Raw genomic sequence first — 57,671 nt, 5'->3', positions numbered from 1 at the left:
CCAGGTTGTCGATGTCGTAACAGTCGAAAGCCCTGTAACGTAAAGAGCACTAGCTGACGTAAAGAAGTCATCCGTAAACGAAACCGGGACATGTCTGGATATAGGTAATGCAAGCAGCAACGCCCCAATCAATGCAATGCCAAAATAACTGATGGCAATGATCCGAGGCGGTGTAAATCGAAATCCTTTCACTGAATCCCTCCGCTCACGAGACACGATCTACAACGACGATTATACACAATGGAAGAGAAATGGCCATCCTTTGATGGGATGGCCACTGTGAACTGCAATTAAGTTCTGTTTCGTTACGCCCCGGCTCCGAGTTGCCCAGCCTCGTATTGTTCGCGCAGTGTCTTCTTCGAAAACTTACCGACACTCGTCTTTGGAACTTCGTCAATAAAGACCACGTCGTCAGGCATCCACCACTTGGCAACCTTGTCTTCGAGATAGAGGAGAATATCAGCCCGAGTGACACTTCCTCTCGCTTCCGGTCGCAAAACCACGCAAGCAAGCGGTCTCTCCTGCCACTTTTCATGGGCGATTCCGATAACTGCAGCTTCGGAAACCGCAGGGTGTCCCATGATGACATTCTCGAGATCGACCGATGAAATCCATTCTCCGCCACTTTTAATGAGGTCTTTCGTACGGTCCGTAATCTGCAGATAACCCATCTCGTCGACCATGGCAATATCTCCGGTACGGAACCACCCGTCCACAAAGGCTTCTTTGGTCTTCTCCGGATTTTTGTAATACTCCCCAATCACCCACGGTCCGCGCAAGAGTAATTCTCCCATCGCCTTTCCGTCAAAAGGAACATCTTTCCCTTCGGCGTCGACCAGCCGCATTTCTAATCCTGGCAGCAACAGTCCGGTCTTTGTGCGCATGCGCATGCGCTGTTCGTCGGAGAGGCTGTCAAGCGAAGACTTTGGCACGTTGACAAAGGTAACAGGTGTTGTTTCGGTTTGGCCGTATCCTTGGTACAACTTTACCCCGAGTTCCTCTTGGTAAGCTGCTGTCAGTGAAAGCGGCAACGCCGAGCCGCCTGACATCAGCACACGGATCGAGCTGAAATCATATTTCCCGGGGTTGTTTCGAACCTCTTGCAAAATCCCCATCCAAATCGTCGGTACACCAGCACTGTATGTGATCCGTTCGTTACTGATGAGCTCACAAAAGTCTTTCGGAGACGGGCGAGAACCTGGATACACCTGCTTTGCACCCACCCAAGTGTCCGAATAGGGCCGCCCCCAAGCATTCACGTGAAACATCGGGACAATCGGCATGGTTACATCTCGCTCATCGGTTCCAAGTTCGCCAACGAGCGAGGTCAGGCAGTGGAGATACAAGCCGCGATGCGTATACACCACACCTTTCGGGTTGCCCGTCGTCGCCGAGGTGTATCCAATAATGGCCGGAGTCCATTCGTCGAACTCAGGAAACGCGTACGCATCGGATTCATCCTGGATGAGTTCTTCGTAAGAAATTGGATTGCGCAGTTTGCTGGGAGGCAGTTCAGGCTTGTCTGTCATCACGACAAAGCATTCCACAGTGGGCAGTTCATCGACGAGATCTTCCATCACTGGTACCAGGTCCTCATCGACAAAGATCACCTTGTCTTCGGCATGGTTAATACTATATACAAGTTGTTCTCTGAACAAGCGAATATTAATGGTGTGCAGAACCCTTTCCGAACACGGTACTGCATAGTACAGCTCGAGATGCCGGTGGTTGTTCCATGCAAAAGAACCGACGTGATCTCCCCTCTCAAGACCAAGGCGTTCCAAAGCATTGGCTAGTCTGCTGACTCGCTGAAACATGTCTCGGTACGTATACCGAAAGAGTCCGCCAAAATCTCGAGAGACAATTTCCTTCTCTGGAAAAACCGTATTTGCGCGATACAGTACGGATCTCAGTAACAATGGATAACGCATCATCCGTTATCATGCTCCCTCTTCTGTGTGATTTCGACGCACCAAACAACCCTGGCTATTAGAAATCTTTGTATAATTCTTGCTACACTTAACCTATATCTCAGGAGAAAGCGCTGTCAAGAGGCCGCAACTGGTTTCTGAATACGTGACTCCACTGTAGGCTGCCCGTTTCCGCTTGTCCAAGCTGTCGCGTGGTGAAACGATGGTACACTCGGACTACATTCGTTAGTAGCTTAACATCTTACGGTATTATGGGGTACAACATATCATTATCACATACGACAAAAGCAAGTGTCGCAACGCCTATTGAAAGTTGGTGAGAGCAATGGCCAAGCGGGAGATAGACCGCACGTCCAGTTTAAGAACTCGATTATCGGATATCGACGGAAACGTAGTCGAGTGGATTTGGTCGCATATGAATTTGCTAACCGCCATTGCGACGCTGTGGATATGTACGTGGGCAGTGACCAACGGGAAGGTTGAGATTGTCGCCGGTATTTTTACGGTTGGGGCACTTGGATACTTCCTTGGTTTGATTGTAGGGGCAAGTTTTGGTCTGGTCTTTTTCGTTGCAAACCTGCTCAGTGTCCCGTTTAACGGAGACAACATGACGGCTGCTATGCTCGGATTCGTAGGTTATTGCGTAGCCGCATGGCTCGGCTACCAGCACAGCGAAGAGAAGCGGATGGAAACGGAACGAGCCAAACAAACTCATCCCGATCAGGTCTTACCATGGGACATGGTGAACGAAGTTCGCACGTCACTCGCGGCAGTACGCTACCTCCTGTTTCCGATGCATGACAGTCAAGACCAGAAGCTGGATCTTGCGACTCGCGAACTTTCCAGGATTGAGAGCCTCTTTAATGAATATGAGCGGGAAAATCAAAAGCAGATTAAGAAAGGGCCGTAGCCTCACGGGCTGCGGCCCTTCGTAGTAGACGCCGGAAGTGCCTCAAGACTGTTCCGAATCCGGATCGCCTTTCACCGTATAACCCTCACGCACTGCGTAAGCCGCGGCTTGAACCCGATTGCTCAAATGCAACTTCTCAAGGATATTTCTCACATGGTTGCGTACCGTATTTTCACTGATGTAGAGGACTTTCGCAATATCCCGGTTGGTTGCCCCGGTACTCAGTTGCCGCAGAACCTCGACTTCACGTTCAGTCAACTCGTCCACTTGTTGCCGGACGGTACGTTCCACGGGCTTCGAAAATTCCGTGATGATCTGCATCGCAAGGTTCCCCGGAATGACCGGTTCATTTCGACTGATTCGCAATACGCTGTCCACGACCGTCGCCGGGCTGGCGTTCTTCAGCACATAGCCCGACGCACCCGACTTAATGGCATCAAACAGCATTTCTTCTGCGTCAGACACAGTCAAGATTAAGATTTTTACATAAGGATGTTCTCTTTTGATTTCCCGTGTCGCTGTGAGTCCATCACAAACCGGCATGTTTATGTCCATCAGAACCACATCCGGTAACTCATCACGGCATTTTTCAATTGCAATTTTGCCGTTCTCCGCTTCGCCAACGACCTCAATTTGTGGGTTACGGCTCAAAATTGAGCTCACGCCTTGTCGAAACAGTTCGTGGTCGTCAACAATGAGTACGCGTACTGCACTGTCTTTCTTCAAATCTTGTTCCACACGAATTCTCCTTCCACCATATGAAAATGCCCTTCACTCAGACAATTCATCCCATAGCTTGATTCTCACTATACTGTATTTTCGTATTTGGTACATGAAACAACTTGCCATTGCGAAATAGTCTAATCGGACTACGTCACCTGAGCTGTGTGTCGTATAATGTTAGTATCATATCATGTCAATCTCTGTGAGGTGAGGCAAATGCAATCCAGTGAAGTAACTGATTACAGACAGGCCTCCTCACCGTTCCTAGATATCCCGGTTTTGCAGTCTGTTTTGGACAATGCTGTGGACGGGTTGATTGTGCTTAGTGCAGAACGGAACGTAGTGTACGTGAACCACACAGCTTCGCGCATGATTGGTGATGATGCGATTGGCATTCATTGCGGCACACTACTGCATTGTCACGATGCGGACCATTCAAGTTTACGGTTTGATGGCTGCTATGGACAATGCGTACTGGCATCAGGAAGACCGCTTACCAACATTGAGATGAACATTAAAAATATCGACGGTGAGACTGTGCCGGTAGAAGTGACATACTCCTACATCCCGGTGCCGAAGCGCTCACCGTATTTGTTGATGTCCCTCCGGGATATTACGGATAAGAAACAGGCAGAACGAGCACGACGCCAAAAAGAAGAACTGCGTTACACCCTGCAGGAGCGCGAACGTCTCGCTCGCGACCTTCACGATGGAGTGGTTCAGGACATCGCATTCGTGAACATGCAGGTAAAGTTACTGCTTGAGGACCTGGAGTCCAATCGACCTGTATCGACAGAACAACTAACCAAGATCAGTCACGTGCTGGACAATGGCTATGGTGAACTAAGGACAGCGATTCGTGATCTCAGTCTTGGTATTTCGGGCAATCTGAAACATCACCTATCCCAAAGTGTACTCGAGTTTCAAACACGCACGAATATCGATGTCGTACTGGACTGCGATCCGTTGCCGACCGACCTCGAGATTTCATTTGTTCATCAGGTTACAAAAATTGTTCAGGAAGCCTTGACGAATATTCGCAAGCACGCCGAAGCAACACACGTGCAAATCGCTGTCAAGCGCTCGACAGATAACCACACGTTGCATCTAGACGTGGTGGACAATGGAATCGGCTTCGTGACGGGTGAGTCACAACCGAGTGGCCATTATGGGATGAAGACCATGTGCGAACGTTGCGAGCTCCTTGGCGGCAACATGACGGTTCGGTCTCGGCTCCATGAAGGTACGCACATTCATTGCGACATTCCACTGGGATAATTTGTTCAGTCCGTAAACTGGTACAGAGAGATAAGCCGTAACCTGGTCTCATCCAGCCACGGCTTTTTTGTAACAGATTTTTCCGCGCATCGCAAAGTTTTTCAAGCGTATCGTAAAAGCATTCCAGCTATTCAGCTGTGTATCATCAGTGGGGTTCAGCGGAGGAAAACCTCGGCTTGGTTGTCGCGATAGGCAGCGGAAGAACGGTGTCCGTCATTCGGTATATCTGGATAAGTACAAACTTCATCTGGTTCAGGATGTACGCGGGTTCCTAGTGGTCGGTCTTTATGCACGCCGTCCAACGGTCAAACGACCATGACGGACTTCAAAGCCCTCGTCGCGTAACACCTGTTCAATTTCCTTGATGCGCTGCTTTGCGCAATCCAAAATCTGCTCATCACGGCATTTTCGGTCTGTACTTGCAACCGTATCAATATCCTCGGCGTATTCATATAACAAGCGTTGTTCAACGTCCTCGGCAGTCACAAAAACGGTTACAGTCACGTAGTAGACGAATGACAATTCACTCTGCTGGGCTACCTCAAAGATGTCAAGATGGACCGTGTGCACATGGTCTTCACTGGCATCTTCCATAAAGCGGGATAATGAAGAAAATTCAAGTTTACCAAACACCGGCCTGTGGTCAGTTATGGACTTGGAAGGGTAAAGTTCTTCTGTCGAATTCAGCATGGTCATCCCCCTTTATTCGGTGGACCGCCCTGATTTCCATCAGGGCGGTCAGCCCTTTAGCCAAACCGATATGTGATTCCGTGTCCGCCTTTGGGATAGACCCACTCGATGTTAGATGCAGGACATGCCAAGCGGCATGTTCCACACTCGATGCAGTTCTCGTAAGCGACCGTTGTTACATGCCCTTCTGCATCCCATTCATAGACATCCGCCGGGCAAAAGAAATTGCATTCCTTTGACGTACAGTTGAGACACACATCTTGATTCCTAATCGTGAGATGAGACTGGTCGTCTGCCTTATATCGAATTAAATACAGCTTTTCTTCAATGGACTGACTCATCCGTTCATCGCCCTCCATCCTTTGAGAGCCATGCGCACGAGGTCCATGCGGCCACCGGCAACGCCTTCCAGTTTCCGGAACGCCTGTTTCTGTTTATCCCGCTTTGGCTCACCGTCTACCGAGAGGAATTCAAACAACGCGTCGTTCACTGCCTGCGGAAGTTGGCCAAACAGCTTCTCGGACTCTGGGAACGAAAGCAGCCCGTGAAGACCTTTGTACTTCTTCAAGTCCTTATGAATAATGGACTTGCGGACCGCGTCTGTGTATCTCTGGAGCCCAGCTGACGAGAAGTCTTCCCTCTCATGCACAGCCACTGCAGTTTCGCCGGCTAGTCGTCCTGATTCCACAGCCAAGTTTGTACCCTCACGATGGACTGCATTGACCATTTGTGCAGCGTCACCGCAGATCATCCATCCATCTCCGGACAGCGACGGCATTGCCGTGTAGCCCCCTTCTGGGATGAGGTGACCGGCGTATTCCTTGACTTCGCCGCCTTCGATCAGTCGCTGAATCATCGGATGTTGCTTCAGTCCGTTTAAGACCTCGTAGGGTTTGACACGGAGTCGCTTTAAGTCGCTGACCATCACCCCGACACCAAGAGACAAGGTATCTGTGTTGGTGTACAGAAAGCCAAGTCCAGCCATGCCCATCGTTTCCCCGACCAGCTCGATGGTGCATCCTTCAGACTTATCGAGATTAAAACGGTCCTGGATTTTCTCTCTCGGCAGTGCAATGACCTCTTTCACCGCCAATGAAACCTGGTCCGGCTTCCATTCCCGATGGGCTCGCAGCCGTTTTCCAAGCAGTGAATTCACACCGTCTGCAATGATTACGAGATTAGCTCGTAATTCGCCATCATCACGGTCTGTTACGACGCCGACGACCCTGCCGTCTTCTATAATTGCATCTGTTACGGCAGTTTCATAAATCGGTACGGCACCTGCTGCTTCAGCCTGTGCAGCAAACCACTGATCGAACTTCGACCGTTGACCTGTCCAGCAATTCGGCGGGTCATTAAATCTGTCGTCCCGATAGGACACGGTTACAGCACTCTCTTTAGCCAAGAGCCACAGACGTTGTTCCACAACAGTGCGCTCCAGCGGCGCTGACTTCCAGAACTCTGGGATTAACTGTTCAATCTGCTTTCGGTACAGCACGCCGCCAAACGTGTTTTTAGCCCCTGGATACTCGCCGCGCTCTATCAGGGCCACTTTCAGTCCTCCACGAGCGGCTGTCAGTGCTGCTGCAGCACCTGCAGGACCAGCCCCTACGACGACAACATCAAAGCGTTCATCAGCCACAGCACGTTCCCCCTCTCACCTGGCCATCACGGGCGTCAGTCGTTCCTGGAACGCTTTCGTCAACAATGGCACAATTTCAAACAGGTCCCCCACGATACCGTAGTTGGCAATTTGAAAAATCGGTGCATTGGGGTCTTTGTTGATTGCAACGATATAGTCGGAATTCTGCATTCCCACGACATGCTGGACAGCACCCGAGATTCCAATGGCAAAATACAGTTTTGGTCGTACGGTCGTCCCCGTTTGCCCGACTTGATAAGCGTGATCGATCCAGCCAAGGTCGGTTGCAGCTCTTGATGCTGCAACTGTTCCGCCAAGCACGTTCGCCAGTTCGTGCAGGAGTTTAAATCCATCCGGTCCGCCAAGGCCCCGTCCACCAGCTACAATGACCTGGGCGTCTTCAAGATTCACGCGGTTGTCGTCCTGGACAAATTCGAGGACTTTCGTGACAATGTCATTTTCATGCATGTCCTGATGAACCGCGATAATCTTTCCAGTACGTTTTTCATCATACGGCAGGGCTTGAAACACGCCAGCGCGAACAGTTGCCATTTGCGGCTTAAACTGTTTACACAAGATGGTTGCCAGCATTTTCTCTGAGAACGCAGGGCGACTCGCCAACAACAGCCGTTCGTCATCAACATCTAGTTGAGTAGAGTCAGCTGTCAGACCTGTCGGTAAATGGGTAGCTATTGCGCCGGCAAGGTCTCGTCCTGTATATGTTGCTCCCATGAGGACAATTTCCGGTCGATAGGTCTTGATGACTTTCAGACATACACGACTGTAAGGCCTTGTCCTATAATCCTTCAGTTCTGGTGCATCAGCGTGGTACACGATATCAGCGCCGTACCCGATGGCTTGCTGTGCAATATGGGAAACATCCTGTCCCATCACGAGTGCCATCAGTGGGGCATCAAGCTTGTCGGCAAGTCTTCGGGCTTCGCCAAGGAGCTGCCACGACACAGGCTTCGCAACCCCGCTTCGTTGCTCCACGACCACCATAATCCCACGGTACATGGACCAGTCGACATCGCCTTCTGGCTGAAGTCCAATCATTTTTCTGCGTTTATCTTCGGCCATCTCTCTCACTTCCCTTCGGAGGTCCTACGCCCACCCAAGACTGTGTTTCAACTCAGTGCCAAACAGGTTCTCAACGAGGGTTGCTGCTACCTCGTTCCCCGTGCCCGTCAACATGTCCGTAGAGACATGCTTTGGCTCCGGCACCCAGGTCTTCGACACAATTGTCGGCGAACCGCGCAAGCCAATCTTTGAACGATCCAGTTCCTCAAAGTCGTTGGTCGTCCAGACAATCGGCGTGTATCTCGCTGCGCGAAGCATACCTGGCAGGCTGGCCCTCCGCGGCGTGTTCAACTCAGTCACAACCGTGATTAAGACGGGAGTCCTGGTCTTTACGCGTTCCACCCCGTCCTCGAGGTGTCTGTGTACAATCAACTCTCCTGTATCCGGATTGATGTCCTCAATTTGCTGTACATAGGTCAATTGCTCGTAGTCGATTCGACAGGCGATGCCCGGCCCCACCTGGCCTGTATCCCCGTCTGAAGTCTGTTTGCCGGCAAAAATCATATCTACTGGTCCCCAAGTATCTGCGGCTTTGTAGATTGCACTTGCAAGGACGTACGAGGTCGCCAAAGTATCGGCTCCAGCAAATGCCCGGTCGCTGACAAGGACGCCTTCATCCGCTCCAAGAGAAATACATTGCTTTAAAGCTTTGTCAGCAGACGGTGGTCCCATGGTGATAACTGTCACTCTTGCGCCGTATTTGTCCTTAATGCGTAAAGCCTCTTCCACGCCGTGCATGTCGTAGTAGTTCACTACGGCTGGAACACCTTGGCGCATTAAGGTGTTTGTTTTGGGATCAATTTTGATCTCTTTGCTGTCTGGTACCTGCTTAATGCAGACAACGATGTGCACCTTTCTCCCCCCAATCAGGTCTCGCATTACGGATGGTTACGAAGAATGACTCATCATTACTGGCGTGGGCAGAAGCTCGTCGGTCGTATTGACGTCCGAAGCGGGGTCAGTTGAACCGGTCTCAACTTCCACCCCAAGGCGCTCAACTTCTTTCTGAAATACACCGTATTTCACCCAGCCACCACGAAGTCTATCGAGATACCCGGTACGAAGTTGAAATACCACACACCGCGGCAGACTGCAGACCACAGTATCTGCGTGACGTCTACCCCAAACACACGGGACTCCCGTTTGACATACGCTCATGTCCATCCCTCCATCGTGGCAGTGTTCTTCCCAATTCTTGGCGAGTATCCCGACGCAGCATGAGTGCAATGCAGTGCGCCTTTGCGGCACAAGAACTTGAGCGTTCGGTGGTTACGTTCATACTGTAACTCCCGAAAATTCGGCAGGTGAGAGCAAAACATACTGTTTTGTAATCTGGTCCGGGATAGTCTTTATGCTCGTTATGGACTTATACTTGGACTAGTCTATTGGGACTATTCAGACAAATTTTGAGGAGGGGTTGCCGAGGGGGAGAAGACATTGAGGGATGGTCTGCTTGAACGGACCATCCCTAGTGAACAGCGAATCTGTTGTAAAAGGCTTGTTCATAACTTGTCAGACCGATTCCGAACGATGCGGCAAAGCTGTTCGTAAGTCCGACATCGATGCTATTGCGCAAGAATACAGGCAGCGCTGCCGAGCCATAGCCTGTCTCAAGCTGTTTCACTGCGAGATAGTCTTCGAACTCAAGGTTGTACTCAAAGTTCTTTTGGAGACCCACGTCCGTAGCCGTGGTAAGCGGTGCCATGTGTCCGGACCTACGAGCCGCATCAAACTGAGCTGTGAGTTGGGCGAGGAGCGTCTGGACTTGTGCCGGATCGACGGCATTTTCTGCCTTAAGTCCGATTGTCCATGCGAACCCCTCATTCAGCCACTGAGGAATCACCCGAGAAATACCCGTAACGTTTAAGAACACATGGGTTAACTCGTGCGCAATTGTGTTCGCTACAGGGCCCGAGGACACATATTTATAGATGGGCAGATAGAGCGTTGTCCCTACGGTGAATCCTCCTGTCTTTGCAGCGATATCAACAGCGTTGCCCGTGAAGTTCTCGCTGACGGCGCTTTCATAACCTAACTGACTGCCAAACAAAATGATGTTTGCATCCGGAACTGCAGCCGTTGCAAATAATGTGCTGAGAGTGGGCCACGCATCGTTTTGAACGATGGACGCCACCCGGTTGATGGTTTGTGCACGAACCGCCCCATCTCCAGAGTACAAATTCAGGTGAAGCGTTTGCATTGCATTGGAAGAAGTCCACGGACCCTGACTCGTCATTAGAGCCGTAAGAACCAGCCTTTTCGCCGGAAGCACAACTGGAGCAGCCTGACGTCGATAAGAAACGTCCAACAACGGAGTAATCAAAGTTACGAGTGAAAGGACGAAGAGAATACGTTTGATCCACACCCAAGGTGTCACCCGTCTCTCCTGCATCGGTGGGTCCCTGTAGTCTGGAATGTTCCATACTGTTCCGTCCAAAGCACCATCACCTCACGAAAAATTCTGACACCTCTGTAATAGTGGCTTTAGTTTACAACCAAGGAATACATCCAGTCTACATATGCAAGGTCTAGTCGGACTGTCTTTGTGAAATTTTCATGACTGCAAGTGGCAACGATCGACATGGTTGTCTGCCGAACACAAATATGAGGCTGTAAAACAGCCAAACAAGTCAGGATTCGGAAAGTGGCGTGTGGCTGGAACATTCGGTAAAGTGGGGAAAACATCGAGTAGCCGATGAGAAATCACTCATCGGCCGTAGTTGCTCGGTGGACTGTCCATGCAAGGGGGCGTGCAATCGAATATAACCAGTGTTTCAGCCGAGTAAGTCAGCTGATGAAACGAGCGGCCAAGAAAGCTACTGCCGCTGCACAACCGCCAATGGCAGCCATTGAGACGCCGCCGCGAAAAGGTCGTGTCCTGGTCAAACGACTTTTAATAATACCAAATATAAACAGAGCCAAGCCAGTGAGGATCACGGAAGCCCATAGGCCGCGAAGCGGATGATGAATGAAAAAGTACGGCAACAAGGGAATCAGGCCACCGACAATGTATGATCCGCCGATGGTCACGGAACTGCTGAGTGCCCGGCCGGGTCTTGGGGCCTCAAGACCAAATTCATGGCGCAACATAAAGTTGACCCACTGTTCGTGGTCCCTCGTGATGCTCTCCACAACCATCGGGAGGTGAGCCTCGTCAACACCCCATTCTTCAACCAACTGCCGTACTTCATCACGTTCTTCCTCAGGAATCTCACGGACAGAACGATGCTCATCTTCCCTGGTTGACAAGTAGTACTCGTGGTCAGACCTAACCGCAAGAAAACCACCGAGTCCCATCGCAATAGACCCGGCAGCAATCTCAGCGAGTCCCGCCGTCACAATCAGTTTTGATGTCGATACTGCACCAGTCAATCCAGCTGCGAGAGCAAACGGAACAGTCAGTCCGTCGGACATTCCAATGACGATATCTCGAATGCGTTCCGGCGTCCACCACTTTCTCTTTGCCTTCTGCATGGCCATGCAGGCTACCACCGTCCATCACGTGGAGTAAGTTACTTATGGTACTGACGGCGACCTCGACGGCTTCTGAACATGAGTCCTTCTAATCCATGCTCCTCGAAAGCGTGCTTGTACAAGTAGAAAACACGTCTTGAAATACCACGTTCTCGACAAGCCTCACTGACATTTCCGAGTGTATCTGCTAACTGTAGAATGCCAAGTCGTTCATAGGCGAGTCGCTCTGCGTCACTCTCAGGTTCGAAAGGTCTGCAGTGAATACTTTTTACCGGGCTGTCCATGTCGATGGACTCCAGCAAAGGACAGTAAAAGCAGACTTCTACATCAATTCGCCCTCGAGCCGGGCAATCTACGTGTCCGCGCAGCACTCGATAGCGCTTGACTGGGTTTAAATCTTGTTTCGCGGACTCGTAGTTCGCACTCATGTTCATCCCTCGCTTTGGTCAAACCATCGCACGAATAGAGGTAAACTGGAGCAGCCTAGTCGCCGTCAAACTGCTCCAAAAATCGACTCTGCCGCGGCATCCATCTTCCTTGTGACAAACATAACCTTTCCTTCCAAACGCCGCATGACCAGTTTGGAGTGTATTTCGTGATAACACATAGTTCATTCGTATCAGTTGGCTTGTCGTATCAGTTGGCTTGTCGATAGATTCGAACCACAACCGTACCGTTCTCCAGGTCATTGATGTCAAACTGCAACCCTCGTTCTTCCAGTTCGGGCAACAAGAACGCCGGGACCCGTTCGTTCCAGATCTCGAGGCCTTGTTCCCCGTTCACCAGCCCATCCTCTGTGTCCAGCCATTCAAGAGCACGGACCATTGGCTGTGGCGGTTCAAGTCCTCGATTATCCAAGTGCCAGAAGGGACGCGTATCCTCACTTCGGTAAAACTGAATCACAAAGTGATCGTCCGATTTTTTATGAAGACAGTTTTGAAATCCTTGCTTACCCAACACCTTTTTTAATGGGGCAGGATCGAACGTTGTATGAAGCTGAAGGACGTCCTGTGATTGCAGGGAGCCAATGGCCTCCATAATGACCTGAAACGGTTCTCCCTTCGCAAGCAAAATTTCCCGGACGTCAAGGTCGACCAAGTTTCTCTCCAATGTATCGTTACTTTCCATGTTGTTTCCTCCTCATCCAGCAAAAGCTGGCTGAAAGATATGAGTTAAGTTCATCCACGCTTTATGAAGCAAGTTTAAACGCCGTCCGTCGCGGACGTTGTGCCGTTTATCACAATTCAACGCCACCGCACCAGTCCATTATCAAAAGTTGACTAAAATAGTCCTAATTAGTCACGGTGAATTCATTCCGGAAGGTTATACTTATCCCCTGAAGGAGAGAAACAACCTCTGAAAGGAGTCACCATATATGTCAAGACCGGCCTCACCAAGTACACTGTCACCGTTCACGGAAAAACGAAAGTTCACACCATGGATGCGATTGTTGCTTGCGGTGATGGCGTTTGGGCCAGGGTTGATGGTGATGCTTGCTGATACCGACGCCGGCAGTATTGTGACAGCGGCCCAGTCTGGTGCCACTTGGGGATATAAATTGCTGCTTCCGCAGATTATCTTGATTCCCGTTCTATATGTAGTCCAAGAGATCACCATTCGGCTCGGTATCGGAACGGGTCAAGGTCATGGAGAGCTGATTCGAAAGCACTTTGGGTTGCCCTTGGCGCTGGTCTCCGTTCTGACTTTATTTGTGGCAAGCCTGGGCGCCCTCGTCACAGAGTTCGCAGGCATCGCTGGAGTCGGCGGCGATATCTTTGGCATTCCCAAATGGTTGACGGTGGGTCTCACAACGGCGCTCCTTGTGGCAATCGGCCTGACAGGCAGCTACGCGCGATTTGAACGGATCGGCCTTGCTGTTGGATTGCTCGAGGTCCTCTTTATCCCCGCAGCTTACCTGGCTCACCCAAGGCTGCATGTTGTATTGCAGGGCATGGCCAACATCCCTGTGCAAAACCCGAATTATCTTTTTCTGCTTGCTGCCAACATTGGTGCTGTCATCATGCCATGGATGGTTTTTTACCAACAAGGAGCCGTGGTCGACAAGCACTTGAAGCGTACACAGCTTCGCTCTGCTCGAGTGGACACCCTGATGGGTTCTATCTTTACACAGCTCATCATGATCGCGGTGATGATAGCGGCCGCAGCGACGGTCGGAAGGTTTCACGGGAGTGCTCCGCTGACGACGATCGGCCAGATTGTAAGCCGCATCGCCCCTGTCCTCGGGCATGGTGCCATATGGTTGCTTTCACTTGCATTTCTCGGGGCTAGTTTTCTGGCGTCTCTGGTTGTGTCTGTTGCCGGAGCGTGGGGGATCGGCGAGGCTTTTCACTGGAACCACAGCCTAAACAGCCGGGTTAAAGATGCGAAATGGTTTTATACAATTTACACATCGGCTCACGTTGGCGGGGCGTTACTTGTGCTATTTGCCGTAAACTTAGTCCGCCTGACGCTCGATGTGGAAGTCATGAATGCCATACTGTTGCCCATTGTCCTCGGCTTTTTGCTTGCCCTCGAGGCCAAGGCCCTGCCTGTCGAACTGCGGATGAAAGGAATCTATAAGTACTTGGTATGGTCGGTTTCCGCAATTATCATGTTGTTTGGCCTCTACATAGCAGTAGCCGCATTCCGCTGACAGTTGACTCATTTGTCTCCTCGTGCTGCAACGTGATACTTGTTATGGACTAGCTAAATCCTCCTTCAGCGCTGTGGTGCAACGGGCATTCACAGCGCTCGCCTTCGGCTCGGAATTGCCCACATAGCCAGAAAACCGAGAACCCCAACAACTGCGAACACCCCGCCTGCACCTAACAACAACCGGTTTACGACACCGTTTCCAAAAAGAACAAATGCATAGATTAATGACGCTGCACCGATGATGGCACAGGCAATCTGTACGTACCCCAGCCACGGTTGCGGAGCCGAACGACCGAGAACAATGGGAAAAGCTGTGTAGCCAACTGCGTAGACGAGCGATGTGATGAAGCCGAGAAAAAGAAAGTGGATGGACGAGAGCGCAAAGGGTTGCCCGTTCACAACCAAAATGCCGCCAAATACCAATGCGAAGCCCCATGCGGTAAACCAAGCGGCGAGTCCTGGTCCGCCGATGACTCTTGACGTTTCGCCAGCATCGTCTTGATGCTTGCCTCTGACCAACGACAATTGAATGTAGCGCAGTGCCGTGACGAACAAAGCCCCCCCCACAAGGACGCTCCCAACGCGGTTCCACGACACCCCGAAAGCGGAGCCGAGTTCGGCCAATAGCACTCCGCCAAACCAAGCAACTTGAAGCATACTCCACAGCCACGCAGGCTCCACTTTACGACCGAGGAACCTTGGGGCAAGGTGCAGGGCTACAGACAGCGTCGTACCGCCAATCCACCCATAGAACGTCAACCATTCCAGGCGAGATGTCGTTGCAAGTCCCACCCCTGCTGCTGCTCCCCAGTCTTCGATGGCTGCCCACACAGCAGCAACGATAAAAATCATCAGTGAGAGGTCTGTCCCTCGCTGCCCTACTGCATCCGTGGCACGGTACGCGGCAAAGCGTCCAAACAAGCGCCCTGCATCCGCTTGCACCTGCTGTGCAGTGCCTGCAGTTTTACGGGTATAACGCACTCCGGAGAGTATGTTATAGAGAAACAGCACCGGCGCCAAGACAAGCAATATGACGCCGATTCTGCGGATCCAGTCAAGGCTCGCGGAGGCCCCGACAACAACCAACACCACGCCGCCTTCAGCAACAACAAGTTGCAACCAACCCTGCCACAAAGTGGGCAGGCGAACCCCCAAAGACAGCGCCAATACGGCAAAGGTCATCCCGTAGATAAGTACTGTTAACCAACCGTACGGATTCAGAATCGCATGTATCCCTGCAAGCACCGGCATTTCAGCCGGATCTACAGCCATCACGGCACCCAAGACGGCTCCAACGGTAAAATTGAGAAACGCAATAAAAATAAACCCCTGTGGCAGTTTCGGTCCCTGCTGTCGTGCGGTCACCGCAAAGTCCCCCGTTCACGGCTTGATTTCGAAGGTCAAAGGACCTCGCAGACCTCGTACGTAAAGTCCGGTTACGTGCATGCGTTTAAGTCTCCCGTTACGCCCACTCCCGTTACGCCCGACTCCCGTTACGTCCAATCCGGATGAATAATCCAGTCCTCTTTGTTCCGCTCAATCAAGCCTTCCCGTCGCAGTTGATTCCAAATACGGTTCACCGACTCGCGACTCATCCCGACCATTTGTGCGAGTTCAGTATGAGTCACAGGCAATTTCAGACGGATACCACCCTGTTCTGGGTGACCATGTTCCTCGCAAAAGTGACGAAGTAATGCTTCCACGCGTTGACGTGCGTCAAACAAAGCTAGTTCCTGCAGTTTTCCCTGCAGTTGACGGATGCGCCGCCCCATCACACTCATCAGACGCTTCATGATCTGAGGATTCGCGGTCATCAGTTCATCAAACCGTTTGCTATGAATCGACCAAAGTACGGCAGGTGTTAATACCTCTGCCGTCCCCGGATATGGTGTATTGTCGAAGAAACCCACGTGGGGAAACATCTGGGGAGGGCCCATGATGTTGACAATCTGCTCGCGCCCCTCTTCATCCACCTTGAACACTTTAATGAGCCCCCGCTCAACGAAGTAAATCGCTTCTCGAGTTTGCCCCTCCATGAAGACGTACTCACCTTTATCGTAGTTCCGCTCAATCGCTAAACTGGCGATCCGTTCAAGATCCTCCTGCGGAAGATCGCGAAACAATTCCACGTCCTGCAAAAACATCGCCTTCCCCCCCATCCACTTCACTATAGTTCCCGTAAACAATAATACAGTTCCTGAACCATTGTAAGGGTCCAAGAACTGTACTCATGTTCCATCATCTTAGTGCTTGTCACATAAGTTTCATGGTTTGAATTTTACTCGGTAACATGTGCTTCTTCAAATTCGTCCACAACTGTACTTGTTCCAGAGCCTAGACGACGTCTTGCCACTCCAGTCGCGACCGCCGCTTCGGATACTGCTTTGCGCACCGAGTCCACCACTTGCGGATTGAACACGCTTGGAATGATGTATTGCTCGTTGCGTTCCGCTTCCGGAACGCACTCAGCAATCGCTCGTGCAGCAGCCAGTTTCATGGCCTCGTTAATCTCCCGCGCACGGACATCCAACGCACCGCGGAAGATCCCTGGGAAGCACAGGACGTTGTTAATCTGATTGGGGTAATCGGATCGACCGGTTGCCATTACTCGAACATACGGTTCAGCAATTTCGGGCAAAATCTCAGGTACAGGGTTTGCCATCGCAAAAACAATCGGATCGGGTGCCATCGCCTTCATGTCATCCGCTGTAAGGATTCCTGGTCCGGAGACGCCGATAAATACGTCTGCGCCGCGTATTGCATCAGCCAGGGAACCTTGTCGGCCCGAATGATTGGTGTTTCTCGCATACCACTGTTTGATGGGATTCTCGTACTCTTTGGATGGGTCGATGATACCTTGTCTGTCACAGCCGACAATCTCCCGAACGCCCGATGCCTGAAGAATTTTGGTACAGGCCACCCCAGCGGCACCCACTCCGGCAACAACAACGTACAAGTCTTCCATCTTTTTGCCGACAATTTTCAAGGCATTGAGAAGTCCTGCAAGCATTACAACAGCAGTGCCGTGTTGGTCATCATGAAAGACAGGGATGTCGAGTTCTTCTTTCAGTCGGTTTTCAATCTCAAAGCACCGAGGCGACGAAATATCCTCGAGGTTGATACCGCCAAACACAGGTGAAATCGATTTCACGATCTGCACAATTTCATCGGGGTCCTGTGTGTTCAACGCGATGGGAAATGCATCGAGATCGGCAAATTGTTTGAACAGCATTGCTTTTCCTTCCATTACAGGTAACGCAGCTTCCGGTCCAATGTCACCGAGGCCAAGAACCGCGGATCCATCTGTGACAACGGCTATCGTGTTACGCTTAATGGTCAGTTGGAATACTTTGCTCTTGTCTTCGTGAATCGCTTCACAGATCCTGGCCACTCCAGGTGTGTACACCATCGACAGATCGTCGCGATTTTTTACCGGCATTTTCAGAGCGGTGCCGATTTTTCCACCTAGATGAAGCAAAAACGTACGGTCCGAATAATTCAGGACCTGAACTCCGGGGCGGTTTTGCAATGCTGCCACCACTCGCTGACGCTCTTCGTCACTGCGGACGAGTACGGTAATGTCGCGGACCGAAAAGTCCGGTTCCACGTGGTGCATATCCATTGCAATAACATCTCCGCCAGCTTGTGAGATTGCTGCATACGTGTCGCCAAATGGAGTGCCTGTCTCGATGCGCAGTCGAAATACAACGTGAAACCCACTCTTCGTGTAACTAGCCACAGCTTTCCACCCCTTCAAAAAATTCAGTTATAAACAGCAGTACGACTACCACCACAACTACCACTACGACGCGCATGCAACAAATTCCTTGTGCTTAGACACCAATTGACGAACATCCATTGTTATGCGACATTATAAGTACATCATAATAGTTCATTTAGACTATACATTCAATAGTTACTTAGTACTATACTGAAAATTCTGTCGCTCAGCTTCGTTCAAGCTTGAAGGTATACACTCTGGAGTGAAGGAGAAATTCCCCATGTTGAAAGATGCCATTCGCTCCATGGAGGAAGCGCTAAAGCAAATCAGCGACATCAACTTCGCCTTGGACGAAGCATTGATTGTTGCGATTACAGACGTCCGTGGAAACATTATTTTCGCAAACACCAAGTTCTGCGAAATCTCCAAGTACAGCCGTGACGAACTGCTGGGTCAGAATCACCGGATCATCAACTCCAGCTACCACTCCAAGGAGTTTTTTCGTGACATGTGGCGCACCATTGCTCAAGGCGGAATCTGGCGTGGTGAAATCCGCAACCAAGCCAAGGACGGAACACTGTACTGGATGGATACAACGATTGTGCCATGTCTTGATGAACACAAAAAACCATATCAGTACGTTTCATTCCGAATTGACATTACAGAGCGGAAAAAGGCTGAAGAGTTTTTACGCCGTTCTGACAAGATATCTGCTGTTGCGCAGCTCGCCTCAGGCATTGCGCATGAGATAAGAAATCCGCTTGCAGCGTTAAAATGGTCCGTGCAGTTGCTTCAGTCAGACACCGATGCAGGTTCGGACCAGGTGAACATGATTTTGTCTGAGATCGATCGGATCGACAATATCGTCAACGAGTTCATGTTGCTGGCTAAGCCCGAGAAGATGCACGGAACACATCTGGAGCGCAAAGACTTGCGGTCGATTCTTGATGCCGTGATAAGCTTGATGAATTATCAAGCGAACCGCTCCAAGGTGCAGATTGCAATGGATATTAATCCGGATCTGCCAGCCATTATGTGCGATCAGAATCAACTCAAGCAGGTGTTCATCAATCTCATTAAAAACGCCATCGAGGCGATGCCGGACGGCGGGACTTTGACCATTGCAGCGTCTTACGATGAAGACGTCGACCTGGCAAAGGTCCGGGTGAAGGATCAAGGTACGGGAATTCCTCCTGAGTTGCTCAGTAAAATCGGCGAACCTTTTTACACAACAAAGGACAAAGGTACGGGACTCGGCCTCATGATCTGTCACCAGATTATCCAGGCGCACAAAGGCCGGATGTCCATTGAGAGCAAGCCGAACGAAGGAACGACGATTGAGATTGAACTTCCGACCACCGCCTCACTGATGACAGCGGATCAGAAGTCGATATAACCTGCGATTTGATTGCGGCTGGCTGGTATGGCTGGTATGGCTGGTTGGACGACCGGTTGTTTCAGGCCGAGTCATTCAGGGGTCAAATGAACCTCTACAAAAGGTAAGCGGCGAGGGCTGGACCATCGCCGCTTTTCATTTTGGGATTCACCCTCATTTTGATACTTCACCCTCATGACATCCTTAACGGATCGACTGAGCCCCTGCTTAGTCGGCGCCAGCGACTAAGCAGGCCTGATTGGCGACGGGGGGCCGCGAGCGGCTGCGGCTTAGTCGGCCACACCGTCTTAAGTCGCGAATAATCGCAGGTTAAGTCGCTCGGGCCGACTTAACGGATCGACTGAGCCCCTGCTTAGTCGGTGCCAGCGACTAAGCTGGCCTAATTAGCCGCGAGCGGCTGCGGCTTAGTCGGCCACACCGTCTTAAGTCGCGAATAATCGCAGGTTAAGTCGCTCGGGCCGACTTAACGGATCGAATAGGCCCCTGCTTAGTCGATGCCAGCGACTAAGCTGGCCTAATTAGCCTCGAGCGGCTGCGGCTTAGTCGGCCACACCGTCTTAAGTCGCGAATAATCGCAGGTTAAGTCGCTCGGGCCGACTTAACGGATCGAATAGGCCCCTGCTTAGTCGATGCCAGCGACTAAGCTGACCTAATTAGCCTCGAGCGGCTGCGGCTTAGTCGGCCACACCGTCTTAAGTCGCGAATAATCGCAGGTTAAGTCGCTCGGGCCGACTTAACGGATCGACTGAGCCCCTGCTTAGTCGGTGCCAGCGACTAAGCTGGCCTAATTAGCCGCGAGTGGCTGGGGCTTAGTCGGCCACACCGTCTTAAGTCGCGAATAATCGCAGGTTAAGTCGCTCGGGCCGACTTAACGGATCGACTGAGCCCCTGCTTAGTCGGTGCCAGCGACTAAGCTGGCCTAATTAGCCGCGAGTGGCTGGGGCTTAGTCGGCCACACCGTCTTAAGTCGCGAATAATCGTAGGTTAAGTCGCTCGGGCCGACTTAACGGATCGAATGGGCCCCTGCTTAGTCGGTGCCAGCGACTAAGCTGACCTAATTAGCCTCGAGCGGCTGCGGCTTAGTCGGCCACACCGTCTTAAGTCGCGAATAATCGGAAGTTAAGTCGCTCGGGCCGACTTAACGGATCGAATAGGCCCCTGCTTAGTCGATGCCAGCGACTAAGCAGGCCTGATTTGAGCCGTAGCCGAGCCTGCCATCCAAGTCTGCCATCCAAGTCTGCCATCCAAGTCTGCCATCCAAGTCTGCCATCCAAGCCTGCCATCCAAGTCTGCCTTCATTGACAAAGCATCTTCACCGCTCGCTCAATTTCCTCATAGCTGGTGCATCGACAGATGTTCGACTCCAGCCATTCACGAATGACCTCGTCATCCGGTGAAGGGTTGTGCCGCAAGAGTGCGTGGGCATTCATCAGAAATCCGGGCGTGCAATACCCGCATTGGAAGGCGAAGCAGTCTACAAACGCGCCCTGAATGGGCGCATCGCGCAGGCCCTCAACAGTGGTAACATCGCGGCTCGATGCTTCGACGGCTAGCATAATACACGATTTATACGGTTCACCATCGACCAGTACAGTGCAGGCTCCGCAATCCCCATTTTCGCAGCCAGGCTTACTCCCAGTTAAGCCCAACTGCATGCGCAAGACGGACAACAGCGGATCAGCTGGACGCACAAAAATCACGTGCTCTTCTCCGTTCACCTTCAGTCGAATCTCTTGTTTTCGTGCAACCATCTCACATCACCCCTTCAGTTGCTGAAGCACCTCAAGCAGTGACTGTCGAAACACAAACAGGCGGTACTCACGTGAGGCTTCAAAGTCATCCAGTATGGCCTCCATAGATAACATCCGTAACACGCGCTCGATCCGCTGCTCTTGCGCCAGGTCTGTTCGGTTGAGTTCAGCTTCCATCTGCTCTGAACGAAATGGATAGGGATACAAGCCGCTCACACCAACCCGAATTTGGCCATCCACCGAAATTGCTGCCAGGGTAATAATGGGGTATCCGACATTCCCCATCTTTCGCCGCTTGATATGTATAAACGGGGCTTTCCGGACAGCCGCTGACGTTACCACCTGCGCCAGAAATTCACCGCGGCTGAGCCGCAGGCGTTTTCGAAACACTTGCATCGCGCTGGCTTCGCGAAGCCCTGACGGTCCCGCAATCCGCAGTCGGCTTTCACAAATCAGGAGCGGTAAGACAGCCTCACGATAGAAAATCTGACCGCAAATGTTACCGCCGAGGGTAATCTTGTTGCGAGCTGTTCGATCCGCTATTTCTGTCACCGTCCGCTGAAGAAGCGGAAACGCTTGCGTCAAGCCCGTGTCCTCACTGATTTTGGTGAGCGGCAGGCATGCGCCCAAGACGAGAAGGCCGTGCGTCTCGTACAGGGCCTGAGTCTCCGGTATCGGCTTCAGATCGATGACGGCATCTGTGTACACTTGATTGAGTCTTGACAGCGTAATGATTTCAGTCCCGCCGCCGTAATAAAGTGGAGACATCCGTGCATTTGCAGCCGTGACAAATCGTCCCACGGCGTCCTTGAGAGACGACGCAAGAAGGTATTCAAAATCAAGTGGGATCATGAAGTGTCCCCCCTCCCGTGCTCACCCACCAGCCGATTGGCCGTTATGCCTCAACAGCCTATCCACCACGCCTGACCACCGATCTGGTTCCCCCCCCCCCCGAGACCGTCACGCAGCCCCAGCTATCCTCGCAGCCCTGGCTATCCTCGCAGCCCTGGCTATCCTCGCAGCCCTGGCTATCCTCGCAGCCCTGGCTATCCTCGCAGCCCTGGCTATCCTCGCAGCCCTGGCTATCCTCGCAGCCCTGGCTATCCTCGCAGCCCTGGCTATCCTCGCAGCCCTGGCTATCCTCGCAGCCCTGGCTATCCTCGCAACCCTAGCTATCCACGCAGCCCTAGCTATCCACGCGGCCTGGCTACGCCACCTCGCTTGCGCTTCGGGTCATCCTCATGTTGACTCAGGCGCCACAACAGTTCGGGTGTCATTGGCATCTGATTCACTTCAATTCCGATAGCGTTCGAGAGTGCGTTCGCAAGTGCCGCAGGCATTCCAATCAGACCGTGTTCCCCGAGTCCGCGGATGCCGTAAGGTGCGTCTTTGTGCGGCGTGGTAAGAAACTCGACATCATATCTTGGTTGTTCACCGTAGCGCAGCATAGGGTAGACGCGCAGTTGTGGATTCGTCACTGCTCCCCGACGGTCGTAGACATACCCTTCACGTGTGGCGAGGCCAATGCCCATACTCATGGCACCCTTAACCTGACCCAGAGCCAACTCCGGATGAAGGACTCCGCCTGCGTCCACCACTGTCACAGCCCGAATCACGCGATATGTGTAGTCATCAGAACGATACTCAACCTCCACCCCCTGTGCTGCCACGGTCCACTCGGGTCCAGGAACCCCGTGACCTGTCTCGAAATCGATGGGGGTGACACCTTCGATGGTATAGCTGCCGCGACCGACAACGAGACTCCCTGCTGTGTGCCCGTCGGGAAAGACATACCCGTGTGACAGGTCTCCAATCGGGATCGGATTTTCGGCATAAGGACAGTAAGCAAAACCGTCCTCTATCCGAACATCCTGCGGGTTGCATCCAAACGCGAGCGCTGCCGTCTCTGTGAGTTGATGAACTGCGTCTGTTGCCGCTCGTAAGGCAGCGTTTCCGGCGAGCAGACTTCCTCGGCTAGCCACCGTCTTCCAATGCTCAGGTTGCTCGTCGGTATTCACGTCGAACACCACATCGACGCGGTCTGGATGTATCCGAAACACGTCCGCCACAATCTGCGTGAGCGCCGTCTTCGTACCCTGTCCGATTTCCACAATTCCCGAGACGACCGTGACCCCTCCATCTCGTTTGACATAGACAATCGCCCCAGAGCTCGCGTTCGGTGGCGTGCTCGACGTCTTCCACACACAGGCTATGCCTCGTGCCCGCACGACCCGTCCATCGCGGATCGCGTTTGGGCCTTGCCAGTCCAGTAACTGCTGCAGCCGGTTCAGACAGCCGCGCACATCGCCAATTGAGCTTCTCGTCAACCTAGCCTGCGTAGGAGTCGTATCACCAGGTAAGATAGCATTTATGCGGCGTAACTCGAGCGGATCGACCGATAACTTTTTTGCCAACTCATCCATCGCTCGCTCCATGACAAGCGTCTGCTCCGGGTGCCCGAATCCCCTAAACGATGTCGTCGGTGGATGGTTCGTGTACATACAGTACGCATGACACTCCACGTGGTCGATCCGATATGGCCCTGTACAGTCCTGCGCAGCCGCCCGCGCCACAATGACACCTCTGTCCGAGTATCCACCGCCGTCAAACCAGTAGCTTATTTCCGCTGCAACCAGGCGTCCATCCAGTGTCGCCCCAAGCCTGACGACAGCCTCGAGTCCGATATGACAAGGCACTGTCATCATGTCTTGCTCTCGCGTACACCGCAGTTGTACCGTCTTGCCGTTCGCCGCCTCTGCTGCTGCCACCACAATCGGTTCGATGTAAGTACTCGACTTACCCCCAAATCCGCCGCCGACAAACGGTGTTTCCACCCGTACATTTGATTCCCGAATCCCAAACGTTTCTGAGATAACACGGGGGTTTGAATATGGGGACTGGGTCGACGTTGTGATTTCGACGTGCCCATCCACCGTCATTTTTGCTTTCGCACAGTGTGTCTCCATCGGGGCATGATGGGATTGTGGAAATGAGATTTGACATTCGACCACAACGTCACAACGTCTGAAGGCCTCGTGCGCGTTTCCTTTGCGGATGTGGATCTTGGTTGCAATATTGGTTCCCGGGACGGGATTCGCTTCTTCAGTCCAATGGTAATCACGAAGATTGGGGTGAATTAGGGGAGCGTCAGCCGCAAAGGCCTGTCGAGGGGACTGCAAAACCGGCAACGGCTGGTATGCAATGCGAACCAGTGCAGCACCTGCCTGGGCCTGATAGAGCTCGTCAGCAATCACGATCGCTACAGGCTCTCCCGCATACCGAACCGTGTCGATCGCGAGAATGGGGCGATCCTTGATTGGATCGCCAGTCATCACGGGCATATCTCGGCCTGTCAGAACGGCTCGCACACCGGGTGCACGGGAAGCATCATGCGTGTCCACTGAGAGGATTCTCGCATGTCCCTCCGTGCTAGTCACCAGTACCGCGTGTAAGCCGCCTGGATCAGATAAGTCATCCGTGTACTTTGCCAGTCCTGTGACCTTTGCATCCGCGTCCTTGCGTGGGATGTTTTGCCCAACCGCACCCATGTCAGACATCAGATATGCCTCCCGAACGTCGTTGCTTCGTCAGTGACTGACTCCACATATCTATGTCGCCGGGAGATTGTCTTATGATGGGCTGCGGCAGTGGGACGTGCTATGTTTCCGAAGCTGCCGCAGCGGCATCGCGTCGGTCATAACAAAGCTCCAGCAGCACAAAGGTCCAGCTGCTTCGCCCCAAAGCTGCAGCAGCAGCATCGTCTGATTGTTGGATTAACGCTCTCGCTCGTTGCTCCAAACCATCGCATGCAGTTGGGGCAGAACACGGACAGAGTTGAATGCCGCGTCAGAAATGACGACACCAAAGAGCCACTCCAGCCGCTCGAGCAGGTAGGCAGAGATGTTTCCGGATGCATCTGTGTGCGCATTACCCGGTTGGACGTATTTTTGCGCCACATCCGGATAGCGCGCAAAGACACTCTTTGCGTATTCGACGTCTTCGTTATCAAACACGACAATCTTCAGACTGAAGTTGACGCTGTGCCCAGTAAGCTCATGTACGATCCGATCAAGCGTATCCCAGTTCGTCTCCATCTTCGAGCTTGGGGGCTTAGGGCTGAGCGTCAGATCGTCGATGTCAAAAAACCAGTCCTGCATCCGACTCCCTTGGGTCTCAAGCCCCACCTTGTGCCCTTGCTGATGGCAGAGATTGATAAAGCGGCGCATCGGATCGCCAATGAGTGCCGGATTGCCGCCCGTAATCGTCACATGATTAAAGCGGTTCCCGCCAAGTGCAACCAGCTCGTCCATCACTTCTTCTGGAGAAAGCATCCTCGTACGATGCTTTTCCGATCCATTCCAAGTGTACGCTGAATCACACCAAACACACTGATAGTCACAGCCAGCGGTACGTACAAACATGGTCTTGCGGCCAACGACCATTCCTTCACCCTGGATGGTCGGACCAAATGTCTCCAAAACGGGAATCTTACTCACTATCGCACCCTCCAACCTCTTGGTAGAAAGGTCCATCGTCCGGAACCTCGGCAGCGTACACCTGTGCCCATGCCGTCTGTGTCTCCCACAGCTTTACAGACTCAACGGGCAGGCCGGCCGTCTTTAATCGATAAACGATGTAACGTGCCAGATTCTCCGCCGTGGTACGGAACCCCAGGACGGCCACTTTAGAACCCGACGCACGCAGCACCTCGAGGGCAGGTTCGTTGCCGCGGGAGATAAAGGCGTGATCGAGGATGTCGGTCACCTCAGTCTTAACCACCGCCTTGAGTTTTGCGAAATCCATCACAAACCCCTCATCCGAAGGATTTTCCTCCCCAATCGGTTCCCCACTAACGACGACTTCCAATGTATACGTATGGCCGTGTAAGTTCGCACACTTGCCACTGTGTCCAATCAATTGATGCGCAGCATCAAATGTGAATATCTTACAAATACGTGTTGTGGGCATAACATCACCCTCCTGATTTTGTCTACTAGCAAATATACGAAAAGTGAATAGAAATTACGATGACAGATCTTGACACCAATGGACATTTTCACTGACGGGTATGATACAGTCAGCACAAAGACCGTTTCCTGTTGGTGCAATCTTGGTGCGATTCATGTCCCTGTTCAGTTCAAGTTTCACGTCTCATTCAGTGCTGCCTATTCCCGGAGGTGACAAAATGCCTATCTTGAAGGTCCCAACAAAATGGGGCACACAGCATGCTTCTTATCCCTATGTAACCCATTCTTCTGATTCTAGCAAACTTGCCGTGTTGTTTCCCGGTAGAAACTATCCCCTTGATGCGCCCCTCCTGTGGTACGCCAAAAAGGCTGCCTATGCAGCCGGCTGCGATGTGCTTGGTGTGGAATACGGATACCAGGCGAACCGCGCAGACCTAGTGATGGAAGACCTCGACACGCTTGTGAGTGAAGTTGTAGACGCGCTCGCCACCCACGTTTCTCGTCAGTACCAAAGCGTCACCTTTATCGGCAAAAGCATCGGTACCGTTGTGCTGGCCAAGGTCCTGTCAAAAGTCCACTTCAGCGTTCGCAACCAGGTCTTTCTGACCCCGCTGAGGCCCGTTATTCCAGCCATCCAAAGTGCTGAGCGTTCGCTTGTGATTGTCGGAGATCGTGACCCTGCATTTACCGCCTCTGATGTCAACGAAATTCGTCCGTCGGCAAATGCAGCAATCCATGTCATTCCGGGAGCTGACCACAGCCTTGAAGTTGAGGATGTCGGGCAGTCACTCGACATCCTCAAGAGGGTGGCATTGCTGTGTACGGATTTTTGTACCTCCGAAACCTGACACTTACTTTAGGGTGATGATCGGACTGGTCCCTATCAAGGCTGAACCGGACACTGCTTGGAAAATGACCTGTACATGTCCGCTTTCACTGTGCATCGAACTGGGGTACAGGAAACTTAGAGTCTGGCCATCACCGCTGATGCTGAACCCGGGGTTAAGGTTCGCCAGCTTACCATTTTGCAATGCCTGGTTGAACGTGTTGACAACAGGAGGCTTCCCCGCTGGCAACCACTCCAACTCAACCAACCGATACCCCGTCGGAGCATGCATAATTGAAAATGTAAAGAGGCTGCCAACCGTGCCTGGTGCATTGTCGACAACGACAGATGGTGCAGGCTGATTCTGCGCCATCAGGTCAATCGTTCCTGCTGGCAAAAAAACAGAAATGTGATTTACCGTCGGACCAGCCCCACCAGATGACGTTTTTGGAAACACCCACAACAGCTGATAATCCGGACCTGCAGGATACATGTAGATGATGGAGTCGGAGGACTCTCTGACTTCCCCTGGTGTACCGAGGACGGCTTTAATATCGGCCAGCGTGATGGATTGGATGTTTGAACCATATGACCGGAGGTCAATCAGTTGGCCTCCCTTGTTGAATCCGAGCGCAGTCTGATGACTGTTGTAGGACGCATAGATTCCTGCACCAGCGCCGTTCTCACTGTCGGGTTTCCCCCAGGCACTCTCGACCACACTCATGTTTTCCTGAAGAGAAAACGGAATATTCGGATCTGCACCTAACGTCGCCAAATGCATGGACTGTTTCACCAGTACTTCCGCTGACGCCTGCACCGAGGACGTCGGTGATGAGCCTGTGTTGTTCTGGCCGGGATTTGAGTTCGTTCCTGCAGTGTTTGACGCAGCCGTGTTTGACGGGGATGTATTGGCGGATGACGCGGAACCATTCTGCCCTTGTCCGGTATTGTTTGTCCCTGTCCCGGCAGCGTTGGCAGAACCGGCGGCGTTCGTCCCCTGCTCGTTAGTCTTCCCCGCAGCCTGATTTGCTCTGCCATTTGTCGACGGCGAAGTTGTTGTCCCCTGGTGACCTGGAGTACTGCATCCCACCAGGACAGATGAGAACAGAGCTACAGCACTCAATGCCACAACTGTTCGTCTCATAACCTCTTACCCCCAAACTCTTTGCATCAACCGGGCTCACCTGGACAATTACTCCATGAACGCGCTTCAACTGCCGCTTCAACTGCCGCAAAGTAATGCCATAGTGGGTTATATCCCATGAGACGGGGATTACGACTCAGATGTGACGCCAAAGACCACTTGGCCTATCCGTTTCTCTGGGTTACGTAGTCTCCGTGAATGTCCCGCACACGCGAATAGCCAGACAGGGCAAGTTGGAGATCGAGTTCACCCTTCCACTGGCCAAGCATCTCTTCCACACCCATCTGTCCGCCTACAGCAAGCGCATAGGCGTACGGCCGGCCAAGCAGAACCGCTTGCGCTCCCAGTGCAATTGCCTTATAGACATCTGCTGCACAGCGAATGCCGCTGTCAAACAGCACGAGATAGTCATCACCGACCGCTTCCCGGACCTCAGTTAGCGCGTCGAGTGACGCAATTCCCCCATCCACCTGGCGTCCTCCATGGTTAGATACGATGACACCGTCAATTCCCATCTCTTTGGCACGCTTTGCGTCGTGTGGATGCGTGATTCCTTTGACCAGAAGCGGCAGGTCTGTCCACATCCGAAGTTCTGCAAGGTCATCCCAGGCAAAGGAGGGATTCACATAGACCTTGAGAAACTCCTCGATCGCGGCAGCCGGATTCTGCGCTGGGGACTGTTGCAGCCGCGATTGAAAAATCGGATCGCTCACAAAATTAGCAATGCCTTCACCTTGCAGAAACGGGAGATACACATTCTTCAGGTCGATTGGACGCCAACCGAGCATTGTCGTGTCGAGTGTGACCACAATCGCAGCGTACCCGCTTTGCTTGGCTCTCTCCATAAAACTCCGTACGATCCGCTTGTCCTTCCCCGGATAGAGTTGGAACCACCGCGTCGCATCACCCATCGCATCGGCGACCTGCTCCATCGGCACAGAGGATACCGTACTCAGAATGAAAGGAATGCCATGCTTTGCGCTTGCCTTTGCAGACGCCAACTCCGCATCCGGATGAATAATCGACTGTACACCGATTGGAGCAAGCAAAACTGGTACAGGCAGTGGGCGGTCGAAAAGTGAAATGGACAGGTCCCTGTCTGATACATTCCGAAGCATTCTCGAGCGAATGGCGTATTTCGCAAAGGCGGCTCGATTCGCCTGCATGGTGTCTTCCAGTCCCGCACCACCGTCTACGTACCCAAAAGGACCGGGTTTCAACACCTTTCGGGCCGCCTCTCTCCAGTCTTCCGGAAGCAGCGGCCATGGCCACTCAGACTGCCCTTGCAGGGCAGTTGAATACACTTTCAGTTCCGCTTCAAGTCCATATTCACTCACAACAATGCACCTCTCATCACTAATGCCTGTGACCACTGCTGCCCGGAACGGACGGGGCCATGATGTTTCTCCGTGGTCTGGCCAACCACCTGAAAGCCAGGGAGGATACATCTTTCCGGCGACGATTCGGAACCGAGCGCAGCTTCAGTCGGACGGCTTGGAGAATCAGATTCATAGAGAACACAGTCCACGCTACGAGCAGTGCCGGGGCCATCAGAACCCACGGGGACGAAAAGTACTGCCGAGCCGTTTCAGAGAACAGCCCTCCCCAGTCATTGGAAAGATTAATGAGACTGAACCCTCCCTGAACCGGTATCCATGCGGGACGAAGCGTAATTTGAAAGTATCCTATCACCGCGATCAAGATGATGATCCGGTTAAACCCCACGAAAAACTGCTCCGATACGGACTCAATCAACGGTCTCCAAAGGTGCAGCAAGAACTGGGTCCACCCCGTATTCCCAGAGATAACGGCTGCTTCGATATACGATTTCTCCTGCGCGTCATCGAGCACATACTGTATGGTGTAGGCCACTTTGCCACACTCAATCAATCCGACAACAAACAAAATCACAAGCATTCGTGCGTAGCTCCAGTACGATCCACCATCAGGCTCCATGTGCACGCCAAGCCAATACACACTCGGGATTTCCAAGATCAAGAGAGCACCGACGACACCCGGAATCAGACTGAAGCAAGCATTCCAACCGTTGATGAACGCCCGCACAAACCTCCATTTGGCGACAGAAGACAGGACTGCAAGCCCCGTCGAGACAGCAAGCACGGCCACCGTTAAGCCACCCACGTATAAAAACGTCGGCAATGTATCGCTGAGTGCCCGGCTCAGCATGTCACGGCCAAATTCGTCTGTGCCAAGCAGGTGACGAAATGACGGCGGAAACGCAGGCGCGGACATCACGTCACCGCCTTGTGAAATGTGCAGCGAGTCCATGGCGTTCGGACTGGGAATAGGCAAGTGGTTTCGAAATGCCGCCGACAACAGCAATACGGCAAGCATGCCGACCCCCACCCAAAGACTGGCTGCTCGCGATCCGATGCTATCGTCCCGCAGCGTACTCGCGTAGGGGTTGTGCACACGCTTGTAACCGAACACCCGCAAAATGAAATACATCAGGAGGTAATACGCCATGAACACCACAAAGCTTGCAACCAGGTAACCAAGGACGAGATTCGCATCATATGTGTTGAACTGCGCGGAGATTACGCCGTGGTGGAAAAAGGGTTGACTGTACTGAGGCATTTCGCCTGTGTTACCCATCGCAGAGAACAATCCGAACAACAGCCCGTGTTGATAATATAGGTATTCAACCATGATGAGGCCTGAAAAAATCATAGCGAGTACCGGTAATACAGCCATCCGAACCGCAGGAAGGCAGTTTGGAATCAAATGACGCATCAGCACTTGCCAAAAGCGTAAGCCTTTTGCTTGAGCGGTAACGAGATACATCTGCCCATACTGATCCTCCACATTCGTTCGAACGGCTCTCGCCATGTACATGGTTGGTACCAGTGCCAACGTCATCGCTGGAATCAACGTACCCGGAACAAACATGCCGCTGCCAATGAACGAGAACTGAATCTGGTAGTGGATCTCAATGGCAAAATAAATGGTTTCGAGCGTCACGATGACGAAGAAATCGGGTACGGACTCAGCGAACCATTGCAGCAGTGACGACGCAACGGCACCTTTACGGCCAGAATGACCGTGTAATCCGTCATAAATCCCCTTCGCGACGCCGCCGAAGATAACAAATATCAGTGCAATCGCAATCAGCTCGATACTCTTCCAAGATGTCTGAACGACAATCGGTGCAATTGCGTAACCGTTATCCAGCGTTTTACCGAGTGACAGCGTTAAGATGCCATGCCCCAAGTTCCCTAGATTGTGGAAATATTCCGTCCAACTGAAGGCGTGTATCGGCTGTACAATATCCGCCATCTGAGGTTGGACAACACCATGCGGAAACTCAACGATGAGTACCAGGACAAAGGCAACAAAGATCCACTGCAGAAGACGTATCAGGTACTTCAACGAAGGTTCTCCTCTCTGCAAATCTGGCTGTCAACACGAACCGAAAACTTCAATAACATCCAAAGTATAGCAGACTTGTGGACCACCTTGCGAAATCCTGAAAATCGTGTAATGTTATCTTAAACAGGCTGTTGAAGTAAACACTTTCCCTTCTAAATCAGCATTCCTCTACAAGCGGGGCGGCCCGCCGCAATACACTCGGCCATACGAACACACGGAGATTCCCGATCTGACGAGATCCCACACCAAGAACACGATTCAGCCCACACACATAGAATGCATCTGATGCAATCCGATTCTGCAATCCGATTCGAGTCGTGCAGTCATGCAGTCGCGCACTTTCGTCATTTGCCGACACAAGAACCAAGAATCTGATTGCGAACACGCCATTTGACTGTCAAGTTTCGATAGTCTTTGCTTTGGCAAATCTATATACTGAACACCAAACTGTGAGATGAAACGACCGACGTTAGGAGCGGATATCATGACATGGACCCAGGGCCAACCCTTTCGGAGCAATCAACCTCCGTTTACCGATGTAGATCCTCAAGACAATGTACAACAACCTCCCGTTTCGAGAAACTATACACGTTCAAACGACCATCGCCCGGACCATCGGCAACGACAGTCTTCCCCGCGGCCAAATATGAGACAGCAAGACGTGGCAGCCACGTTTACACAAGAAGGGCTGCAAACCTTCTCTCTGATCTTTTCGTCGGCTGTAGAAGCGGCTATCGCCAAATCATTGCCTGATATTGTCGAACGAGCGATTGAACGCAAGATGAGAGACATGGTCTTAAACTTTCAACACGAGATAGAAGAGCGCACTTCAAACTTCGAGACTGTCATCAGTGGACAGATTGAGACTGTGATGACAACATACATGGAACATATGTTAGAAGAACTTTCAACCAAATTCGTTAACCAGAATGTCAACCCTCAGGAACATGAAAATCAAACAGTTCCCACTTCAGTCAACCAGGCAGCACAACACGAATCTCTTGCGGATACCGGGGACTATGAGGTCGGTGGGACTACAGGAACTTTGGCATCCGCTGAAATCGTAGAAATAAGTGTAGCTGCCGGAACTGCTGAAGTCGTTAGTGAGGGAACCTCCTCTGATGCCGCTGAAACTGCAGAAATGAGTGGGGCTGCCGGAACTGCCGAGGCCGTGGATAGTGTGGGAACCTCTCCTGAAGCAATCAAGCAAGCTACAGATAATGTCCCACAAGAGCAGTTTGCTGAAGATGTTGCAAGCTTTGTTGTGGACGCGACGATTGTTACCCATGAAGAGGCCACACTTACCGAATCGGATCCGCTCAATGAAACGGACGCTGAGGGATTGGATGAAGGTGATGAGTTGGCCCTCGAGGAGGCCGAACTCCTTTACCAACAGACACAGCGTGAACGACGTGAAAGTGCGTACAGTGTGTCGGTTCCTTCCGATCGAGATCGAGGCTCTCGGCACCGAGGGCGCGTGTATGAGGAAGGCCGGCTCGTGATCGAAGCCCTGAGAAAATTAGGTCGTCCAGTGAAAACGTCCGAACTCCCAAACCTGATCCAAGATGTACATTGGGGCAGTAATCCTTCTGCAAAGATTAAAAGCTTCATGGACCGATCAAATGGACAAATCCAGCGTACAGGCAGAGGTGTATACGCATATCAGGCCGTCTCCCGCTAAACCGAGCCGAACACTCAACATACCGATGCAAACAACACAGAAGCTCGCCACATTCAGATGGCGAGCTTTTTTCAGGAAGCCCTACTGAATCGCACTGTGGAGTTCACGCACTTGCTCTGCATTGAGACCCAAATCTGAAAGCACACGCGACTCATGCGTTGGCAACTGCATTAACATCTCTTGAACATCACTTGGAGCGACTCTTTCTGGATAGCAGACCAAGTTGAAGATGAACGGTTCGAGTACCATCTCGGTACCTGGGCTAGGGCCAAGGAGCCGTGCCAGAGGTTGTAACACCTCCTGGAGCGCTTCAGCGTGTGGTTTCGCGAGCAGATCAACGTAGCTGTGAATACCGCGCGCATCGTAAATTTGCTCCACGCGAATCGCCACCCCAGTCAACTTCGACACGTAGAGCTCACATCGCGGATGTCGTTCTCCCAACACCGCCACTGCGTCAGATGGCAGAAGTGACCGGAGTCTTGCCCTTTCAATCGGAAGATCATTCGCTGACAAGTCTACCGTTCGAGAGAATGTGTAGATGAGACGAGCCCAGAATGATTGTGCTTCAGCTACCCACTCTGGCTCCATCGGCAATTCTAAAACAAAGCGTTCGATCCCAAAGATGATCCCAAACAGACTGGCACAACCGCGATACGTCCCAATTTCCGGAACAATTTTCGAGACGATTGTACGAAACCAACGCAGTTGCGGACTCGAGAACAGTCTCGGCTCCGTGTCTAGGTAGGCAAGCAGTTTCTTGCCTTGCGCTAAAAGAATCTCATACCGCTCATTGCGTGCAAAAAAACTTTCCAGATCCCAATTTTGAATCAATTGGCGAACTACACCTTCATACAGCCAAAACACCTGATTATCTAGCAGTTCTCGAACATTGTCCAAGGTTGTCGGGTCAGTCGGATCGAAACTGAGCAGGACGCGTATGCCTTCAGCTTCCATCGGATCGCTCAATGAATGAACAGCGTAGAACTCCTTGGCTTCATCTCGTTTTCGATTCGTCAGCAGTGCAAATACGTAAGGCACAATAAGAACATACCCGTTACGCCTTTGTTCATTGAGCAGTTCAAGGGCATCTTGATACCTTCCTGCCTGTAGATACGCAATGGCAAGGTTGTTATTCACCGTACGCTGGTTTTGAGTTCCCACGATGCCAGCTGCAGATTGTTCGAGTAACCCGACAGCCGTTTGCGTATCGTGATCCCACAGTGCGGCAAGTCCAAGCAAATTTTTCTTCAAGTACGGGCGCGAAGCCCTCAATGCGCGCTTCCGGTACAGGGCTGAAATTTGGGCAAATTCCCTTTTTCGCTTGAGTTCGGTGATCTTGGATTGGCGGATCTTCCGGATGTATCGAGTCAGTATTCCCCTGAATCGCGTACGCATTAAAACACGGTATAAGAGGAACGCCGCCAGTATGATGGAGACTGCTGTGGATGTGGTCATCGTAAATCAGTCCTGTCTATCAGTTATCTCCTCTCACTATACCCTTCATTATCTTTGGGTGTCATTGTGAAATTTTTGCCCGACCATGCTAAGCGACAGCGTAAGGCCCCGACCGGCTTAACATGTAGTTTGTTATGGTGCACGCCAAACTTTATACTGGTAACAACAACTGTAATCCGTAAACCAATCACAAATACGTGTAAAACACGCACAACACGGAAAACGAAAATCGAAACATGCAGCCCAACACGCGGCCCGAAACAATACATGCAGCCCAAAACCAAAACACACATAACCAGCAAATCAAACACGGAGGAATGTACGTTGGTTGTACTGACTGCAAAATATCAATGCAAGGCTGGCACCGCAGATCAGGTTGAATCCTTGTTGCGCGAAATGATGAGCCTCGTCCAGCAAGAACAAGGGTGCATCCACTACCTTGTTAACCGGTCTGAGGATGATCCCGATTCTTTCTTGCTCTTCGAACAATATGAAGATGAGGCGGCGCTCGCAAAGCACTCTGAAACTCCGTATTTTAAGCGCATTGTACTCGACAGCATCGTCCCACTGTTGGAGAGGCGTGAGCGGACGTTGTACACACCACTCCATCCTTAATTCAAAGGGCTAGCAGCTCACCGATAAAGCCATCGGTAAGACCATCGGTAAGACCATCGGTAAGACCATCGGTAAGACCATCGTTAAAGCTAACGATATTCCAACATCCATCCGCAGACGGTTTGGAATTGCCAACGAGAGAACTAATCTATGCTTGGCCCTGCGCTTGAGATGCTCGTGCCATCTCCAATTGCTTGAGGTTGCCGAGCGTATGACCTCCTCGGCATGGTGTTCAATCGTCTGTGAATTGACTCCAAGATGAGGTTCAAGCTGAAAACGCTCCATGCCACAAACAGCGCAGGTGCCAGCAATACCCACGGTGCAGATAAGAAATCGTGTGCGTTTTGCGAGAACAGCCCGCCCAGGTCATGCGAAGTATCAGTGAAGATCCATGTCCCCCATCCGATCTTTTCCCACGCAGGACGAAGGTTAAGTTGAAAATAACCTAACACCGCAATCAGCACGAGAATCTGGTTAAATTCAACGAGGACTTGTTCGATCACGGACTCCATTAGAGTTCTGCGCAGGTGCAGTCGAAATGCACTCCACCTGCAATTCCCGACAATGACGGCTGCCTCCATATACGATTTACTCAGCGCGTCGTCCATCACGTGCTGAACGGTGAAAGCAACCTTACCACACTCGAGTACACCGAGGACAAGAAGAACAATCACGGATCGGACGGGACTCCAATAAAATGAATTTCCGTTCGGAAGCATGTGCAGCCCTGCAAAGTACACCGTCGGGATCTCCAGGATCAGTAAGGCACCCAACAGCCCAGGCATAACCGTAACCCAGCCATTCCATGTATTCACCACAAGCCGCACCCAGCGCCATCCTGCCACGGATGACAGAGTACCAAGAACAGCTCCTGCCGCAACGGTAATCAGCGCGGTTATTCCAACGTAATAAAAGGTCGGTAACGTAAAGTGCAGCGCACGGCTCAAGAGGTCACGTCCAACTGCATCCGTCCCAAGTAAGTGTCCTGGTGACGGAGGAAATGGTGGTGTCGTCATCTGGTCTCCAGAGATATGAATGGCATCGATTTTATTGGGACTCGGCAGGCCAAGATGATTGGCCAGGATCGCAGCAAGAACTAGAAGCGCGATCATACTGATCCCGACGAGACCACGCCAATCTCTGCCGTTCGCCTCAGCGGAATCTCGAAGGATGCTCCCATATGGGTTGGCAACAGACCGATCTCCCAACAAAAGCAACATGCCTCTGATGAGAAAGTAAAAGAGAAAGAAGACGATTACCAAAGCAAACAGGTACCCGAGGACAAGATTTCTGTCAAAGTTATTGAAATCCGAATAGAAGATACCTTGCTGAAGGTACGGTCGACCATAACTTGGAGCAGCACCATCGTTTCCCATGGCGTCAAACAAGCCGAACATCAAGCCGTGCTGGTACAAGAGATATTCAATCAAAATGAGACCTGAAAAAACTGACGCCAGTACAGGAACGAGAACCATCCGTACCGTAGCGAGACAATTGGGTAGTAAATGCCGGATTATCACCTTGAACTGACTCAAGCCCTTCGCATGAGCCGTCACAAGGTAGGGTTGTCCATACTGTGCTTCTACCGCGTTACGCACGTAGCGCGACATGGTGAAGATGGGCGCGAGTGCTAGGATAACCGCTGGAAACACGACACCGGCCCAAAAGGAAGTGGCCCCAATCAGGTAAATCTGTGTGTGGTACCGTGCTTGGATCCAGAAACTGAGCGTAACGCAGCTGATGATAATGAAAAAACTCGGCAGTGCCTCCAGCACCCACTGAATGCTGGTCGATACAACAAAACCTGTACTCTTTCTGGAACTTTGCAGGCCGTCATAGATCCCTTTGCTGATCCCGATAAGCAACACGAAGAGCATAGCAAGGCTCATCAAGGCAATACTCTGCCAGGCAGTTTTCAAGATTAACGGTGGAATCGGATCGCCCGTAGAAAGTGTCCTTCCAAGTGAGCATGTGATAAGTCCATGCAGCAGGTTCGCCATGTTCTGGCTGTATTGTGCCCAATGAAAGGCAGCAACTGGTTGCTGAGAGGACGATGTATTTGGACGAATCAGTCCGTGAGGGAATTCCACGATCAAAAGAACGATCAATACGACAAACAGATAAGGTAACCCGCGTACAACCCGTTTCAAAACATCTCTCCTTATCACACGACACTGAGGCTTACGGACTCAATCACTATAATTCACTTAAATGTGATTCACACCGAGTCCGAGCGCTTCGTGTTCAAACCCCTTCACTGGGGCTCCAATGGTCCCGTAAAAGGCGACGGCGAGCCATTCTCCTTCTTCCGGATTACTGTACGGCCTCCCTCGAACGATGGCAAACCGGAGTCCGACAGTCCGAAGTTGGGTGCCAAACGAAGCCACACCGCGCCCTACACCAAGCAAGGCTTCCATTGTAGCGTGATAAAGGGCATGCTCTTCTCGATAAAGCTCTGAACTGATAATCCCATTTTTCTTCGCTGCCGTCTCTACAGCCGCGACAATTTTGTGAGATTCCATGGTCCCGATTTTCCCAAGGGTCACCGAAAATCCATCGTCCTCGAGTGTTTTCATCAATGCCATCTGATCGGCACCCTCTCCGAACAGCGCCAGCATCATTGCTGATTTCCCAATTTGATTCTGCGGGACCATGTTTTCATCACACTTCTCTCGATTGAAATGACCTGTCGTGTGGGGACTGTGTATTGTCAAATCAGGATGGTCTACGATTCAACCGAACCCTCAGTGTAAAGTATTTTCTCAGGCCCTCGTTAAAGTCCACTTAGTAGTTCCTCTTACGCGAGCCTGTTGTAAGTGCCCCTATGTGGAAAGCGGTGGCAGCCTACGAAACGGTGCTTCCAAGCTCAACATTAACATTTTGCACGGCATCTCTCACCCATGCGGCCAAATTTTCAATGTCTGTCGAGAACACCCTATCCTTCTCAATCACCGGAACGACTTCACGAATCTGCTGGTAAAGTTCCCGCGTCTTGGGAGCCAACTTTTGCACGCCTCTGACAGATGCAGCCTGCGCGGCACAGATGGCCTCGATGGCAATTACGCGGCGACTGTTTTGGATGATTTGCTGTGCGTGTCTCGCTGCAATCGTTCCCATGCTCACATGGTCTTCCTGGTTCGCCGAGGAAGGAATGGAGTCGACACTTGCCGGATGCGCGAGTACCTTGTTTTCAGAGACGAGAGATGCGGCTGCATACTGGGTGATCATTAACCCGGATTGCAGACCAGGCTCCGGGCTCAAAAATGGAGGCAGGTCGTTCAGTTGCGGATTAACGAGCCGCTCAATTCTACGTTCAGAGATATTCGCAATTTCTGCCATCCCAATGCCAAGGAAGTCCATGGCGAAGGCGATGGGTTGCCCGTGGAAGTTTCCACCCGAGATGACGTGCCCTGTGTCTGAGAAAATGAGCGGGTTATCCGTTGCTGCGTTCATTTCAATCATAAGTTTCTCTTTCACATAGTTTAAGACCTGCCTCACTGCACCGTGTACCTGAGGGATACATCGCAGAGAGTACGCATCTTGAACGCGAAGTTCGCCTTGTCGTGTGGTTAATTGACTGCCATCCACATATGAAAGTATGCGGGTTGCCACCTCTTGTTGTTCCGGATACGGCCGAACTGCGTGCGCTTCAGGGTAGAAAGCATCCACGATTCCGCGCAGGCTCTCTAATGTCAGGGCTGCAACACGATCGGCGAAGTCGGCCAGATGAGCTGCTTCGAGGTACCCGACCACCCCTACCGCCGTCATCGCTTGGGTCCCGTTAATCAACGCTAGGCCTTCTTTGGCTTTCAAACGGATCGGCCGCAATCCTGCAGCATCCAGCGCCTGTCTCCCGGACATCCGCTCACCGCGGTAGATCGCCTCACCCTCACCAATCAGAACCAAGGCCAGGTGTGCGAGAGGAGCGAGATCGCCACTCGCACCAAGAGAGCCTTGGCTCGGGATGACGGGGTGAACCCCCTCATTTAGACAGTCGACCAGCAGTTGCAAAGTTTCACGCCGGACACCAGAATACCCCTTCGCCAGTGCGTTCGCCCGGAGCAGGAGCATCGCGCGGCTTACGGTTTCAGAAAACGGATCGCCAATTCCTGATGCATGGCTGCGGATGAGGTTGAGCTGTAGGTCCTCCACATCTGCGGCCGGTATGACGACGTCACTAAACTTCCCGAATCCTGTCGTCACGCCATAAATGACGTTGCCTTCACTCACATTCCGTTCAACCACAGCGCGGCTGTCGGCGATCCGTCCCCAAGCCTGCGGGTCGATCTCGACCGTTTCTTTGTGGTACAGCACCTGCGCCACCTGCTTTATCGTTAAGCTGTTGCCATCCAATTGAATTGTCATTCTCGTCGTCTCCTCTCGATATTCAACGCCGCATGCCCCACGATGTTCCGGTGGCTCGTTCAGTGAGTCGCAGCGACTTAGCGCTGCCAATGAGGTCCCGCTAGGCCCGGTTAAGTCGGCGATACCGACTTAGCACGCCTTCAGACGGTTCGTTAAGTCGCCACGGGCGACTTAACACCTCTGTTTTCGAGACTTAAGTCGGTGACACCGACTTAGCTCTGCCAATGAGGCCCCGCTAGGTATGGTTAAGTCGGCGATACCGACTTAGTACGCGTTCAGGCGGTTCATTAAGTCGCCACGGGCGACTTAACACCTCTGTTTTCGAGACTTAAGTCGGTGACAGCGACTTAGCGCTGCCAATGAGGTCCCGCTAGGCCAGGTTAAGTCGGTGGTACCGACTTAGCACGCCTTCAGACGGTTCGTTAAGTCGCCACGGGCGACTTAACACCTCTGTTTTCGAGACTTAAGTCGGCGATACCGACTTAGCGCTGCCAATGAGATCCCGCTAGGTATGGTTAAGTCGGCGGTACCGACTTAGTACGCGTTCAGGCGGTTCGTTAAGTCGCCACAACCTCTTCAAAAACAAAGGGGGCTATACCAAGAAACAAGCGCTTCTTGGTATAGCCCCCTAATAACTAATCGCCGTGGGCTGTTATCCTATTCCGTGATCCTATTCCTTACACGAACCATGTTCCAGCTATCCCTCGAAACAAGCCACAATCTGATCCTCACAAGTCATCTGACCTGCTACTCTCTAATCGCTATTAGCTAATGGTTCTCTAGTCTTAGAATATTCGTGTTCCTCGAATTCGTCAACGCAAGTTTGCCTGGTCACAGGAATGCATGCGACCAACAAGACCAACGAACCACCGAACAGGATTTGCTGCAGGCCACCAAGGACTATGGGCACTCCCCGAGCCGCTGTTACCTATGATCATGCCCTTGCCACGACTGCCCACTGCCCACTGCCCGCTGCCCACCGCAGTCTTGCCGATGCGCCACAACTGCATGCCAACAGGCCCAAGCCCTTCCCCAGGCGCGAACACCGCCACTGCCCCGAGTCACGGGCCAATCCCGCGAACCTTACCCCATATCTACCGCGGTCTGTTTACGCATGGCCAAGCCCGTCAGAAACGACAACACCACGTTTGCCGCCACCCGTGTCGTTAAGTCCCGAAAGTCTTGCGACGGATCAGCACAGACAATATCCATCATCTCGATGTTCGGTTTTGCACCAAGCCATTCCAATGCTTCAATAACATCGTAGATGGCAAGTCCACCGGGACCAGGGGCCGGCACACCAGGTACGTGAGACTGATCAAGCACGTCCATATCAAAGCTGAGATACACCGCATCCGTACCATCACTGACGATCCGATACGCTTCCTCGAGTACCCTCATCAGTCCTCTATGATGCACCTCACGAGCCGTCACGACAGTCACCCCGTGTTGCAACACGTATTCATGGTAGGCTCGCGCATTCACATAGTCTCGAAGCCCGATTTGTATCACATGTTTTCCCGACACAGCGCCGCTCGACAACAAGGTGCGAAACGGTGTGCCGTTTGACCGCCCACCATCTTCGAGATTTCGCACATCATGATGCGCGTCAAAGTGAATTACACCATATGTTCGTTCTGTGGCCTGTGTCAAACCGAGCATCGCGGCACCTGTTATCGAGTGATCGCCCCCAAGGACAATCACCGGTGCTGAATGGCTTTGCCAGTACGATTTCACCGCATCCTCGATCCGCTGATGACACAACTGCAAATCCGTGAGATGCATCTGTACATTCCCGACGTCGACAACGTGCAACACTTCACTCAAGTCTAACCGACGGTTCATGTTGTACGGGCTGAATGAGTGAAATGTGGATCGGATTGCGTCCGGCAAGCGAAAAGCTGCAGAGTGGCTGATCGACGTTTTGCTTATCGGTACACCGAGAATGGCAGCATCAAAGGAGTCCGCCTTCCGGACTCCAGAATCCGGTCGGCCATCATCTGCACCGCTCCCCCCTCCTGTGCCCGCGTAGCTGTTGCCCACTCTGCTTTCCCCTGTGCCGTCACCCCGGCCGCTGTTGCCCACGCTACCGTCCGTTCCGGCCGCTTTGCCTCCATCACGATACGGCTTAATCCAGTCTGCGACCTTTGGATCCAAGTGATCACGAAACCGTGAATTCGGCGGCTCCACATGTCGGATCATCAGGCGTGCACCTCCGAAACCAGCCTGCCATCCCGAACTACAATCTGGCCCCGCTTCACCACCGTGTCCACGTGGTTGATGCCAAAGTGATAGGGCAGATAGGCGATGTTGGTTGCGTTGTAAACCACAAGGTCCGCGTCCTTTCCGGGTTCCAAGCTGCCAATTCGCTCACCACGCCCAATCGCATATGCCGCGTTGATGGTCATGGCGGTCAGTACTTCCTCCGGCGTCATCCCCAAGTTGAGACATCCAAGTGTCATCACCAGTTGCAACGATTCGGTTGGCGAGCTCCCTGGGTTATAGTCAGTGGACAACGCCACCGGTACGCCCACCTCAATCATCGCTCGGGCCCTCGCATGTTTCGCTCGCAAGTTGAAGGACGTCGCCGGCAGGCAAACACCGATAACCCCTGCTTCCGCCATCACCCGAAATCCTTCATTCGAAGCGGCCAGCAGGTGTTCCGCCGAAATGCAGCCCTGCTCCCCCGCGAGTTCTGCGCCACCCATGGGTTCAATCTCATCCGCGTGGATCTTGACCCCAAACCCAAGCTCCTTGGCGGCACCCAGAATCGTCCTTGACTGTTCCACTGTAAACACCCCGTGCTCGCAGAACACGTCGCAAAACTCCGCTAATCCTTGGCGTTTGACCTCCGGCAGCATCTCGTTGATAACCAGAGCAACGTACTCGTCAGCGCGTCCCTTATACTCCGTTGGGACCGCGTGAGCACCCATAAACGTTGAGACCACATCAACCGCATGCGAATCTTGCAACCGCTTGTTTACCCGGAGTTGCTTGAGCTCGTCGTTCAGTGTCAGTCCATATCCGCTTTTTGCTTCCACCGTAGTCGCGCCAAACAACAACATCGTGTCGAGGCTTATCTTTGCCTTTGCAAACAGTTCGTCCTCACTCGCAGCCCGTGTGGCCTGAACCGTACTCAGGATTCCACCGCCGTTCGCAAGGATTTCGAGATAAGACGCGCCCTTCAGTTTCAGAGCCAGTTCATGCTCTCTCGATCCACCGTGGACAAGGTGCGTGTGCGGCTCCACCAATCCTGGCGTGACCAAGCGGCCCCCTGCGTCCAGTTCTTTCGTGACCAAGACGCCTTCAAGCTGTGCGCGAACCTCATCTTCCGGGCCTGCAGCCACAATCTTCCCTTCTCGAATCGCTACTGCCCCGTGCTCGATGGCACCAACATTTGACATGTCCGATCCGATTCGCGGCCCTGACTTCCCCCGCATCGTCACGAGCGTGCCGATATTATGAACCAGCAAATCCACGTTCTTCTGTAAATTTGCGTTGTCTTCTGAATCCACCGTATGCTGCGCCACGGCTCCACCTCCGAATGTTTTTCCCAGCCTTCATTGTTCACCTGTCGTACGGCCACTTTCTGAACCGCACGTTTCTTCACACCTTAAGCGAGAGAACGTGCACTAAAAGTGCGGGCATCCTCCCGCTGCATCCAGCTACATCCCACTACATCCCCGTATCAAATACCGAGCATCGGGACACGAACGCCGCGTTCCTTGGCCGTTTCAATCGCCTTGTCGTATCCCGCATCCGCATGGCGGATGATGCCCATGCCAGGATCTGTGGTCAAAACCCGCGAGAGTTTCTCATCCGCCTCTTCGCTGCCGTCCGCCACCACGACCATGCCAGCGTGCAGCGAATAACCCATCCCAACTCCGCCGCCGTGGTGGAATGAGACCCAACTCGCCCCCGAAGCTGTGTTTACGAGGGCGTTTAACACTGCCCAGTCTGCGACTGCGTCGGAGCCGTCCTTCATACCTTCCGTTTCCCGATTCGGCGATGCGACCGATCCAGAGTCAAGGTGATCCCTGCCTATCACAATCGGCGCACTGATCTCGCCCTTGCGCACCATCTCGTTGATAGCCAGCCCAAACTTCGCGCGTTCACCGTAGCCGAGCCAACAGATGCGTGCCGGCAGGCCTTGGAAAGCAACGCGTTCCTGAGCAAGTGTGATCCAACGGCGGAGGGCTTGGTTCTCGGGAAACAGTTTCAGCAACAGTTCATCCGTCTTGTAAATGTCTTGCGAGTCACCTGACAATGCCACCCAACGAAACGGACCCTTCCCTTCGCAAAACAGCGGCCGAATATAGGCAGGCACAAAGCCTGGGAAGTTGAAAGCGTCTTTGACACCCTCATCAAACGCGACCTGGCGGATGTTGTTGCCGTAATCAAAGACTACGGAACCCTGTTTCTGCAGGTCGAGCATGGCCTGAACGTGTTTTGCCATCGAGCGCTTCGACAACCGGACATACTCTTTGGGATCCCGCTGTCGCAATTCCGCCGCAGCTTCCAGACTGTAGCCTTCTGGGATATAGCCGTTTAGCGGATCGTGCGCTGAGGTCTGATCCGTAACAAAGTCAGGGACAATCCCTCGCTTCACAATCTCTGGCAACAGTTCAGCGGCGTTTCCAACCAGCCCAATCGACAGCGGCCGGCCTTTTGACTTCGCTTCTTCTGCCAGCCTCAGTGCTTCATCCAGCTTCTCCACCATCACATCACAGTAGCGGGTGTGGATGCGGCGCTCGATCCGCTTCGGATCGACCTCAATGCCAATCATCACCCCATCGTTCATCGTGACGGCCAGCGGTTGTGCACCGCCCATGCCGCCAAGACCTGCCGTCAGGGTCAGGGTGCCTTTCAGACTGCCGCCGCTGTGCTGCCTGGCCGCTTCTGCAAACGTTTCGTAGGTCCCTTGAAGGATGCCCTGACTGCCGATGTAGATCCAACTGCCGGCCGTCATCTGACCAAACATCATCAGACCTTTTTTGTCGAGTTCATGGAATGTGTCCCAGTTCGCGAATGCTGGAACCAATACGGAGTTGGAAATCAAGACACGGGGGGCATGCGGGTGCGTCTTAAAGATTCCAACCGGTTTCCCGGACTGAATCAACAGACTTTCATCCCCTTCGAGGTCCTTCAGACACTCGACAATCTTATCGAAACTCTCCCAGTTTCTTGCCGCCTTGCCAATGCCGCCGTACACAACGAGGTCACTTGGGCGTTCTGCAACTTCTGGATCGAGGTTATTCATAAGCATTCGGAGCGCAGCCTCCTGCACCCACCCTTTCGCACTCCGGGTTGTGCCCCGTGGTGCACGAATCGTTCTCGGTTCGGACTGAATCGCCATCATGGATCCGCTCCCTTTCAGAGCGACCTCTGACCTCACAAGCCAGACAGTAAGCTGCGCCAGCAAGGGAAAGTCGCGCAAATCAGAATTTGAATACCATCAGCGTAATCGAAACCGTTTACAAATCACCTAGCGCACGTTGCGTTTGACTAGCACAATCTTGTTATTCGGATCGCAGCCGGTATGCACTCGGGCTGTATCCGATTCGTTTTCGAAATATGCGACTGAAGTAGTTCGCATCCTGGTAACCAACCTGTTCTGCGATCTGTTGAACGGGGAGGGCGGACGTATTCAGATAATAGACGGCCTTGTCAATGCGAATTTGGTTGAGAAAGTCAATCACACCTATGCCCGTCTCCTGTTTAAAACGATGCGCAAGATGATACTTGCTGACACAGCAGTGTCGTGCTACGTCGTCGAGAGAGAGATGTTCCCGGTGGCGCTGTTTTACAAACTGGATTGCATCGTAAACCATTGGTGATGCCTTCGATAGTTGCGACTGACTGACCTGTTTTGTCAGCCAATCGCCGTACAAAGCAGCCTTCTGCACAAACTTGTCATAGCGAATGGTGCCGTACAACTCGTGAACAACCCGTGCATTCTCCGCGAGCACCTCAATTGCCTGGATCCCCGCTTCCAGCACGGCTCGTGACATCATCATAACAAGGTCAATCGCTTCCGAGCGGAACAGCTTCTCGTTGAATCCTGAGGCCTGCGCCATATTTTCGAGCAAATCTGGGAGCTGTTTGTGAACGCCGTGTTCATCGCCCATCTGCACCAAGGCGAGCAACTCTGTCTTTTCACGAGTGAGGGGATCTGTCCAGCGTTCATCTACCTTCTCATCACGCTGATACAAAAAGATAAGCTCGTTCCCCTGAAAGAAACGCCCACTCATCGATTCGACCGCTTCATGAAAAGACCGGCAGAGTGAATTGGGGTCCGCGTAGGTCGATCCGATGCCTATCGACACCGATACCCCAGCATCTCTCATGTTCTTTTGAATGGTTCGCGCGGTCTCCAACACTGCGTCATCTTGAAACGATGCCGTAGAGAAGGCAAGCAGATCAAGAAAGAGGGCCATCACGCCCTCTTCAGTCCACAACCATAAATGTGACAAACCAAGTTCTTCAGTGGTCTTCGAAACTACATCTGCTACCGTATACCCAATCTCGGTCCGCCACGTAAACGGTCGTTCCGAAGCCAAATCGGGGTACCGATCGACGGACACGACCATGACCCTGGTGGGATGAAGTGAAATCCCGTATGCCTGCTGCAAGACATGAAAATCCCCTTCATGGATGAGTGTTCCTGAAAGGAGAAGTTGTGCAAACGCAACTTCGGCATACCGGTTCGTCATCACGTGTTGGCCACCTGTTTAATAAACTCAAACACCTCAGTCAGCGTGTCATGGCGGTTGGCTTTTTCCATGTTCTGAATGAACGATTCACGGTGCTCGTAGACATCGTCAATGGCAGTGGGAAGCGTCAGAGAATTCATCTCCTCTTCCTCTAATACACGAGAGAACCCAGCCGACTCAAAGGCTTTGGCATTGAGAATCTGATCCCCTCTGCTCTGCTCCTTCGTTAACGGGATCAGGAGCATCGGCTTCTGAAGATGCAACAGTTCAAATATCGAGTTTGACCCTGCTCGTGAAACTACGACATCGGCCATCGCTAAAACATCCGGCAACGGCTCATCGAGGTACTCATATTGACGATATCCGCTCGCTGTGAGCGATGTGTCTACGTTCCCCTTCCCGCACAGATGAACAATATTGTACGACTGTGTGAGCTTATCGAGCACTGCGCGGACCGTCTGGTTAATCTTTCGAGCCCCGAGACTCCCCCCCATAATGACAAGCACAGGTTTGTTGGTCGCAAAATCACAGAATACCCTGCCTCTGTCGGCATCGCCTTTTAACAGTTCCTCACGAACAATGGCACCGACGTAACGGGTCTTCCCCTCGGGCAGGTACTTTTCCGATTCTTTGAAGGTCGTGCAGATGGTCTTGGCAAACCTCATGGATAACCGATTGGCAAGACCAGGGGTCAAATCCGACTCATGAATGATGATGGGCACGCGGTTCAACCAAGCCCCGACAACCACTGGCACAGACACAAAGCCGCCTTTGGAAAACAGAACGTTCGGTTTTTCTTTTCGTACAACGCGGACCGCTTGAAAGGCGCCACGGAGGACTCGAAATGGATCGGAAAAGTTCTTTAAATCGAAATACCGCCGGAGTTTCCCGGAAGAAATCCCGATATAACGGATGTTTTTTGTGGCTACAAGACTTTTCTCAATCCCTTTCTCTGACCCAACATACACAATCGACCAACCGTCTTTTTCAAATTTTGGAATCAGAGCTAAGTTAACCGATACGTGCCCTGCAGACCCTCCGCCTGTAAACATGATTTTCGGCATCGACTTCCACCTTCGCAAAGATACTTGCGTCCTTTCGCTGACTTCCTTTGTATCCCTCGGAAACACATGGGCGTCCCGTCGTTGGCATAAAGTCCGGCGAAAAATACGCTTTCGTCGCCACCTCATTATATTCTACAAAATGGGCTGTGGCCTTCTCGATTTCTGAGTCCCGTTTTCGTTTGTGACTCGATCGACATCACCATCATAGGGTGGAGGGATGGGCTTTTTGAAGGAGGACTCAGGATGTCATCGGATGCGTTCCACGATTTTCGCCGAAACACAATCGGCTACAATCAACCATTCCACTCCCCATACGGGCGACTTCGAATGATTTATGCCGATTGGACTGCGACAGGGCGGCTATATAGGCCTGTGGAGGAAGTTCTCCTTGAGAAGTTTGCGCCGTTCATGGGGAATACCCATTCGCAGACCAGCATGACCGGATCGGCCATGTCTGATGCCTACGGATATGCCTCAAACTACATTAAGTCTCGTGTCGGGGCAAACGCGGACGACCTTTTGATTCCAACGGGGACCGGAGCAACGAGCGCCATCAACAAACTCCAGCGGATCCTTGGCCTGCGGGTTCACGAGAAATCGAGACCCTATACCCATGTTCCAGAAGAGCTGAAACCAGTCATTTTTGTGACACACATGGAACACCACTCTAATCACACGTCCTGGCTGGAAACCATTGGTGACGTGGTCTGTCTGCCACCGGGACCAAGCGGCCTTGTCGAACCGGGCGTGCTGCGCGCAGCTTTGGATGACTATCGGGATCGGCCAATGAAGATTGGCTCATTTACTGCTTGTTCAAACGTGACGGGCATTCTGACACCCTACTACGAGCTAGCCAAAGTCATGCACGAACAGGGCGGCGTTTGTTTCGTCGACTTCGCAGCATCTGCACCGTATGTTCCTATCAACATGCACCCAAACAACCCCGCCGAACAGTTGGATGCCATTTTCTTTTCACCGCACAAGTTTCTCGGCGGGCCAGGCAGCCCTGGAATCCTCATTTTTAATTCAAGACTGTACGCAAACACGATCCCGGATCAACCCGGCGGTGGAACGGTAAAATGGACGAATCCATGGGGCGGAAGATCTTACGTGAATGATATTGAAACGCGTGAGGATGGTGGAACACCAGGTATCCTGCAGCTGATTAAGGCTGCGTTCGCCTTTATGGTGAAAGATGAACTCCTTGCCGCAAACATGCTGCATCGTGAACGGGAGATAACCACACGGACACTGTCCCAACTAAAGCAGGTCCCTAGGCTGGAAGTGCTTGACGGTCAATTCTCGAATCGCCTCTCCATCTTCTCTTTCTATTTCCCACATCTTCACTATAACCTTGTCGTGCGACTACTGAATGATCGCTTTGGCATTCAGAGCCGAGGGGGTTGCTCTTGCGCGGGAACATACGGACACTACTTGCTCCACATTGACCCAGAAGCATCCAAACGCATCATGGACAATGTAGAGCACAACGACCTGTCTGAGAAACCCGGATGGGTACGGGTTTCATTACACCCCATGATGAAAGACGACGAAATCTCGTTCATCTTGTACGCGTTGGACCAAGTATCCACTCATGGTACGAAGTGGGCGAAGGACTACTCGTACAACGCGGTGACGAACGAATTCGAACACAAATATGCGGCCACACCTCATGTCAGCAGCTTGTTTCAAATGAATTCGCAGGGAAGCGGCGTTCCCGGGTTCCAGAGACCGTCAAACTCTGGCAGATGGGCTTAATTTCACTTAGTGGATCGTGACTCGCATCATGATTGCTAGTAGTGGTCGTACGGTAATCCCGGCATGACCGCCACAACAAGGGTTGCAATGAGACCAAACGGGATCGTCAGAAGTACCCACCCAATGACACTACGATTCTTTGACTTGGCAATCGCTCCATTAATGGCAGCAATAATGATCAGCGAAAAAAGCCATAGAAAGAACATAGATACACCCCCCATTCATCATTCTATACGCAAATTTCGGAAATGTGCGATATTTCGACCTGTAGCGACTGACATCTCACCCTCCCTGCAGCTCCTCTGTGGTGATTGACGCAAATAGGAGCGAAAGCGTTACAGGCTAAAACTCCTCCGTTCGAAAAAACGCTCAACGCGCAATATACGGTATGGGGTATAATGAAACTGAAGATGTATAGAGGGAGCTGACCAGAACCATGCAAGAACAGGCAATCATGTACGTTCTCCCCCTTTGACCCCGCTGTGCTGCCGCACGGCAATTCCTTTCGGCGAGAGGAATCCAATGGGAAGAACGCAACATCCTGACCAGTAAGGCCTATCGACAAGAGTTCCGCCAGTTAACGAATGTCATGACTGTGCCCGTCATGGTGCTCAATCATCAAGTAGTGATTGGATACAATCCGAAGGCCATGAGAGCGGCGCTCGAATCCTAACCAAGTCGCAGTGATCGAGTCGTAACCACGTCGCAGTGATCGACCTCTGCTTACGACGCATTAACGCCCCCCCCACACAACATGGTAGCAAAGGCTTTCAAAGGAGACCACGGTTCCGAATGGCGAGCCGTGGTCTTTTTGTATGTGTGAGAGCCAATGAGAATTCATCAGACCCCATCGGCCAGAAGGTCTTTCGTAGAATACCATTTCATGTGCATGACATAGGCTTGTGCATAAAAGATGGTGTATCTGTCCAATGATACTTGCCCTGCCAACAGAGCGCTGTGTTGCGTCCTATAGACGAGAGCAACAAAACGCCCTGTGAGCCGTTAGGAGGTGTTATCGACATGGCAACCCAAGCACCAGTCATTACTTTGCTGAAAGGTGAAACTTTTACGTTTCTCTACGGCAGTAAGGTAGAGTCAACTCAAGAAATCACCGTGAAACCAAATCAAAGAGCGCTGCTTCGTTGTCCCTCTCTCGGTCTGACAATGGCCATAATCCGTCAAGGGAGCGGTAAACGACAGGCCCAGTTGGTCAAAAACATCCCTGCGAACACCCGCGTGGTTGTGCGCCCTTAAGGTGACAAGTATACACGCCCAGTTTGTACCTTTAGGATGCCCCCATGGCACACACCCCGAGCCGCGACGATGAACGCGTCAGGCTCAATGATTCAGCCGCTCCATGAGTGAGCGGCTGAAGTGTTTTTGAGGAACTCAGTTCCTCTAAATCCCTCCGAGTCGCCACGGGTTCGACTGCAGAGGAACTCAGTTCCTCTAAATCTATCGGAGTCGCCACGGGTTCGACTGCAGAGGAACTCAGTTCCTCTAAATCTATCGGAGTCGCCACGGGTCCAACTGCAGAGGAACTCAGTTCCTCTAAATCTATCGGAGTCGCCACGCGTCCGACTGCAGAGGAACTCAGTTCCGCTAAATCTATCGGAGTCGCCACGGGTCCAACTGCAGAGGAACTCAGTTCCTCTAAATCTATCGGAGTCGCCACGGGTCCAACTGCAGAGGAACTCAGTTCCGCTAAATCTATCGGAGTCGCCACGGGTCCAACTGCAGAGGAATTCATCCTCTTGCTCTACGCATTCATGTATGCTGTAGCAAGGGGGCGTGAGATGTTTAAAAAATCAATTTGGATTTACAGCTCAGGTGTTGCAGTTCTCCACATTTTGGGCATTGCTTGTTTACTGATGGCCGTACCCCATCATGCAACGTTGTTGGGACTCGGATTTCTAGCGTACACTTTTGGTCTTCGCCATGCGTTTGATGCCGATCACATCGCAGCGATCGATAATATTGTACGGAAGCTGAGACAGGAACAGAAAAATCCAATCGGAGTCGGATTTTTCTTTTCGCTAGGGCACTCTACCGTAGTCTGCGTCATGACAGGCGTCACAGCTTTTGCGGTTCACTGGGTACAGCGGTCCATTCCCGCTCTCCAGCACATAGGCGGAATTGTTGGAACGATAGTATCGGCTGCCTTCTTGTTCGTCATCGGCATTGTCAACTTAGTGGTGTTGATTCACCTTTACAGGGTTTTCCTAAAGATGCGCCAAAGTTCCTTCGATGAAACACAATTTGAAGAATTGCTGAATGCACGCGGCCTCATTTTCCGCTTCATCTCACCGTTATTTAAGATTGTCAAGCAAAGTTGGAATGCATACCCAATTGGGTTTCTGTTTGGATTAGGTTTTGATACCGCCAGTGAGGTTTCACTCTTAGCAATCTCTGCCGGTGCGGCGAAAAATACAACTCCGTATCTGGGCATCATTGCTCTCCCTATCTTGTTTGCGGCCGGCATGAGCTTGATGGATACAGCCGATGGGATATTTATGACGACCGCCTACGACTGGGCATTTGTAGCCCCAATTCGAAAAATATACTACAACCTGACCGTGACGGGATTGTCTGTGACGGCAGCATTGTTTATCGGATTAATAGAGGCTGTTCAAGCTGTGAGCCCGATGTTGGGATTAAATCAAGGCTTTTGGGCTTGGTTGCAAAACGTAAATTTCGGCACCATTGGTTTCATACTGGTTTGTCTCTTCATTGTCGCCTGGTTGGTCTCGTATGGTGTCTGGAAGCTTTTTCGGGTCGATCAACGTTTCTCGTGAATGGCGCACCGCTAGTCGGAGTCTAAAATAAATTATCCGATAACATTCTAAATCATTCGTGCCATCTTCTGCCTCCTCGCTTTTCCCGTTTCAGTAGCGGAAAGATGATATAATTCAGCTACTCATCGCATTTGATACTCTCGTGTTCTCTGATCCGTGATAAAAGGGGTTCTTCATTTGCAACAGGCTGATTTTCTTATCATCGATGGCAGTTCCGTTCTCGTACGAGCCTACTTCGCCAGCGCATATGGCAGACGCATCATGCAGTCTTCCGAAGGCGTTTATACAAACGGTGTATTCGGGTTTCTCAATATGATGTTTGGCGCAATCGAAAAAGTTCACCCATCACACCTGTTTGTCGCGTGGGACGTATCACGTAATACATTTCGCCGAGAGCTCTACCCGGCGTATAAAGGTACTCGCGGAGAACTTCCAGACGAGCTTATCTCTCAGTTTGACACCATGCAGGACGTTCTTCGGGCCCTTGGTGTCGCACAGCACTTTGATGAACGCTACGAAGCGGATGATATCATCGGAACTTTGGCTTCTAAGGCAGCAGATGCGAAGCGCCAAGTATTGATTCTTACTGGCGATCGCGATGCACTGCAACTCGTCCAAAATGACGTGACGGTTGCCATCATGAAAAAGGGGATTACCGAACTCGATCTCTACACACCGGACTTTCTCATGGAGACATGGGGCCTCACTCCCTCACAAATCATTGATTTGAAAGGACTAATGGGAGATACCAGTGACAATATACCAGGCGTTCCAGGCATTGGGGAAAAAACAGCGAAGAAGCTGCTTGCACAGTATGGCACACTCGAGAACCTCCTCGCTTCACGAGACTCCCTCACCGAGAAGATGAGACAAAAAATAACGCAACACCAAGAAATCGCCATCCTGAGCAAACGTCTCGCAACCATCGTGACAGACGTTCCGATGGACATTACACTGTCTGATTGCAAAATGTCGTTTGCCATGGAACCTGCCACAATGAAGCTGCAAGAACTCGGTTTGCACCGTGCCCTTACGCACCTACAACGGCTGACACAAGTCGGATAACCTTCTCGCTTATACACAGGTGCAACTCGCACATCATGTAAGGATGCCCTACGCGTATAGTCCGGCCTAAAGATCTCTAATAGCTCAAATAGACCACACCAATTGGTCTGACTATGACTTCTCCAACACGTCACCGATTCGATATATTTGTGCCGAATTAGACGAAGGGATGATGTGTATGCTCGATTTTTTCTCCACGCTGCCATTATTTTCGGATGTCCCACAGTCGGCACTTGAAGATTTATGCCAATTCAGCCATAGACGGCAGTATATAAAGCACTCCATGTTGATTGGCCAACACGCAAACGTAAGAACGGTGTTCTTCATTCAATCGGGTCTTGTGAAACTCGTTCACCTCGATGAAGAAGGCAGGGAATGCATTCACCGGATCGTCCAGGGCGGATTCTTTTTGCCGGGCACGAGTCTCTTTTTCCACGATCCACTGCCCGTTTATGCCTACTGCCTCACGGATACGAGCATCATCGAAGTTCCACAAGCAGACTTTGAGCGATGGGTTCAGCCGTTTCCCAAGACGATCATGCAGATTGCGGGCGAGATGAACCGACGTTTGTACAAAATGTATGAGTTCGCTCATCAATTGGCTGTATCCGGGACTTCGGAGCGCCTTCGCTTCTTTCTGGAACAACTAGCGACAGACTACGGCTCTAAGGAAGCTGACGGAGTGCACATCGACCTTCCTGTGACGCAGACTGAAATTGCGCAAATGCTCGGCGTAAGCAGAGAATCGGTGAATCGAGTCTGGAACAGCCTGCGCAGAAGCCGTGCGCTGCGTATCCAGAATCAATCGTGGGTTCTGTCGCACGATTGGCAAGCGCACATATCTTGAGCTGCAGATTCACATAGGCAGGGTGTCCACCGGTGGTCAATGTCAGAATGTCGGTAAGAAGGACACCCTATGATTCCTCAGTCGAAGAAAATTCACTCGGTAATTGTTCCACCCATCATTCCCCTTGCCGCTGTCCTCGTCGTCTGTATGGATTGTGTCGTTCTTTTTCAATCTCCCTCAAAACCAGCGTAAAAATTGCAGCCGATTCCCTCGTGAATTTGCCTTACCCCCACGACTCCTGTCAGCAACAGGTTTGATTTCATCATCTAAACAAGATATAATTTGAATTTGGCTATAAAATTTATAGTTACATTAGATAGATTGGTGTAACAGATGAGCAGGTGAGACAACTATGACTGACAAATACCAACCATTACTACAACCACTGAGGTTCCGCAGTGGTGTTTCCATCAAAAACCGCGTGGTCATGGCACCGATGACGAATTTCTCATCCAACGAAGATGGAACCGTCACAGACGCTGAAGTCAATTATTACGCTCGACGCTCGAAAGGTGTCGGCATGGTCGTGACTGCATGCACCAACGTGACAGCAAACGGCAAAGGGTTCCCCGGTGAGTTTGCAGGCCATACAGACGACATGATACCCAGTCTTCGCCACTTAGCGGCCGCCATCAAAAACGAAGGCGCGAAGGCGATATTGCAAATCTTTCACGGCGGGAGAATGTGTCCGCCCGAACTCGTTCCTGGCGGAGACGTTGTGAGTGCAAGCTCTGTTGCGGCAGAACAGGAAGGCGCAGCGCAGCCGCGGGAACTGTCCAGTGCGGAAGTCATGGACATCGTTCGCGCTTTCGGTGAAACAACACGAAGAGCGATTGAAGCAGGTTACGATGGGGTCGAGGTCCACGGTGCCAACGGATATCTCATTCAGCAGTTCTTTTCTCCTCATTCGAACCGTCGCAACGATGAGTGGGGCGGAAGCCTTGAAAAGAGAATGACCTTCCCGCTTGCCGTCGTCGACGAGGTAAAAAAGGTCGTTGCAGAGCATGCAACAAGCCCATTCCTCGTTGGCTACCGGTTCTCCCCGGAAGAGGCAACGGAGCCCGGGATCACGATGGCTGATACGTTAGAGCTCATCAGTGCTCTAGCTGCCAAAAAGTTAGACTATCTCCATGTCTCACTCCAAGATTTCTGGTCCTTGCCACGGCGAGGTGTTGAATCATCCAAGACGCGGATCGAACTGATTCAAGAACGTGTCGGAGACACAGTACCAGTGATCGGCGTTGGTCTCATCCACACACCCGATGACGCCATAAAAGCACTTGAAACTGGGGTTCCGCTCATCGCATTGGGTCGGGAGATCATAATGGAGCCGGATTGGGTCGAAAAGGTTGAAGAAGGACGGGAATCCGAAATCGCCACCACACTGTCAAAGGACGACCAAGAACGACTGGTTGTACCGGATCCCTTGTGGAAAGCCATCGTCAATACACCCGGTTGGTTTCCGGTTGTTTAAGTTGGTTTCCGGTTGTTTAAAAGGTATTTTACGTGTGTTAAAAACAGCCACCTATGGTCGGGTGGCTGTTTGATTATGATTCTTGAGCCGCGTACATAATCGGATCACCACTACATATGTTAAAATCCAAATATTCATCAGAGACTCGCGTAAGGGAGCCTCACCGAAGAAGGAGGAAACGTTCACACTGGAACTCCGAGAACAACTACTCGAATTGGAACAGTATCACCAAAAACCCGAGGTACGGAAAAACCCAAACTCTGGAGAAGACTGACTTTGATTCACCCGGTTGATCTCAAGCCTAAACGATGTGAAAACATCGGATACAGTGTGTTGTGAATCAACGTCCACAGCATTTCAAATGCAAAATAAGCCAAGGCCAAACTCGACGCTGTGTAAATGCCGCGCAGCAGTTTTTCCCCAACGAACTTACGTGACCACGCTACTAACGAAGAAATCCCGATACACCAAGCAAAGGCTCCAACGGAAAAACCGAGGAACAAGAACAACAACTTATCCATCAAAGACATGCCTGCGATATGCGTAGCAAATCCGCCGCCGATCCCTCCCCAAAACGCGATTCCAAACGGATTGGCGATGGAAAAAATAACCCCCGTAACGAAGTCCCGATGTTCGTTGTGACGATTCGATTCATTTAAATGAATTGGCTTGCGGGCGTCTATAAATGACAACCACGCCATTCGTAGTAAAAAGGCTACGCCTGTGATACCTAAAATAATCTGCACAGCTAAAAAATGAAAAACAAGTGCAACGCCCGTTAAACCGACTAGAGCCTACACCAAATCCCCCAACAGCGCACCAATTTGGACCATAAATGACGGGAAAAAGCCTCTCTTTAATCCTCGCCGTAAGGCCTCCGTATTCACGGCCCCAGGGGCGGCACTGTATATAAATCCAAGTAAACCAGCTGTGATGATTAATCCAATCATTGAAACGCCTCGTTTCTTACCTCAAAATAGTTGTGGACGGCGGCCACGCATCCATTTTGCTACCTTCAGCTCGCCCTCTTCATTTGATTTTTCGAGTTCTGCAACAATCGCTTTATAATCTCTGTCGTTTCGATTTTGACTCATCTTCCCTGAAGCTTCTATCGAGGTGATCTCGATTTCAAATCCTACAATGCCTTTCATTTGCTGCTGGATATACCCATGGGTAAATGTTTCAAAGTACCGTCCGTGTTCCCTGTCGGCTTCGTAATGTTGTAACATGGCTGCCAAGGCCGTTTCTAATTCATCACCCGCGATAACACGAGACTTTCCGTAGGCGTGGACAGCCAAGTAGTCCCATGTAGGCACGTTTTCAGCTTCGTACCAGCTAGATGAAATGTAGGTGTGGGGTCCCTGGAAGATAAGTAACACGTCCGCATTGTTCTCCAAGGTATTTTTTTGCATGTTTCCAAATGCGATATGCCCTGACACGTAAATCTTCCCATCATCTTCACGAACCTCTACAGGAATGTGTGTGGCGATGGGACGATGTTCATCGACAGTAATCAGTATCGCAAATGGATAGGCTTTCATAATTTGAATCGCCTCGTCCGTATCCAGACGATAAAGCTTGGGAATATACACAAGAAATCCTCCTCTCTCCAACCAGTTCTGACTTGCAGTTCTGGCTTGCAGTTCTGACTTGAATTCCAGTTCTGACTTGAATTCAAGCATGCTCTTCCGTAACAAACTGTTCCGTAACAACCCATATCGAAACTGTATCTTTTGTTTCACTCGTTGTCACCAGCCAATTGGCTGATTTCTTGCTCTCCCAGACAGGATATTCCCTCAGAACGCAAAGCCAGTATGTCTAAAACAGCGGCGCCAGGTATACCGATTGGCTGGGTCGTGGGCCCCGTTTCAGTCATTCAACGTCTTGCCGACGCAAAAGATACGGAAATTCTCGAAATGGGCATCCGTAATAAGGTTCTGTTTGTTCCAGGCGGACTCTATGGTGCGGAACGCGGATATGTAAAGTTTTCGTTCGCCAGAGCAAACACACAAGACATCGAAGAAGGTATTCGTCGCTTTGGACAGATACTCAGATTGTGATTACGGATCGCAAGACGGTACGACTCTGTGCCATTAGAACATTCGCCGATACGAAGAGACATGATGTCCCCAATAACATTCCTGTATACGTTAGTGAATAGGGTTTGTAGAAATAATAGAGCCTCGCTACGATGAGTGTGTGCCGGGTCATTGCCCTAAAGAACTCATGTAGGAGGCGCTAATATGAAGTCTAGACTGGTT

The 57,671-nt window shown here is 51.7% G+C and carries 51 protein-coding genes and 2 pseudogenes (1 of these 53 running past the window's edge); 15 read left to right on the top strand and 38 right to left on the bottom strand.

The annotated features are described in order from the left end of the window. Nucleotides 1–192, bottom strand: the beginning of a protein-coding gene (locus AN477_RS18220; protein WP_054970606.1) for a TrkH family potassium uptake protein. Its footprint begins 1,122 nt before the window's first position; only the first 192 of its 1,314 coding nucleotides appear in the window; it begins with the start codon at nucleotides 190–192; its stop codon lies off the left edge, out of view. A gap of 113 nt (nucleotides 193–305) precedes the next feature. Next, nucleotides 306–1,934 (bottom strand): long-chain fatty acid--CoA ligase, encoded by a 1,629-nt coding sequence (locus AN477_RS18215; RefSeq protein ID WP_054970605.1) that lies wholly within the window; start codon nucleotides 1,932–1,934, stop codon nucleotides 306–308. 412 nt (nucleotides 1,935–2,346) lie between these two features. Here AN477_RS18215 and AN477_RS18210 point away from each other — a divergent pair, with 412 nt between their 5' ends. Beyond that, on the top strand, nucleotides 2,347–2,841 hold the full coding sequence (locus tag AN477_RS18210; protein WP_157062049.1) for a hypothetical protein: 495 nt from the start codon (nucleotides 2,347–2,349) through the stop codon (nucleotides 2,839–2,841). Between the two features lie 42 nt (nucleotides 2,842–2,883). On the opposite strand, the gene AN477_RS18205 is transcribed toward AN477_RS18210, so the two are convergent. Further along, nucleotides 2,884–3,579, bottom strand: coding sequence for a response regulator (locus AN477_RS18205; protein ID WP_054970603.1), 696 nt, complete (start codon nucleotides 3,577–3,579; stop codon nucleotides 2,884–2,886). Nucleotides 3,580–3,780: 201 nt separating this feature from the next. Between AN477_RS18205 and AN477_RS18200 the strand changes: the two genes are divergently transcribed. Next, nucleotides 3,781–4,842, top strand: coding sequence for a PAS domain-containing sensor histidine kinase (locus tag AN477_RS18200; RefSeq protein WP_054970602.1), 1,062 nt, complete (start codon nucleotides 3,781–3,783; stop codon nucleotides 4,840–4,842). A 285-nt stretch (nucleotides 4,843–5,127) separates the two neighbouring features. Here the strand turns inward: AN477_RS18200 and AN477_RS18195 are convergent, their stop codons facing one another. The 10 genes from AN477_RS18195 to AN477_RS18150 form a co-directional block, all read right to left on the bottom strand. Then, nucleotides 5,128–5,532 (bottom strand): hypothetical protein, encoded by a 405-nt coding sequence (locus AN477_RS18195; RefSeq protein WP_054970601.1) that lies wholly within the window; start codon nucleotides 5,530–5,532, stop codon nucleotides 5,128–5,130. Nucleotides 5,533–5,588: 56 nt separating this feature from the next. Continuing rightward, on the bottom strand, nucleotides 5,589–5,873 hold the full coding sequence (locus tag AN477_RS18190; protein WP_245631888.1) for a ferredoxin family protein: 285 nt from the start codon (nucleotides 5,871–5,873) through the stop codon (nucleotides 5,589–5,591). Beyond that, a complete protein-coding gene (locus AN477_RS18185; RefSeq protein ID WP_054970600.1) occupies nucleotides 5,870–7,174 on the bottom strand; it encodes an FAD-dependent oxidoreductase in 1,305 nt (434 codons plus the stop codon). The genes AN477_RS18190 and AN477_RS18185 overlap by 4 nt, the downstream gene beginning before the upstream one ends. 15 nt (nucleotides 7,175–7,189) lie before the next feature. Continuing rightward, nucleotides 7,190–8,254: an electron transfer flavoprotein subunit alpha/FixB family protein gene (locus tag AN477_RS18180; protein ID WP_083486432.1), complete on the bottom strand. Its 1,065-nt coding sequence runs from the start codon at nucleotides 8,252–8,254 to the stop codon at nucleotides 7,190–7,192. A gap of 24 nt (nucleotides 8,255–8,278) precedes the next feature. Then, nucleotides 8,279–9,133: an electron transfer flavoprotein subunit beta/FixA family protein gene (locus AN477_RS18175; protein ID WP_054970599.1), complete on the bottom strand. Its 855-nt coding sequence runs from the start codon at nucleotides 9,131–9,133 to the stop codon at nucleotides 8,279–8,281. 9 nt (nucleotides 9,134–9,142) lie between these two features. Then, nucleotides 9,143–9,412, bottom strand: a complete 270-nt coding sequence (locus tag AN477_RS18170; protein ID WP_054970598.1) for a hypothetical protein — start codon at nucleotides 9,410–9,412, stop codon at nucleotides 9,143–9,145. A gap of 310 nt (nucleotides 9,413–9,722) precedes the next feature. Beyond that, nucleotides 9,723–10,691, bottom strand: a complete 969-nt coding sequence (locus AN477_RS18165) for an eCIS core domain-containing protein (protein WP_054970597.1) — start codon at nucleotides 10,689–10,691, stop codon at nucleotides 9,723–9,725. A gap of 350 nt (nucleotides 10,692–11,041) precedes the next feature. After that, nucleotides 11,042–11,734 carry a VIT1/CCC1 transporter family protein gene (locus tag AN477_RS18160; protein ID WP_054970596.1) on the bottom strand — a complete coding sequence of 231 codons (693 nt, stop codon included), beginning with the start codon at nucleotides 11,732–11,734 and terminating at the stop codon, nucleotides 11,042–11,044. Nucleotides 11,735–11,766: 32 nt separating this feature from the next. Continuing rightward, on the bottom strand, nucleotides 11,767–12,156 hold the full coding sequence (locus AN477_RS18155) for a helix-turn-helix domain-containing protein (protein WP_054970595.1): 390 nt from the start codon (nucleotides 12,154–12,156) through the stop codon (nucleotides 11,767–11,769). A 208-nt stretch (nucleotides 12,157–12,364) separates the two neighbouring features. Further along, nucleotides 12,365–12,856, bottom strand: a complete 492-nt coding sequence (locus tag AN477_RS18150) for a DUF2249 domain-containing protein (RefSeq protein ID WP_054970594.1) — start codon at nucleotides 12,854–12,856, stop codon at nucleotides 12,365–12,367. Nucleotides 12,857–13,103: 247 nt separating this feature from the next. On the opposite strand from AN477_RS18150, the gene AN477_RS18145 reads away from it, so the two are divergent. Further along, on the top strand, nucleotides 13,104–14,381 hold the full coding sequence (locus AN477_RS18145) for an NRAMP family divalent metal transporter (RefSeq protein WP_054970593.1): 1,278 nt from the start codon (nucleotides 13,104–13,106) through the stop codon (nucleotides 14,379–14,381). An 89-nt stretch (nucleotides 14,382–14,470) separates the two neighbouring features. On the opposite strand, the gene AN477_RS18140 is transcribed toward AN477_RS18145, so the two are convergent. The 3 genes from AN477_RS18140 to AN477_RS18130 form a co-directional block, all read right to left on the bottom strand. After that, complete coding sequence (locus AN477_RS18140; RefSeq protein ID WP_054970592.1) at nucleotides 14,471–15,748, bottom strand: hypothetical protein; 1,278 nt, start codon at nucleotides 15,746–15,748, stop codon at nucleotides 14,471–14,473. Nucleotides 15,749–15,876: 128 nt separating this feature from the next. After that, nucleotides 15,877–16,527 (bottom strand): Crp/Fnr family transcriptional regulator, encoded by a 651-nt coding sequence (locus AN477_RS18135; RefSeq protein ID WP_054970591.1) that lies wholly within the window; start codon nucleotides 16,525–16,527, stop codon nucleotides 15,877–15,879. 134 nt (nucleotides 16,528–16,661) lie between these two features. Then, complete coding sequence (locus AN477_RS18130) at nucleotides 16,662–18,122, bottom strand: NAD-dependent malic enzyme (RefSeq protein ID WP_054970590.1); 1,461 nt, start codon at nucleotides 18,120–18,122, stop codon at nucleotides 16,662–16,664. 262 nt (nucleotides 18,123–18,384) lie between these two features. Between AN477_RS18130 and AN477_RS18125 the strand changes: the two genes are divergently transcribed. Then, a complete protein-coding gene (locus AN477_RS18125; RefSeq protein WP_054970589.1) occupies nucleotides 18,385–19,500 on the top strand; it encodes an ATP-binding protein in 1,116 nt (371 codons plus the stop codon). 1,295 nt (nucleotides 19,501–20,795) lie between these two features. On the opposite strand, the gene AN477_RS18120 is transcribed toward AN477_RS18125, so the two are convergent. From AN477_RS18120 to queD, 5 genes are all read right to left on the bottom strand, one after another. Beyond that, nucleotides 20,796–21,251, bottom strand: coding sequence for a (2Fe-2S)-binding protein (locus tag AN477_RS18120; RefSeq protein WP_054970588.1), 456 nt, complete (start codon nucleotides 21,249–21,251; stop codon nucleotides 20,796–20,798). Nucleotides 21,252–21,257: 6 nt separating this feature from the next. Beyond that, nucleotides 21,258–22,103 (bottom strand): FAD binding domain-containing protein, encoded by an 846-nt coding sequence (locus tag AN477_RS18115; protein WP_054970587.1) that lies wholly within the window; start codon nucleotides 22,101–22,103, stop codon nucleotides 21,258–21,260. Nucleotides 22,104–22,441: 338 nt separating this feature from the next. Beyond that, on the bottom strand, nucleotides 22,442–24,808 hold the full coding sequence (locus AN477_RS18110; protein ID WP_245631886.1) for a xanthine dehydrogenase family protein molybdopterin-binding subunit: 2,367 nt from the start codon (nucleotides 24,806–24,808) through the stop codon (nucleotides 22,442–22,444). A 216-nt stretch (nucleotides 24,809–25,024) separates the two neighbouring features. Next, nucleotides 25,025–25,747 (bottom strand): 7-carboxy-7-deazaguanine synthase QueE, encoded by a 723-nt coding sequence (queE, locus tag AN477_RS18105; RefSeq protein ID WP_054970586.1) that lies wholly within the window; start codon nucleotides 25,745–25,747, stop codon nucleotides 25,025–25,027. Beyond that, nucleotides 25,740–26,219 carry a 6-carboxytetrahydropterin synthase QueD gene (gene queD / locus AN477_RS18100; protein ID WP_054970585.1) on the bottom strand — a complete coding sequence of 160 codons (480 nt, stop codon included), beginning with the start codon at nucleotides 26,217–26,219 and terminating at the stop codon, nucleotides 25,740–25,742. Before queD ends, queE begins: the two co-directional genes overlap by 8 nt. 217 nt (nucleotides 26,220–26,436) lie before the next feature. On the opposite strand from queD, the gene AN477_RS18095 reads away from it, so the two are divergent. After that, nucleotides 26,437–27,066: an alpha/beta hydrolase family protein gene (locus tag AN477_RS18095; RefSeq protein WP_054970584.1), complete on the top strand. Its 630-nt coding sequence runs from the start codon at nucleotides 26,437–26,439 to the stop codon at nucleotides 27,064–27,066. A 3-nt stretch (nucleotides 27,067–27,069) separates the two neighbouring features. Here AN477_RS18095 and AN477_RS18090 read toward each other — a convergent pair whose 3' ends face one another. From AN477_RS18090 to AN477_RS18080, 3 genes are all read right to left on the bottom strand, one after another. Further along, nucleotides 27,070–28,188: a YjgB family protein gene (locus tag AN477_RS18090; protein ID WP_054970583.1), complete on the bottom strand. Its 1,119-nt coding sequence runs from the start codon at nucleotides 28,186–28,188 to the stop codon at nucleotides 27,070–27,072. Between the two features lie 164 nt (nucleotides 28,189–28,352). Continuing rightward, nucleotides 28,353–29,525, bottom strand: coding sequence for an alpha-hydroxy-acid oxidizing protein (locus tag AN477_RS18085; protein ID WP_054970582.1), 1,173 nt, complete (start codon nucleotides 29,523–29,525; stop codon nucleotides 28,353–28,355). A 19-nt stretch (nucleotides 29,526–29,544) separates the two neighbouring features. Next, on the bottom strand, nucleotides 29,545–31,578 hold the full coding sequence (locus tag AN477_RS18080; protein WP_054970581.1) for an ABC transporter permease subunit: 2,034 nt from the start codon (nucleotides 31,576–31,578) through the stop codon (nucleotides 29,545–29,547). A gap of 484 nt (nucleotides 31,579–32,062) precedes the next feature. Between AN477_RS18080 and AN477_RS18075 the strand changes: the two genes are divergently transcribed. Continuing rightward, nucleotides 32,063–33,259, top strand: a complete 1,197-nt coding sequence (locus tag AN477_RS18075; protein ID WP_054970580.1) for a hypothetical protein — start codon at nucleotides 32,063–32,065, stop codon at nucleotides 33,257–33,259. An 81-nt stretch (nucleotides 33,260–33,340) separates the two neighbouring features. On the opposite strand, the gene AN477_RS18070 is transcribed toward AN477_RS18075, so the two are convergent. Beyond that, nucleotides 33,341–34,714, bottom strand: a complete 1,374-nt coding sequence (locus AN477_RS18070; RefSeq protein ID WP_054970579.1) for a tetratricopeptide repeat protein — start codon at nucleotides 34,712–34,714, stop codon at nucleotides 33,341–33,343. A gap of 324 nt (nucleotides 34,715–35,038) precedes the next feature. On the opposite strand from AN477_RS18070, the gene AN477_RS18065 reads away from it, so the two are divergent. Next, nucleotides 35,039–35,329 (top strand): putative quinol monooxygenase, encoded by a 291-nt coding sequence (locus AN477_RS18065; protein WP_054970578.1) that lies wholly within the window; start codon nucleotides 35,039–35,041, stop codon nucleotides 35,327–35,329. A gap of 143 nt (nucleotides 35,330–35,472) precedes the next feature. Here the strand turns inward: AN477_RS18065 and AN477_RS18060 are convergent, their stop codons facing one another. From AN477_RS18060 to AN477_RS18020, 8 genes are all read right to left on the bottom strand, one after another. Further along, on the bottom strand, nucleotides 35,473–37,479 hold the full coding sequence (locus AN477_RS18060) for an ABC transporter permease subunit (RefSeq protein ID WP_054970577.1): 2,007 nt from the start codon (nucleotides 37,477–37,479) through the stop codon (nucleotides 35,473–35,475). Nucleotides 37,480–37,536: 57 nt separating this feature from the next. Then, a complete protein-coding gene (gene hutP / locus AN477_RS18055) occupies nucleotides 37,537–37,983 on the bottom strand; it encodes a histidine utilization transcription antiterminator HutP (protein ID WP_054970576.1) in 447 nt (148 codons plus the stop codon). 190 nt (nucleotides 37,984–38,173) lie between these two features. After that, a complete protein-coding gene (gene hutH, locus AN477_RS18050; protein WP_054970575.1) occupies nucleotides 38,174–39,694 on the bottom strand; it encodes a histidine ammonia-lyase in 1,521 nt (506 codons plus the stop codon). Nucleotides 39,695–40,777: 1,083 nt separating this feature from the next. Then, nucleotides 40,778–41,896, bottom strand: coding sequence for a formimidoylglutamase (gene hutG, locus AN477_RS18040; protein ID WP_054970573.1), 1,119 nt, complete (start codon nucleotides 41,894–41,896; stop codon nucleotides 40,778–40,780). Further along, nucleotides 41,896–43,134 (bottom strand): imidazolonepropionase, encoded by a 1,239-nt coding sequence (gene hutI, locus AN477_RS18035; protein WP_054970715.1) that lies wholly within the window; start codon nucleotides 43,132–43,134, stop codon nucleotides 41,896–41,898. Before hutI ends, hutG begins: the two co-directional genes overlap by 1 nt. A gap of 248 nt (nucleotides 43,135–43,382) precedes the next feature. Continuing rightward, nucleotides 43,383–45,050, bottom strand: coding sequence for a urocanate hydratase (gene hutU / locus AN477_RS18030; protein WP_054970714.1), 1,668 nt, complete (start codon nucleotides 45,048–45,050; stop codon nucleotides 43,383–43,385). Between the two features lie 163 nt (nucleotides 45,051–45,213). After that, entirely contained in the window at nucleotides 45,214–46,407 is a 1,194-nt protein-coding gene (locus tag AN477_RS18025) for a helix-turn-helix domain-containing protein (RefSeq protein WP_157062048.1), read from the bottom strand. After that, nucleotides 46,407–47,471 (bottom strand): undecaprenyldiphospho-muramoylpentapeptide beta-N-acetylglucosaminyltransferase, encoded by a 1,065-nt coding sequence (locus AN477_RS18020; RefSeq protein WP_054970571.1) that lies wholly within the window; start codon nucleotides 47,469–47,471, stop codon nucleotides 46,407–46,409. The genes AN477_RS18025 and AN477_RS18020 overlap by 1 nt, the downstream gene beginning before the upstream one ends. Nucleotides 47,472–47,714: 243 nt before the next feature. Here AN477_RS18020 and AN477_RS18015 point away from each other — a divergent pair, with 243 nt between their 5' ends. Next, complete coding sequence (locus AN477_RS18015) at nucleotides 47,715–49,229, top strand: aminotransferase class V-fold PLP-dependent enzyme (protein ID WP_054970570.1); 1,515 nt, start codon at nucleotides 47,715–47,717, stop codon at nucleotides 49,227–49,229. Between the two features lie 35 nt (nucleotides 49,230–49,264). Here AN477_RS18015 and AN477_RS25110 read toward each other — a convergent pair whose 3' ends face one another. Then, nucleotides 49,265–49,435, bottom strand: a complete 171-nt coding sequence (locus tag AN477_RS25110) for a hypothetical protein (protein ID WP_169787922.1) — start codon at nucleotides 49,433–49,435, stop codon at nucleotides 49,265–49,267. A gap of 281 nt (nucleotides 49,436–49,716) precedes the next feature. Between AN477_RS25110 and AN477_RS25940 the strand changes: the two are divergent. Further along, nucleotides 49,717–49,902: pseudogene (locus tag AN477_RS25940) on the top strand (glutaredoxin family protein); the annotation flags it as partial. 347 nt (nucleotides 49,903–50,249) lie between these two features. Beyond that, on the top strand, nucleotides 50,250–50,483 hold the full coding sequence (locus tag AN477_RS18010; protein WP_054970569.1) for a hypothetical protein: 234 nt from the start codon (nucleotides 50,250–50,252) through the stop codon (nucleotides 50,481–50,483). A 31-nt stretch (nucleotides 50,484–50,514) separates the two neighbouring features. Here AN477_RS18010 and AN477_RS18005 read toward each other — a convergent pair whose 3' ends face one another. Further along, nucleotides 50,515–50,979: a hypothetical protein gene (locus tag AN477_RS18005; RefSeq protein ID WP_054970568.1), complete on the bottom strand. Its 465-nt coding sequence runs from the start codon at nucleotides 50,977–50,979 to the stop codon at nucleotides 50,515–50,517. A 46-nt stretch (nucleotides 50,980–51,025) separates the two neighbouring features. On the opposite strand from AN477_RS18005, the gene AN477_RS18000 reads away from it, so the two are divergent. From AN477_RS18000 to AN477_RS17985, 4 genes are all read left to right on the top strand, one after another. Beyond that, a complete protein-coding gene (locus AN477_RS18000) occupies nucleotides 51,026–52,024 on the top strand; it encodes a HoxN/HupN/NixA family nickel/cobalt transporter (protein WP_054970567.1) in 999 nt (332 codons plus the stop codon). A gap of 177 nt (nucleotides 52,025–52,201) precedes the next feature. Beyond that, complete coding sequence (locus AN477_RS17995; RefSeq protein ID WP_054970566.1) at nucleotides 52,202–53,089, top strand: 5'-3' exonuclease; 888 nt, start codon at nucleotides 52,202–52,204, stop codon at nucleotides 53,087–53,089. 178 nt (nucleotides 53,090–53,267) lie between these two features. Continuing rightward, nucleotides 53,268–53,936: a Crp/Fnr family transcriptional regulator gene (locus AN477_RS17990; protein ID WP_054970565.1), complete on the top strand. Its 669-nt coding sequence runs from the start codon at nucleotides 53,268–53,270 to the stop codon at nucleotides 53,934–53,936. Nucleotides 53,937–54,288: 352 nt separating this feature from the next. Then, nucleotides 54,289–55,410 carry an NADH-dependent flavin oxidoreductase gene (locus AN477_RS17985; protein ID WP_054970564.1) on the top strand — a complete coding sequence of 374 codons (1,122 nt, stop codon included), beginning with the start codon at nucleotides 54,289–54,291 and terminating at the stop codon, nucleotides 55,408–55,410. A gap of 281 nt (nucleotides 55,411–55,691) precedes the next feature. Here AN477_RS17985 and AN477_RS17980 read toward each other — a convergent pair. The 3 genes and pseudogenes from AN477_RS17980 to AN477_RS17975 all read right to left on the bottom strand — a co-directional run. After that, nucleotides 55,692–56,189, bottom strand: a pseudogene (locus tag AN477_RS17980) (LysE family transporter); the annotation flags it as partial. Nucleotides 56,190–56,204: 15 nt separating this feature from the next. Continuing rightward, nucleotides 56,205–56,360, bottom strand: coding sequence for a hypothetical protein (locus AN477_RS24700; protein WP_157062047.1), 156 nt, complete (start codon nucleotides 56,358–56,360; stop codon nucleotides 56,205–56,207). A 21-nt stretch (nucleotides 56,361–56,381) separates the two neighbouring features. After that, complete coding sequence (locus AN477_RS17975; protein WP_245631885.1) at nucleotides 56,382–57,152, bottom strand: FMN-binding negative transcriptional regulator; 771 nt, start codon at nucleotides 57,150–57,152, stop codon at nucleotides 56,382–56,384. A 72-nt stretch (nucleotides 57,153–57,224) separates the two neighbouring features. On the opposite strand from AN477_RS17975, the gene AN477_RS17970 reads away from it, so the two are divergent. Next, nucleotides 57,225–57,470, top strand: coding sequence for a hypothetical protein (locus AN477_RS17970; RefSeq protein WP_054970562.1), 246 nt, complete (start codon nucleotides 57,225–57,227; stop codon nucleotides 57,468–57,470). Nucleotides 57,471–57,671: the final 201 nt, after the last annotated feature.

Source organism: Paenalicyclobacillus ferrooxydans (assembly GCF_001399675.1).
Taxonomy (GTDB): Bacteria; Bacillota; Bacilli; order Alicyclobacillales; family Alicyclobacillaceae; genus Alicyclobacillus_B; species Alicyclobacillus_B ferrooxydans.
This window is presented reverse-complemented; position numbering and strand designations above follow the sequence as displayed.

Coding starts and splice junctions, on each gene's coding strand:
- AN477_RS18215 (WP_054970605.1), bottom strand. CDS start 1,934: ATGATGCGTTATCCATTGTTACTGAGATCCGTACTGTATCGCGCAAAT.
- AN477_RS18210 (WP_157062049.1), top strand. CDS start 2,347: ATGAATTTGCTAACCGCCATTGCGACGCTGTGGATATGTACGTGGGCA.
- AN477_RS18200 (WP_054970602.1), top strand. CDS start 3,781: ATGCAATCCAGTGAAGTAACTGATTACAGACAGGCCTCCTCACCGTTC.
- AN477_RS18195 (WP_054970601.1), bottom strand. CDS start 5,532: ATGCTGAATTCGACAGAAGAACTTTACCCTTCCAAGTCCATAACTGAC.
- AN477_RS18190 (WP_245631888.1), bottom strand. CDS start 5,873: ATGAGTCAGTCCATTGAAGAAAAGCTGTATTTAATTCGATATAAGGCA.
- AN477_RS18180 (WP_083486432.1), bottom strand. CDS start 8,254: ATGGCCGAAGATAAACGCAGAAAAATGATTGGACTTCAGCCAGAAGGC.
- AN477_RS18175 (WP_054970599.1), bottom strand. CDS start 9,133: ATGCGAGACCTGATTGGGGGGAGAAAGGTGCACATCGTTGTCTGCATT.
- AN477_RS18170 (WP_054970598.1), bottom strand. CDS start 9,412: ATGAGCGTATGTCAAACGGGAGTCCCGTGTGTTTGGGGTAGACGTCAC.
- AN477_RS18160 (WP_054970596.1), bottom strand. CDS start 11,734: ATGGCCATGCAGAAGGCAAAGAGAAAGTGGTGGACGCCGGAACGCATT.
- AN477_RS18155 (WP_054970595.1), bottom strand. CDS start 12,156: ATGAGTGCGAACTACGAGTCCGCGAAACAAGATTTAAACCCAGTCAAG.
- AN477_RS18150 (WP_054970594.1), bottom strand. CDS start 12,856: ATGGAAAGTAACGATACATTGGAGAGAAACTTGGTCGACCTTGACGTC.
- AN477_RS18145 (WP_054970593.1), top strand. CDS start 13,104: ATGTCAAGACCGGCCTCACCAAGTACACTGTCACCGTTCACGGAAAAA.
- AN477_RS18135 (WP_054970591.1), bottom strand. CDS start 16,527: ATGTTTTTGCAGGACGTGGAATTGTTTCGCGATCTTCCGCAGGAGGAT.
- AN477_RS18125 (WP_054970589.1), top strand. CDS start 18,385: ATGTTGAAAGATGCCATTCGCTCCATGGAGGAAGCGCTAAAGCAAATC.
- AN477_RS18120 (WP_054970588.1), bottom strand. CDS start 21,251: ATGGTTGCACGAAAACAAGAGATTCGACTGAAGGTGAACGGAGAAGAG.
- AN477_RS18115 (WP_054970587.1), bottom strand. CDS start 22,103: ATGATCCCACTTGATTTTGAATACCTTCTTGCGTCGTCTCTCAAGGAC.
- AN477_RS18110 (WP_245631886.1), bottom strand. CDS start 24,808: ATGTCTGACATGGGTGCGGTTGGGCAAAACATCCCACGCAAGGACGCG.
- queD (WP_054970585.1), bottom strand. CDS start 26,219: ATGCCCACAACACGTATTTGTAAGATATTCACATTTGATGCTGCGCAT.
- AN477_RS18095 (WP_054970584.1), top strand. CDS start 26,437: ATGCCTATCTTGAAGGTCCCAACAAAATGGGGCACACAGCATGCTTCT.
- AN477_RS18090 (WP_054970583.1), bottom strand. CDS start 28,188: ATGAGACGAACAGTTGTGGCATTGAGTGCTGTAGCTCTGTTCTCATCT.
- AN477_RS18075 (WP_054970580.1), top strand. CDS start 32,063: ATGACATGGACCCAGGGCCAACCCTTTCGGAGCAATCAACCTCCGTTT.
- AN477_RS18070 (WP_054970579.1), bottom strand. CDS start 34,714: ATGACCACATCCACAGCAGTCTCCATCATACTGGCGGCGTTCCTCTTA.
- hutP (WP_054970576.1), bottom strand. CDS start 37,983: ATGGTCCCGCAGAATCAAATTGGGAAATCAGCAATGATGCTGGCGCTG.
- hutH (WP_054970575.1), bottom strand. CDS start 39,694: ATGACAATTCAATTGGATGGCAACAGCTTAACGATAAAGCAGGTGGCG.
- hutG (WP_054970573.1), bottom strand. CDS start 41,896: ATGATCCGACATGTGGAGCCGCCGAATTCACGGTTTCGTGATCACTTG.
- hutI (WP_054970715.1), bottom strand. CDS start 43,134: ATGCGGGGGAAGTCAGGGCCGCGAATCGGATCGGACATGTCAAATGTT.
- hutU (WP_054970714.1), bottom strand. CDS start 45,050: ATGGCGATTCAGTCCGAACCGAGAACGATTCGTGCACCACGGGGCACA.
- AN477_RS18025 (WP_157062048.1), bottom strand. CDS start 46,407: ATGACGAACCGGTATGCCGAAGTTGCGTTTGCACAACTTCTCCTTTCA.
- AN477_RS18020 (WP_054970571.1), bottom strand. CDS start 47,471: ATGCCGAAAATCATGTTTACAGGCGGAGGGTCTGCAGGGCACGTATCG.
- AN477_RS18015 (WP_054970570.1), top strand. CDS start 47,715: ATGTCATCGGATGCGTTCCACGATTTTCGCCGAAACACAATCGGCTAC.
- AN477_RS25110 (WP_169787922.1), bottom strand. CDS start 49,435: ATGTTCTTTCTATGGCTTTTTTCGCTGATCATTATTGCTGCCATTAAT.
- AN477_RS18010 (WP_054970569.1), top strand. CDS start 50,250: ATGGCAACCCAAGCACCAGTCATTACTTTGCTGAAAGGTGAAACTTTT.
- AN477_RS18005 (WP_054970568.1), bottom strand. CDS start 50,979: ATGAATTCCTCTGCAGTTGGACCCGTGGCGACTCCGATAGATTTAGCG.
- AN477_RS18000 (WP_054970567.1), top strand. CDS start 51,026: ATGTTTAAAAAATCAATTTGGATTTACAGCTCAGGTGTTGCAGTTCTC.
- AN477_RS17990 (WP_054970565.1), top strand. CDS start 53,268: ATGCTCGATTTTTTCTCCACGCTGCCATTATTTTCGGATGTCCCACAG.
- AN477_RS17985 (WP_054970564.1), top strand. CDS start 54,289: ATGACTGACAAATACCAACCATTACTACAACCACTGAGGTTCCGCAGT.
- AN477_RS24700 (WP_157062047.1), bottom strand. CDS start 56,360: ATGATTGGATTAATCATCACAGCTGGTTTACTTGGATTTATATACAGT.
- AN477_RS17970 (WP_054970562.1), top strand. CDS start 57,225: ATGTCTAAAACAGCGGCGCCAGGTATACCGATTGGCTGGGTCGTGGGC.